At 62.5% G+C, this 57671-nt stretch carries 42 protein-coding genes and 1 tRNA gene (1 of these 43 running past the window's edge); 18 read left to right on the forward strand and 25 right to left on the reverse strand.

Annotated elements, in window-relative coordinates:
• Positions 1-49 precede the first annotated feature (49 nt).
• Positions 50-418 (reverse strand): four helix bundle protein, encoded by a 369-nt coding sequence (locus tag NKJ11_RS15415; RefSeq protein ID WP_352440791.1) that lies wholly within the window; start codon positions 416-418, stop codon positions 50-52.
• Positions 419-464: 46 nt separating this feature from the next.
• Complete coding sequence (locus NKJ11_RS15420; protein ID WP_023809183.1) at positions 465-1901, reverse strand: glutamine synthetase family protein; 1437 nt, start codon at positions 1899-1901, stop codon at positions 465-467.
• A 163-nt stretch (positions 1902-2064) separates the two neighbouring features.
• On the opposite strand from NKJ11_RS15420, the gene NKJ11_RS15425 reads away from it, so the two are divergent.
• Complete coding sequence (locus tag NKJ11_RS15425) at positions 2065-2778, forward strand: HAD family hydrolase (RefSeq protein ID WP_023809182.1); 714 nt, start codon at positions 2065-2067, stop codon at positions 2776-2778.
• 67 nt (positions 2779-2845) lie between these two features.
• Here NKJ11_RS15425 and NKJ11_RS15430 read toward each other — a convergent pair whose 3' ends face one another.
• The 3 genes from NKJ11_RS15430 to aceA all read right to left on the reverse strand — a co-directional run bounded on the left by NKJ11_RS15430 (position 2846) and on the right by aceA (position 5119).
• Positions 2846-3298 (reverse strand): PleD family two-component system response regulator, encoded by a 453-nt coding sequence (locus NKJ11_RS15430; protein WP_352461268.1) that lies wholly within the window; start codon positions 3296-3298, stop codon positions 2846-2848.
• Between the two features lie 229 nt (positions 3299-3527).
• Positions 3528-3770 carry an SMc00767 family acetate metabolism repressor gene (locus tag NKJ11_RS15435; RefSeq protein ID WP_006202762.1) on the reverse strand — a complete coding sequence of 81 codons (243 nt, stop codon included), beginning with the start codon at positions 3768-3770 and terminating at the stop codon, positions 3528-3530.
• Between the two features lie 59 nt (positions 3771-3829).
• Complete coding sequence (aceA, locus tag NKJ11_RS15440) at positions 3830-5119, reverse strand: isocitrate lyase (protein WP_023809180.1); 1290 nt, start codon at positions 5117-5119, stop codon at positions 3830-3832.
• Positions 5120-5346: 227 nt separating this feature from the next.
• Here aceA and NKJ11_RS15445 point away from each other — a divergent pair, with 227 nt between their 5' ends.
• From NKJ11_RS15445 to NKJ11_RS15470, 6 genes are all read left to right on the forward strand, one after another.
• Positions 5347-6789, forward strand: a complete 1443-nt coding sequence (locus tag NKJ11_RS15445) for a helix-turn-helix domain-containing protein (RefSeq protein ID WP_023809179.1) — start codon at positions 5347-5349, stop codon at positions 6787-6789.
• Between the two features lie 149 nt (positions 6790-6938).
• Positions 6939-7889: a DMT family transporter gene (locus NKJ11_RS15450; RefSeq protein ID WP_352793699.1), complete on the forward strand. Its 951-nt coding sequence runs from the start codon at positions 6939-6941 to the stop codon at positions 7887-7889.
• Positions 7890-8223: 334 nt separating this feature from the next.
• Positions 8224-9321 (forward strand): polyamine ABC transporter substrate-binding protein, encoded by a 1098-nt coding sequence (locus NKJ11_RS15455; protein ID WP_352440789.1) that lies wholly within the window; start codon positions 8224-8226, stop codon positions 9319-9321.
• Positions 9322-9403: 82 nt separating this feature from the next.
• Entirely contained in the window at positions 9404-10543 is a 1140-nt protein-coding gene (locus NKJ11_RS15460) for an ABC transporter ATP-binding protein (RefSeq protein WP_013530249.1), read from the forward strand.
• Between the two features lie 8 nt (positions 10544-10551).
• A complete protein-coding gene (locus NKJ11_RS15465) occupies positions 10552-11526 on the forward strand; it encodes an ABC transporter permease subunit (RefSeq protein ID WP_023809176.1) in 975 nt (324 codons plus the stop codon).
• 4 nt (positions 11527-11530) lie between these two features.
• Positions 11531-12349 (forward strand): ABC transporter permease, encoded by an 819-nt coding sequence (locus tag NKJ11_RS15470; RefSeq protein WP_013530251.1) that lies wholly within the window; start codon positions 11531-11533, stop codon positions 12347-12349.
• Between the two features lie 23 nt (positions 12350-12372).
• On the opposite strand, the gene NKJ11_RS15475 is transcribed toward NKJ11_RS15470, so the two are convergent.
• The gene (locus NKJ11_RS15475) at positions 12373-14226 is read right to left on the reverse strand and encodes an AsmA family protein (protein ID WP_352440788.1); all 1854 of its coding nucleotides are present in this window, start codon (positions 14224-14226) and stop codon (positions 12373-12375) included.
• 271 nt (positions 14227-14497) lie between these two features.
• Here NKJ11_RS15475 and NKJ11_RS15480 point away from each other — a divergent pair, with 271 nt between their 5' ends.
• On the forward strand, positions 14498-16456 hold the full coding sequence (locus NKJ11_RS15480; RefSeq protein ID WP_352793700.1) for an acetoacetate--CoA ligase: 1959 nt from the start codon (positions 14498-14500) through the stop codon (positions 16454-16456).
• Positions 16457-16716: 260 nt separating this feature from the next.
• Here the strand turns inward: NKJ11_RS15480 and NKJ11_RS15485 are convergent, their stop codons facing one another.
• Positions 16717-20496 carry a PAS domain S-box protein gene (locus NKJ11_RS15485; protein WP_352793767.1) on the reverse strand — a complete coding sequence of 1260 codons (3780 nt, stop codon included), beginning with the start codon at positions 20494-20496 and terminating at the stop codon, positions 16717-16719.
• A gap of 247 nt (positions 20497-20743) precedes the next feature.
• Here NKJ11_RS15485 and NKJ11_RS15490 point away from each other — a divergent pair, with 247 nt between their 5' ends.
• The 6 genes from NKJ11_RS15490 to NKJ11_RS15515 all read left to right on the forward strand — a co-directional run bounded on the left by NKJ11_RS15490 (position 20744) and on the right by NKJ11_RS15515 (position 27564).
• Positions 20744-21202, forward strand: a complete 459-nt coding sequence (locus NKJ11_RS15490) for a phasin (protein ID WP_013530255.1) — start codon at positions 20744-20746, stop codon at positions 21200-21202.
• 358 nt (positions 21203-21560) lie between these two features.
• Positions 21561-21637, forward strand: a tRNA-His gene (locus tag NKJ11_RS15495).
• A 515-nt stretch (positions 21638-22152) separates the two neighbouring features.
• The gene (locus tag NKJ11_RS15500) at positions 22153-24702 is read left to right on the forward strand and encodes a caspase family protein (protein WP_023809172.1); all 2550 of its coding nucleotides are present in this window, start codon (positions 22153-22155) and stop codon (positions 24700-24702) included.
• Between the two features lie 17 nt (positions 24703-24719).
• Positions 24720-25019 (forward strand): hypothetical protein, encoded by a 300-nt coding sequence (locus tag NKJ11_RS15505; protein WP_245273064.1) that lies wholly within the window; start codon positions 24720-24722, stop codon positions 25017-25019.
• 186 nt (positions 25020-25205) lie between these two features.
• Entirely contained in the window at positions 25206-26312 is a 1107-nt protein-coding gene (locus tag NKJ11_RS15510; RefSeq protein WP_352793701.1) for an OmpA family protein, read from the forward strand.
• 7 nt (positions 26313-26319) lie between these two features.
• On the forward strand, positions 26320-27564 hold the full coding sequence (locus tag NKJ11_RS15515) for a caspase family protein (protein WP_352440785.1): 1245 nt from the start codon (positions 26320-26322) through the stop codon (positions 27562-27564).
• On the opposite strand, the gene NKJ11_RS15520 is transcribed toward NKJ11_RS15515, so the two are convergent.
• On the reverse strand, positions 27546-28175 hold the full coding sequence (locus tag NKJ11_RS15520) for a DUF6931 family protein (RefSeq protein WP_352793702.1): 630 nt from the start codon (positions 28173-28175) through the stop codon (positions 27546-27548). The two genes, NKJ11_RS15515 and NKJ11_RS15520, sit on opposite strands and share 19 nt — an antisense overlap.
• Before the next feature lie 161 nt (positions 28176-28336).
• On the opposite strand from NKJ11_RS15520, the gene NKJ11_RS15525 reads away from it, so the two are divergent.
• The gene (locus tag NKJ11_RS15525) at positions 28337-28873 is read left to right on the forward strand and encodes an OmpA family protein (protein WP_127321072.1); all 537 of its coding nucleotides are present in this window, start codon (positions 28337-28339) and stop codon (positions 28871-28873) included.
• A gap of 37 nt (positions 28874-28910) precedes the next feature.
• Here the strand turns inward: NKJ11_RS15525 and NKJ11_RS15530 are convergent, their stop codons facing one another.
• From NKJ11_RS15530 to tagH, 8 genes are all read right to left on the reverse strand, one after another.
• On the reverse strand, positions 28911-30524 hold the full coding sequence (locus tag NKJ11_RS15530; protein ID WP_023809167.1) for a caspase family protein: 1614 nt from the start codon (positions 30522-30524) through the stop codon (positions 28911-28913).
• Between the two features lie 216 nt (positions 30525-30740).
• The gene (locus NKJ11_RS15535; protein ID WP_023809166.1) at positions 30741-33110 is read right to left on the reverse strand and encodes a M23 family metallopeptidase; all 2370 of its coding nucleotides are present in this window, start codon (positions 33108-33110) and stop codon (positions 30741-30743) included.
• Complete coding sequence (locus NKJ11_RS15540; RefSeq protein ID WP_023809165.1) at positions 33107-33517, reverse strand: DUF1036 domain-containing protein; 411 nt, start codon at positions 33515-33517, stop codon at positions 33107-33109. Before NKJ11_RS15540 ends, NKJ11_RS15535 begins: the two co-directional genes overlap by 4 nt.
• A gap of 105 nt (positions 33518-33622) precedes the next feature.
• Positions 33623-36091 (reverse strand): serine/threonine-protein kinase, encoded by a 2469-nt coding sequence (locus tag NKJ11_RS15545; protein WP_023809164.1) that lies wholly within the window; start codon positions 36089-36091, stop codon positions 33623-33625.
• A complete protein-coding gene (locus NKJ11_RS15550) occupies positions 36091-36870 on the reverse strand; it encodes a PP2C family protein-serine/threonine phosphatase (protein ID WP_023809163.1) in 780 nt (259 codons plus the stop codon). Before NKJ11_RS15550 ends, NKJ11_RS15545 begins: the two co-directional genes overlap by 1 nt.
• 165 nt (positions 36871-37035) lie before the next feature.
• The gene (gene tssM, locus NKJ11_RS15555) at positions 37036-40593 is read right to left on the reverse strand and encodes a type VI secretion system membrane subunit TssM (RefSeq protein ID WP_023809162.1); all 3558 of its coding nucleotides are present in this window, start codon (positions 40591-40593) and stop codon (positions 37036-37038) included.
• 22 nt (positions 40594-40615) lie between these two features.
• Complete coding sequence (gene tssL / locus NKJ11_RS15560; RefSeq protein ID WP_023809161.1) at positions 40616-42115, reverse strand: type VI secretion system protein TssL, long form; 1500 nt, start codon at positions 42113-42115, stop codon at positions 40616-40618.
• Positions 42116-42418: 303 nt separating this feature from the next.
• Complete coding sequence (gene tagH / locus NKJ11_RS15565; RefSeq protein ID WP_352609940.1) at positions 42419-43465, reverse strand: type VI secretion system-associated FHA domain protein TagH; 1047 nt, start codon at positions 43463-43465, stop codon at positions 42419-42421.
• A 240-nt stretch (positions 43466-43705) separates the two neighbouring features.
• On the opposite strand from tagH, the gene NKJ11_RS15570 reads away from it, so the two are divergent.
• From NKJ11_RS15570 to NKJ11_RS15580, 3 genes are read left to right on the forward strand one after another with little or no spacing between them, the layout of a single operon-like run.
• A complete protein-coding gene (locus NKJ11_RS15570) occupies positions 43706-46033 on the forward strand; it encodes a type VI secretion system Vgr family protein (protein WP_352793704.1) in 2328 nt (775 codons plus the stop codon).
• A 10-nt stretch (positions 46034-46043) separates the two neighbouring features.
• Complete coding sequence (locus NKJ11_RS15575; protein ID WP_378978123.1) at positions 46044-46466, forward strand: DUF6484 domain-containing protein; 423 nt, start codon at positions 46044-46046, stop codon at positions 46464-46466.
• 10 nt (positions 46467-46476) lie between these two features.
• A complete protein-coding gene (locus NKJ11_RS15580; protein ID WP_023809157.1) occupies positions 46477-47640 on the forward strand; it encodes a hypothetical protein in 1164 nt (387 codons plus the stop codon).
• A 1-nt stretch (position 47641) separates the two neighbouring features.
• Here NKJ11_RS15580 and NKJ11_RS15585 read toward each other — a convergent pair whose 3' ends face one another.
• The 9 genes in view from NKJ11_RS15585 to tssK are tightly spaced (at most 19 nt apart) and all read right to left on the reverse strand, a layout consistent with a single transcriptional unit that may run on beyond the window.
• A complete protein-coding gene (locus tag NKJ11_RS15585) occupies positions 47642-48685 on the reverse strand; it encodes a hypothetical protein (protein WP_023809156.1) in 1044 nt (347 codons plus the stop codon).
• On the reverse strand, positions 48682-49767 hold the full coding sequence (locus NKJ11_RS15590) for a DUF2169 family type VI secretion system accessory protein (RefSeq protein ID WP_050592625.1): 1086 nt from the start codon (positions 49765-49767) through the stop codon (positions 48682-48684). The genes NKJ11_RS15585 and NKJ11_RS15590 overlap by 4 nt, the downstream gene beginning before the upstream one ends.
• Before the next feature lie 3 nt (positions 49768-49770).
• Positions 49771-50250, reverse strand: a complete 480-nt coding sequence (locus NKJ11_RS15595) for a hypothetical protein (RefSeq protein ID WP_023809154.1) — start codon at positions 50248-50250, stop codon at positions 49771-49773.
• A gap of 3 nt (positions 50251-50253) precedes the next feature.
• A complete protein-coding gene (locus NKJ11_RS15600; RefSeq protein ID WP_023809153.1) occupies positions 50254-50679 on the reverse strand; it encodes a hypothetical protein in 426 nt (141 codons plus the stop codon).
• A 9-nt stretch (positions 50680-50688) separates the two neighbouring features.
• Positions 50689-51534, reverse strand: coding sequence for a DUF4150 domain-containing protein (locus NKJ11_RS15605; protein ID WP_196815287.1), 846 nt, complete (start codon positions 51532-51534; stop codon positions 50689-50691).
• Between the two features lie 19 nt (positions 51535-51553).
• Positions 51554-52087, reverse strand: coding sequence for a type VI secretion system-associated protein TagF (tagF, locus tag NKJ11_RS15610; RefSeq protein ID WP_050592624.1), 534 nt, complete (start codon positions 52085-52087; stop codon positions 51554-51556).
• Entirely contained in the window at positions 52084-55620 is a 3537-nt protein-coding gene (gene tssM, locus NKJ11_RS15615; protein WP_352440780.1) for a type VI secretion system membrane subunit TssM, read from the reverse strand. Before tssM (NKJ11_RS15615) ends, tagF begins: the two co-directional genes overlap by 4 nt.
• Position 55621: 1 nt before the next feature.
• The gene (gene icmH / locus NKJ11_RS15620; protein ID WP_352793706.1) at positions 55622-56944 is read right to left on the reverse strand and encodes a type IVB secretion system protein IcmH/DotU; all 1323 of its coding nucleotides are present in this window, start codon (positions 56942-56944) and stop codon (positions 55622-55624) included.
• Positions 56945-56948: 4 nt separating this feature from the next.
• A protein-coding gene (gene tssK / locus NKJ11_RS15625) for a type VI secretion system baseplate subunit TssK (RefSeq protein ID WP_023809148.1) crosses the window boundary here: on the reverse strand, positions 56949-57671 show its 3' portion. It continues 612 nt past the right edge of the window; only the last 723 of its 1335 coding nucleotides appear in the window; its start codon lies off the right edge, out of view; the stop codon is at positions 56949-56951.

Genomic DNA, 57671 nt, shown 5'->3' on the forward strand with positions numbered 1-57671 from the left:
TAGGGGAGTAGGGGAGTAGGGGAGTAGGGGAGTAGGGGAGTAGGGGAGGCTATCCGGTTGCAAGTCTACGGATGAGAAGTCGAAGAAGCTTTCCCACACTTTCGGTGTTCGCCAACAACGAGGCCGTCGTCGCTTTCGGCGCGATGCCGGTGCGTTCAGCAATCAGAAGCTGAGTTTCCAGTTCCTTCAATGATCCTTGGGCAATACGGAGAAACTGCAGATAAGAGCCTCGAATTTCTCTGCCATACCCCTCCGCTATGTTTGCCGGCACCGAGCTTGCAGCGCGTCGCGCTTGGCTGGTCAGTCCATAAAGTTCTTCCTTTGGCCAAGATTTCGTTGCGCCGTAAATAGCCACTACAAGGTCCATCGCCTGCTGCCAAACCAGCAAGTCCTTGTAGGAGCCTGTTTTTTCGGCCATTCGTTCCTACTCCCCTACTCCCCTACTCCCCTACTCCCCTACTCCCCTAAACATTCAGCAGCAGATACTCCCGCTCCCACGGGCTGATCACTTCCATGAAGGTCTCGAACTCCGCCCGTTTGATCGCCGCATAGGTGGCGGCGAAGGACTTGCCCAGATGCGCGCAGAGTTCCTCGTCGCCCTCGAACAGGTCGACGGCTTCGAGCAGGCCGCGCGGCAGGTCGATCTCGTCGGCATTGGCGGTGGTCAGCACGGGAGGCTCGGCCTTGATCTTGTTGGTGATGCCGATCAGCCCACAGGCAAGCGATGCCGCAAGCGCTAGATAGGGGTTGGCATCGGAGGACGGGATGCGGTTTTCGACGCGCCGAGCCGCCGGATCCGAACGTGGCACGCGAAATGCCGTGGTGCGGTTGTCATAGCCCCATTTGTTGTTGACCGGCGCCGACGCCGCCTGTGTCAGCCGGCGGTAGGAATTGACGTAGGGCGCGAACATCACCAGCGCGTTCGGCACATGCTTCTGCATGCCGCCGATAAAGTGGAAAAAATCGTCGGTTTCCGAGCCGTCAGCGGCCGAAAAGATGTTCTGTCCAGTCTTCTTGTCGATGATCGACTGATGGATATGCATGGCGGAGCCGGGTTGCCCCTGGATCGGCTTGGCCATGAAGGTGGCGTAGATCTCGTGCTTCAGCGCCGCCTCGCGAATGGTGCGCTTGAACATGAACACCTGGTCGGCCAGTTCGATCGGGTCGCCGTGGCGCAGATTGATCTCCAACTGGCCGGCGCCTTCCTCGTGTATCAGCGTATCGATCTCCAGGCCCTGGCTTTCGGAGAAATGGTAGATGTCGTCGATCAGTTCGTCGAATTCGTTGACGCCGGCGATCGAATAGCCGGCGCCGCCGCCGATCGCGCGTCCCGACCGGCCGACAGGCGGGGTCAGCGGATAGTCCGGATCGGGATTCTTGCGCACCAGGTAGAACTCGATCTCGGGCGCCACCACTGGCTTCAGGCCGAGCTTGTCATAGGCAGCCACCACACGCTTCAACACGTTGCGCGGCGTGAACTCGACTGAGCGTCCGTCCTGGTGGACGAGATCGCAGATGACCGCGGCCGTCGGGTCTTCTTCCCAGGGCACCACCGTCAGCGTCGACAGGTCCGGCATCAGTTTGAGGTCGCCGTCGTCTTCCGGGTAATGGAAGCCGTTGCCATCCTCGGGGTAGCCGCCGGAAATCGTTGTCATGAAAACTGCCGACGGCAGCGCCAGCGAGGTGTTGGAGGTGAATTTCTTCGACGGCATCATCTTGCCACGCGCGACGCCGGCCTGATCAGGCGTGATGCACTCGATATCCTCGATGCCGCGCCACTCCAGCCAGGCGCTGACTTCCTTCCAGTTCTTGACGCCCCGTTGGTTTTTCACGAAGGCAGGCGTACGGACACGTCCTCCGCGGCTCGACGGACGGACTTCCTTTTTTGCAGGCGGCATCATTCACCAGATTGGGTTGCGGATTGTGGAGTATAGCCGTGCCCCCCTGTGGAAGGGAAGGGGAGCCGCGTCGGGCATTGGCCGGTGCGGTTGAAAATCACGCCAATCGGCCTAGTTTCGGCCGTCGCAATTCCAATCGAGGCCCAAATCTTAATCGAGAAATTGAATGCGGCCCAACGGCAAACTGACGACGATCGGATTCGATGCCGACGACACGCTGTGGCAGAACGAGCAGTTCTTCCGGCTGACGGAAAAGCGCTTTGCCGCCATGCTCGTCGACCATGGCGAAGCCGAGCATATCTCGGCACGATTGCTGGAGGCCGAAAGGCGCAACCTCGCCGTCTATGGCTTCGGCATCAAGGGATTTACCCTGTCGATGATCGAGACGGCGATCGAGGTCACGCAAGGCCGCGTACCGGCCTCGGTCATAGCAGAGATTCTCGATGCCGGCCGCGAAATGCTGAGTCATCCGATCGAGGCCTTGCCGCACGCCCGCGAGACGGTCGAAAAGCTTGCCGGCGCATTCCGGCTTGTGCTGATCACCAAGGGCGACCTCTTCGATCAGGAGCGCAAGCTGGCTGGCTCTGGCCTTGGCGATCTGTTCGACGCGGTCGAGATCGTCAGCGACAAGAATGCCGCCACCTATAGGAGGATCTTCAGCCGCCACGGCGATGGTGCCGCGAAAAGCATGATGGTCGGCAACTCGCTGAAGTCGGATGTGGTGCCGGCCATCGAGGCCGGCGGCTGGGGTGTCCATGTGCCGCACGAACTGACCTGGGTGCTGGAGCATGTCGAAGCGCCGGTAACCGAATCGAGGTTCCGCCAGATATCCGATCTCGGACAACTGCCCGGATTGATCGAAAGCATCATCGATCCGTGATTGCCGGGCCTTACCTAATTTGCTCAATTCCGGACGGAAAACCGTTACACACTTTCCCGCAATTAGCTTAGCGGCCGATGAGGCAATCGATCACCGGTTGCAACCGTTCGGGCGTGATCGGCTTGGCGACCACCACGTCGATGATACCAGACAGGCCCAGACTTTCCGTCGCGCCATTCTTGGTTGACAGCAGGATTACCGGTGGCAGCGATTTGCCCGAGGCGCGGCGCAACGCGGCGATGCTGGACATCAGGTTCTCGCAGTCCTTGTTGTCGGCGCCGCCGTCAAGGACAACCACACCGGGAATGAGGGACCGCAAGATCCTTGCCGCCGTGTCGGGAGATTCCGAAATCGGCTTGAGCCCGGATCGCTCGACGATCTTTGAAATCACCACGCGATTGATTGGCGATTTCCCGACGACAAGCACCTGCGACGGATCACGGATCGCCTCGGCGCTCGAGTCACGGGTCGCCAGATTCGGATGTCTTGGAGTCTCGCCTTGGCGGTTCACCGGGCACACAAGTCGGCCAAGAAGCTCGCCCCTATTTCAATGCAGAGTTGAATCCGGAGCGCAATTGGCGTGAGATCGGAGCCTATGTCAAGTTGAAATAAAGTACCCTAAATCATCGCCGGGAGCAGTGAATTTCAAGCAACGCTACTGTACTCAACTGTCCACACGTGAGCTTGATGAAAAGAAAATTCACCTGCGCAGAGGCTGCGCAGGTGAAGGGTCGGTTGCATGGATTCGGTCAGCCGTGGCTCTGCTGCGTGACGATGACCGGGATCAGCAGATCGCCCCAGTTGCCGTCGCCGCCGTGATGTCGTGCCGAGCGCACGAGCTCGACCGAGACGCCCGCCTCGACCGCCTTCATCACCGACTGGTTGAGGCGGTGCAGGTCGTTGGCCAGCATGCGGATCGTCGCCTGCTGGTCGACGCTCATCGTCGTCGACTGTTCCTCGGCGCGTTCCTTGACGCGGCTTATCGATGCCATTGGTCTTCTCCTTGTGTTCCAAGCCCTGTTGGGCGTTCCCTCTGTATTTCTGCGGTCCGCTATTCCGCGGCTGGTTTGAACTGCGCGTGCTCGGTCGATTCATGCATGGCGGTGGTCGACGACTTGCCGCCGGTGATCGCCATAGACACGGCGTCGAAATAGCCGGTGCCGACCTCGCGCTGGTGCTTGGTCGCGGTGTAGCCATTGGCCTCGGCCGCGAACTCCGCTTCCTGCAACTCGGAATAGGCCGCCATCTGCCGTGCCTTGTAGCCGCGCGCCAGCTCGAACATGCCATAGTTGAGCTGGTGGAAGCCGGCGAGCGTGATGAACTGGAACTTGTAGCCCATGGCGCCGAGCTCCTTCTGGAATCTGGCGATCGTCGCGTCGTCGAGGTTCTTCTTCCAGTTGAACGAGGGCGAGCAATTGTAGGCGAGCAGCTTGTCGGGATGATGCTTGCGCACGCCCTCAGCGAATCTCCTGGCCTGTGCCAGGTCGGGTTTCGAGGTCTCGCACCAGATCAGATCCGCGTAAGGCGCATAGGCGATGGCGCGGGCGATGCAGGGCTCGATGCCGTTCCTGACATGGTAGAAACCTTCCACCGTGCGCCCGGCGTCGTAGTCGACGAAAGGCTGGTCGCGTTCGTCGATGTCGGAGGTGAGCAGCTTGGCGGCTTCCGCATCGGTGCGCGCGACGACCAGGGTCGGCGTGCCCATCACGTCCGCCGCCAGGCGCGCGGCATTGAGGTTGCGGATGTGCGCCGCGGTCGGGATCAGCACCTTGCCGCCGAGATGGCCGCATTTCTTTTCCGACGCAAGCTGATCCTCATAGTGGACGCCGGCGGCGCCCGCCTCGATGAAGGCCTTCATGATTTCGAAGGCGTTGAGCGGTCCGCCGAAGCCGGCTTCCGCGTCGGCAACGATCGGCGCGAACCAGGTCTCGACCGAAAGCCCGTTGCCTTCGGAGGTCTCGATCTGGTCGGCGCGCTGCAGCGTGCGGTTTATGCGCTTGACCAGTTCGGGCGCCGCATTGGCCGGGTAGAGCGATTGGTCCGGATACATCGCACCAGCCGTGTTGGCGTCGGCGGCAACCTGCCAGCCCGACAGGTAGATCGCCTTCAGCCCGGCGCGCACCTGCTGCATCGCCTGATTGCCGGACATGGCGCCGAGCGCGTTGACGAAGTCCTCCTCGTGGATCAGCTTCCACAGCCGGTTGGCGCCCATTTCGGCGAGGCTCTGGCGGATCTGCACCGAACCGCGCAGGCGCTTCACATCCGCCGCGGAGTAGGGCCGTTCGATACCGTCGAAGCGACCTTCCGGGGCCGATGGGACGAGGTTGTAAAAATCAGTCATTGGTCACTCCGAGGGATTGCTGATCTGTGTCAAGGCGTCAAGAATTTGGGGTCGTTGGGTATGACTGGATTTACATTTCTGCGCGAAATCAGCCACATAAATCCACAAAGCCGGCAGAATATAAGAGAAAACCTGTGTTGTGTTTGACAGAGGTGCATTGTAAATTTGTCATTGTTGTAAAAGGCCAAAGCCCAAAAAATTCGTGTAAATGCTGTAAAGGACAGTCCGTGGCTGACCAGAAGATCTTCGCCGGGCCGCGCATCCGCCGCATCCGCAACGCCAAGGGCCTGACCCAGACGGCGATGGCCGAGGGTCTTGGCATTTCGCCATCCTATCTCAATCTGATCGAGCGCAACCAGCGGCCGCTGACGGTGCAGCTGATCCTCAGGCTGGCCTCCGTCTACAAGGTCGATCCACACGAGCTGCAGGGCGAGGCGAGGGGATCTGTCGCTGCCTTGAAGGAAGTGTTCACCGACCCTCTGCTGGTCGGCGAGTTGCCGGGTGATCAGGAACTGATCGAGCTTGCCGAGGCGGCGCCCAATGCGTCCGCGGCGGTGATAAAACTGTTCCGCGCCTATCGCGAGCAGGCCGAGCGCCTGTCCGATCTCAACGAGCTTTTGGCGCGCGAAGGTCGGGCGACGGCGCTTTCCGGCGCCCGCCTGCCGATCGACGAGGTGCACGAGATTTTCGAGCGCCGGCCGAACCATTTTGCTGCCCTCGAGGAGGAGGCCGCGGCGTTCACCTCGGTGCTCGATCCCGGCGACGATCTGTTCGGCGCGCTGAAGGCCTGGCTGAAGCGCGAATATGGCATCGTGGTCAAGGTGCTGCCGGTCGCGACCATGCCGAACTGGCGCCGCCGTTATGATCGTCATTCGCAGCGCCTGTTCCTGTCCGAACGGCTGTCGCCGTTCGACCAGTTGCGCGAAGTCGCTATGGAGGCCTGCCTGATCCGCATGACGGTCGCGGTCGCCGGCGAGATCCAGGCGCTCAAGCTGAGCACCGACGAGGCGCGCCGCCTGGCCCGCTTCGAACTTGGCCGTTATGCGGCGCATGCGCTGATGATGCCCTATCAGGCCTTTCATGCGGCTGCCGTGCGCGCCCGCTACGACATCGATGTCCTGCGTTCGCGCTTCGGGGTCTCCTTCGAACAGGCAGCCAACCGGCTGACCATGCTGCAGCGGCAGGGTGTCTCCGGCGTGCCGTTCTTCATGCTGGAGGTCGACAATGCAGGCAACCGCTTCCGCAAGGCCGGCAGCCAGGGGTTTCCACAAAGCCGCTTTGGCGGCGGCTGTCCCAAGCTGCCCGTGCATGTTGCCTTCACCCAACCCGGCCAGATATTTGTCGAGACGGTGGAAATGCCCGACGGCGCCGAGTTCCTGTGCATCGCCCGCACACTGGAAGGGCCGCAAGGCGCGTTCTCGGAACGCCCGCGCCGCACCGCATTGCTGCTTGGCTGCGACATCGGCTTTCGTGACGACATCGTCTATGGCGCGGCATTACCCGGTGCGGCAATCACCGCAAAGGCCGGCAGTATCGCGGCGACGCCGGTCGGGCCTGCCTGCCGGCTTTGCGAACGCGTCGGCTGCCTGGCGCGCGCCGAGCCGCCGGTGACGCGCCCGCTCGGCCTCGACGAGATGGTGACGGGCCTGAGTGCCTTCGATTTCCAGTAGCCGTGTTCCTCTGAAATAGGAGCAAGGTGCCACAATTGTCGCCGGCCGCTGGCTCAGTTCCGGCCTGCGCCTTTGCGTTACGCGAACAGAGCATCTTTTTGTCGTCCCTTGCGCATCGTCCCGTCCACAAAAGCCCGACAGTCGCGCTCATGATCGATACCGCATCGCCGATCGTCGCATCGCCAGCCGTCTCGCCGCGCGAGGAACGCGTCGGCATGCTTTTGGTCTTCCTGTCGGCGCTGATGTGGAGTTTCGGCGGCACCATCGCCCGCTTCATCACTGTCGGTGACAGCTGGACGGTCATTTTCTGGCGCTCCGTCTGGGCAGCCGCCTTCCTGGTCTGCTTCATGGTCTGGCGCGACGGCTGGCGTGGCACGCTGACGCTGTTCCGCGACATGGGTCTGCCCGGCCTTGCCGTCGGGATCTGCTTTGCCACCGCATCGACCGCCTTCGTCGTGGCGCTGGCCTACACCACCGTCGCCAACATCCTGTTGATGCAGGCCGGCGTGCCGCTTCTGGCGGCGCTGTTTGCCTGGGCATTGTTCCGCGAAAGGGTTGGTGCCGCGACCTGGGTGGCGATTGCCGCCGTCATTGCCGGCGTCGCCACCATGGTGTCGGAATCGCTTGATGGCGCCGTCTCGCCCATAGGCGATGGGCTGGCGCTGTTGATCGCGGTCATGTTCTCGGTCGCCACCGTCATCACCCGGCGGTTTTCCGGCGTGCGCATGACGCCGGCGACGTGCCTCGGCACCATGCTCGCGGCCGGCTTTGCCGTCTCGCAGGCATCGACCTTCGCCGTGTCGGTCAGCGACATGGGCTTTCTGTTTGCCTTCGGCGTGGTCAATCTCGGTCTCGGCCTCGCCTTCTTCGCCACCGGCGCGCGGCTGATACCGGCGGCCATCGCGGCGCTGCTCGGCACGTTCGAACCGATCCTCGGTCCGATATGGGTCTGGCTCATCCATTCCGAGGTGCCGTCGGGGCGCACCATCATCGGTGGCGCGGTGGTTGTCACGGCGCTGCTCGTCCATATCGGGCTCGAATTCAAGCGCCAGGCACGGCCCGAACGCGCCGGGGTCACCGGGGTGCCGTCGCCTAATTGAAGCGGCCTGCAGCTTTGCCATTGACAACGTCGCTGCAGCACGGGCAGGCTGGGAATACGGCAACAACAAGACAGGCGTATCTTGCCAAGTCTCCCAGCCGGTCCGATCGAGACCGGACCATATCGTCGTATCTCTGCCCGCGCCACGGCGAAAGCCTATGACGGTATGCCTCCCAGGCCGCCTCAGGGGCATCGAGCCATCTCATCGAACCGCCTGCATGGTCTCGGCAGTTCGCGCTTGTCGCCCCTTGGAAAGCTCAATAGTCTGAAGAAAATGCCGGTCGCGCTGATATCGCGACGAGCCGGTGAAGGAACACTCATCAAAGGAGAATAGCATGATCCGCAAAGCGCTCTGGCTTTCGGCAACCTCGGCATTCCTGACATTGTTCACCGTCGGCGGTCACGCCGAGGATCGTGTCGTCAACGTCTTCAACTGGTCCGACTACATCGACAGTTCGATCATCGACGATTTCACCAAGGAAACCGGCATCAAGGTTGTCTACGACACCTTCGATTCCAACGAAATCCTGGAGACCAAGCTGCTTGCCGGCGGCAGCGGCTACGACGTCGTCGTGCCCAGCGGCAATTTCCTCGCGCGCCAGATCCAGGCCGGTGTGTTCCAGAAGCTCGACAAGTCGAAACTGCCCAACATTTCCAACATGTGGGATACGGTAACCGAGCGCACCGCCAAGTACGACCCCGGCAACGAATACTCGGTCAACTACATGTGGGGCACGGTTGGCATCGGCTACAACATCAAGAAGGTGCAGGCGGCACTCGGCACCGACAAGATCGACAGCTGGGATGTCTTCTTCAATCCCGACAGCCTGGCGAAATTGAAGGACTGCGGCGTCTACGTGCTGGACTCGCCGGCAGACATCATCCCGGCGGCGTTGAAATATCTCGACCTCGACCCGAACAGCACGTCACCCGATGATATCGCCAAGGCCGAGGAGACCTTGCTCAAGGTCCGGCCTTACATCAGGAAGTTCCACTCCTCCGAATACATCAACGCGCTTGCCAACGGCGATATCTGCCTGGCGGTCGGCTGGTCGGGTGACGTGTTCCAGGCCCGCAACCGCGCGGTCGAGGCCAAGCAGGGCGTCGAAATCGGCTATTCCGTGCCGAAGGAGGGCGCGCAGATGTGGTTCGACCAGATGGCGATCCCTGCCGACGCGCCGCATGTCGCGGAGGCGCTCGAGTTCATCAACTACATGATGAAGCCGGAAGTTATCGCCAAGTCGTCGAACTACGTGCTCTACGCAAACGGCAACAAGGCCTCGCAGCAATTCGTCGACAAGGCACTGTTGGAGGATCCTTCGGTTTATCCCGATGCCGAGACCATAAAGAAGCTCTACACCGTCTCGCCATACGATCCCAAGACCCAGCGCGTCATCACGCGCACCTGGACCAAGATCGTCACTGGCCAGTAAGCAATCCGACACGGTCCCGGCAGCCACCTGCCGGGACCGTTTCTACCTGGGGTAAGAAGCAAGAATCAGGACGGAGTGGGACATGAAATCGCTTGGCAGCATCCGCAGGGATTTTGCACCGTGGAACGACCCGAATGCCAAGCCGTACATCCAGTTCGACAACGTCACCAAGAAGTTCGGTGACTTCACCGCCGTCAACAATCTGTCGCTGACCATCTTCGAGCGCGAGTTCTTCGCCCTGCTCGGCGCCTCTGGTTGTGGAAAATCGACGCTGCTCAGGATGCTCGCCGGCTTCGAGGAGCCGACAGCCGGCCGCATCCTGCTCGATGGCCAGGATCTGCGCGGCATCCCGCCCTACCGGCGGCCGGTCAACATGATGTTCCAGTCCTACGCGCTGTTCCCGCACATGACGGTCGAGAACAACATCGCCTTCGGCCTCAAGCAGGACGGCATGCCGAAGCCCGAGATCGCGTCGCGCGTTGCCGAGATGCTGAAGTTGGTCAAGCTCGAGCAGTTCGCCAAGCGCAAGCCGCATCAGCTGTCCGGCGGCCAGCGCCAGCGCGTCGCGCTCGCCCGTTCGGTCGCCAAACGGCCGAAAGTGCTGCTGCTCGACGAGCCGCTTGGCGCTCTCGACAAGAAGCTGCGCGAGGAGACGCAGTTCGAACTGATGGACCTGCAGCAGAACCTCGGCCTCACCTTCGTCGTCGTCACCCACGACCAGGAAGAGGCGATGACCATGGCCGATCGCATCGCCATCATCGACAAGGGCGAGGTGATGCAGGTGGCAACGCCGGCCGAAGTCTACGAGGCGCCGGGGTCCCGCTTCGTCGCCGGCTTCGTCGGCAATGTGAACATGTTCGAGGGCAAGATCGCGCGTGGCGAGGCCGGCAGCGCCAGCATCGATGCCGGCAACGGCATCACCATCCGCACCGACAATGCCGGCACCGCCGGCGCCGGGACGGCCGTCACCTTCGCCATCAGGCCCGAAAAGATCAAGGTGTCGTCGAAGAAACCGGCCGAGGCGGTCAACGCCATCGAGGGCGAGGTCTACGACATCGCCTATCTCGGCGACATGACCGTCTATCATGTCAGGCTGGACGACGGCCAGGTGGTGCGCGCCAGCACCATGAACGCGGCCCGCATCACCGAGGATCCGTTGAGCTGGAACGACCGCGCCTGGGTTTCCTTCCGGCCCGACGCCGGCGTCGTGCTGACGCGGTAGGGGCGACCATGTCGAGCGCCGCCGTCACCACCGCATCAGCCTCTCCGACGACCAATGCCGGCAAATCCATCCTCGCCAGGCTGGGTGCTGCCTTCGTTGGCCGACTGGTCATCATCATCCCTTATGTTTGGCTGCTGTTCTTCTTCCTCATTCCGTTCGTCATCGTCTTCAAGATCTCGCTGTCGCAGACGGCGATCGCCATTCCGCCCTATACGCCGGCGCTCGATTTCAGCGGCGGAGTTTCCGGGTTCCTCGCCCAGCTGAAACAACTCAGCCTCGACAATTACGCCTGGCTGACGCAGGACGCGCTCTACTTCAACGCCTATGTGACCAGCGTCATCATCGCCGCGGTCTCGACGGTCCTGACACTGCTCGTCGGCTATCCCATCGCCTACGGCATGGCGCGCGCGCCGGCGACGATCCGCCCAACCTTGCTGATGCTGGTGATCCTGCCGTTCTGGACCTCGTTCCTGATCCGCGTCTACGCCTGGATCGGCATTCTCAAGCCCGAAGGGCTGCTCAATCAGCTGCTGCTCGCCACCGGCGTCATCCACCAGCCGCTGATCATCCTCAACACCTATACGGCGATCTTCATCGGCATCGTCTATTCCTACCTGCCGTTCATGGTGCTGCCGCTCTATTCCGCGCTTGAGAAGATGGACTATTCGCTGATCGAGGCAGCCAAGGATCTCGGCTGTCCGCCGACCAGCGCGTTCTGGAAGATCACCTTCCCGCTATCGCTGCCCGGCGTCATCGCGGGCTGTCTGCTGGTGTTCATTCCGGCCGTCGGCGAGTTCGTCATTCCCGATCTGCTCGGCGGATCGCAGACGCTGATGATCGGCAAGACGTTGTGGAACGAGTTCTTCGCCAATCGCGACTGGCCGGTATCGTCGGCCGTCGCCGTCATCCTGCTGTTGCTGCTGATCGTGCCGATCATGCTCTTCCAGCGGGCCCAGGCGCGCGCTCAGGAAATGGACAGGTGACCTCATGAACGCCACCTGGAGCCGCTTCAACATCACCTCGATCGTGCTTGGATTTGCCTTTCTCTATCTGCCGATCGTGCTGCTCATCGTCTTCTCGTTCAACGAATCGAAACTGGTCACGGTCTGGGGCGGTTTCTCGACCAAATGGTACGTCTCGCTGTTCCACAACCAAGGCCTCATGGACGCGACCTGGGTGACGGCGCGTGTTGGCCTGATCTCGGCCACGGTTGCGACGGTGCTGGGCACCCTGGCGGCACTCACCTTGACCCGCTACACGCGCTTCAAGGGCAGGGTGCTATTCTCCGGCATGGTCTTTGCGCCGCTGGTCATGCCGGAAGTCATCACCGGCCTGTCGCTGCTGCTGCTCTTTGTCGCCGTCGGGCTCGACCGCGGCTTCCTCACCGTGACGCTCGCCCACATCACGCTGACCATGTGCTTCGTCGCCGTGGTCGTGCAGTCGCGCCTCATGACCTTCGACCGCTCGCTGGAAGAAGCCGCGATGGATCTTGGCGCAACGCCGGTGAAGACCTTCTTCCAGATCACATTGCCGGTTATCATGCCGGCGATCGTCTCCGGCTGGATGCTGGCTTTCACCCTTTCGCTCGACGATCTGGTCATCGCCAGCTTCACCTCCGGGCCGGGCGCGACGACGCTGCCGATGAAGATTTACAGCCAGGTTCGCCTCGGCGTGACGCCAGAAATCAACGCCGCCTGTACCATTCTGATCGCCGTCGTGGCGATTGGCGTCATCATCGCCTCGCTTGCCAACAAACGGCGTGAGGTGCAGCGCCAGCTCGACGAGCAGGCCGCGCAGCGCGGGTGAAAGATAGGAGGCGCGGTGGCGGCCTATTCCCCCGAAACGCCGCGGCTGATCGGGGAAATGAACGGCGTGCTCCATGTCCCGCCGACGAAGAACGACGACTGGTTGGGACCTTGCTGGCCGTTGGCCTGCGTTGCCGCCTGCTCAGGCTGAATGACGCCGCCGGACAAGGCCAGTCCGCGCCCGGCGTAGGACGCGATGCCGGACAGCCAGATCTTGTACTTCGCTGAATTGGCCTCGGCCTTGTCGATCCGCGCCACGCCCTTCGAAATGGTGGCCTTGATCTCGGCGCCGTCGATCGGCAATGTTCCGTCAGAGACATCGTCGAGCGCGAAGAAGCCGCCCTGTTCGGTATGTTTGAGGAAGGCCGGCAGGTTGAGCTTGCTCAACGCACCCGGCCCGAAGGTCGCCGAGACCGAGCCGTCGGCATTGTCGAAGATGGAATCCCAGGTTCTGCCCGGCCCCTTGAGGATCACCGAGACGGTGCCCGTGCCGACCGGCACCAGCCGCGTCATCCCTGCCGCCGTACCGAAAGCACCGCCGTCGATGTCGGACGCCAGAAGGCGGATTTCGACCTGCGAGCCTTCCGGCTTGCGATCGAAGCGAAGGCTGGTCTGGATGTTGCCGCCGAAGGCCGAGGCATCGGAGATGTCGAAGACGGACAGACCATCCTTGACCTGGGCGGTGGCGGCGACGTCGGCGAGCTGGATCGGCCCCGCCGTGGCGTGCGCCGCCGACAGCCTGAGATCGAGATTGATCTTGTCGGCGAAACTTGTGTCGATTTCGCCGGGCCCCGCCCCTCCGGTCGGCACCAGCGGGGTGAAGGCTGACAGAAACGATCTGAGGTCGAGCGTGTCGAAGGCGAGCGTGCCGGAGATTACCGGTTGTGCTTCACCAAGCGAGAGGTCCAGTGCACCCATCCCCGGATTGTTGTCGAGCGCAATCGCCGTGTTGTCGAACTTGACGCGCCCGCCGGTCGCGGTGATCTTGCTCGAAATGCTGACCGAGCCGATCGCCGCACCCGGAGCGATGCCGGCCTGCGACCATTCCAGGACACGCCGCAGCGAGGGTGCCGAGAACTTCGCCTGACCGTCGAAATAGGTATTTTCAGACATGCTGGCCGTGCCGTCGAACGAGAAGGTGGCGGGTGCCGCCTTGAAGGACAGCGTCAGCGGCGCCGTGCCGCCGGCAAACAGCACAAGCGGTCTGGCCGAGGCGACGTCCAGCGCGACGCTTTCGCCCCGCCAGATCCCTGTTGCCGACAGCGTCGCATTGCTGTTCATCGCCGCCCAATTCGCCTGACCGTTCAAACTGCTCAGGATCTCGACGTCCTTGCCGCCGATGGAGGCGACCATACGGCCGTCGCGAAACTCGACCGTGCCGAAGGTGTCGGTAGGCAGCTTGTCGAGGTCCGGCTTGGCGGGGTCGGCATTGACCACGCCGCGCGCCGTGTCGATGGAACGCGTGATGCGCCCGCCGGTGGGGACAGCGGGCAGGAAAAGGCCGGCAGGTGTGCGCTGGACCCGGATCGTCGGCCGCACCAGCCGCGCCGTCGAAAACACCACGTCGCCGCGCAGCGCCGCCATGGCGGAAAGGTCGACCTCGACCCGTTCTGCCTCGACCACAGGCGGCGCCTCGGTGTCGGTCCATTGTGAAAGCGTCACATCGGTCAGGATTGCCCGGAATGTCGGCCAGACCTCGATGCGCGGCGAACCGTCGATGGCGACCCGGAAGCCGCTCCACGCGCTCATTTCCCAGGCGATGCGGTCGCGCACGATACGGGTGGAGGCGATCAGCGGCAGGGCGGCAACGACCAGCGCGATGACGATCACGGCAGCGCCGATCGCCCATATTCCGCGCCGGATCATAGATGATGGCATATGGCCCCGTATGCTTCCATTCCGACAAATCGCCCGACGGGTGTAACCCAGTCGTCACCACGACCCCCAGTCGTCACTACGACTGCAGTCGGGACCACACTTCCGGCCGCCACCACGACTTCAAGTTGTCACTACGACTTAGGGCTGAGGCATTTCAAGTCTTTATGGCCCGGCGATGGCATTTGCGCACATCTGGTCGCATCAGCCGAACAAAATCTTGCTCTGCTGCGCTGCGATATGCATAAGCGATGGCGACCGTGGAGGAACGATTATGGCTGCCGGACAACCGCTCTGGACCCCGACGCAAGACCAGATTGACGCAGCACCCTTGACCGCCTTCACCAAGGCCGCCGGAGTGAAAGCCGGCGTAGCGTTTTCCTCGTATTCGCAGCTTCACGCCTGGTCGGTCGAGGACCGTGAAGGGTTCTGGAGCCTGATCTGGGATTTCTGCGGCATCGTCGGCGACAAGGGCGATAACCTGCTCGTCGACGGCGACAAGATGCCCGGCGCTTCTTTCTTTCCCGATGCGACACTGAATTTCGCCGAGAATCTGCTGAAGAAGACCGGCTCAGGCGACGCAATCGTGTTTCGCGGCGAAGACAAGGTCGAGCGCCGGCTGTCCTGGAACGAGTTGCACGCGCTGACCTCGCGGCTGCAGCAGCTTTTCCTGTCGCTCAAGGTGAAGAAGGGCGACCGCATTGCCGCCATGATGCCCAACATGCCGGAGACCGTCGCCGCCATGCTGGCCGCCGCCTCGATCGGTGCCGTCTGGTCGTCCTGCTCTCCCGATTTCGGCGAGCAGGGCGTGTTCGACAGGTTCGGCCAGATCGAGCCCGTCGTCTTCATCGCGCCGGATGGTTATTGGTACAATGGCAAGGCGATCGAAGTCGCCGACAAGATCGCCGCGGTCGCGGCCAAGCTCGGCACTGTCCGCAAGATCCTGGTCGTCAACTATCTCGGCACATCGAGCGATGTCGCCGGGACCATCGACAAGGCGGTAGCGCTGGAAGAGGCGCTGTCGCCCTTCGCCGGCAAGCCTGTCATTTTCGAGCCGCTGCCGTTTTCGCATCCGCTCTACATCCTGTTTTCGTCGGGAACGACCGGCATTCCCAAATGCATCGTCCATTCGGCCGGCGGCACGCTGATCCAGCATGTCAAGGAACACCGGCTGCATGCCGGTCTCACCGATGGCGACCGCTTCTTCTACTTCACCACCTGCGGCTGGATGATGTGGAACTGGCTGGTGTCGGGGCTCGCTTCGGGTGCCACGCTGCTGCTCTATGACGGTTCGCCCTTCTATCCCGACGGCAATGTGCTGTTCGATTTCGCCGATGCCGAGAAGATGACCTTTTTCGGCACCTCGGCCAAATTCATCGATTCTGTGCGCAAGGCTGGTCTCAAGCCGATCCGCACGCATGATCTGGCCACGGTGCGGGCAATCTCCTCCACCGGCTCGCCGCTGTCGCCGGAAGATTTTCGCTTCGTCTATGACGGCATCAAGAAGGACGTGCACCTGGCCTCGGTCTCCGGCGGCACCGACATCGTCTCCTGCTTCGTGCTCGGCGTGCCGACGCAGCCGGTCTGGACCGGCGAGATCCAGGGACCCGGCCTCGGCCTGGCAGTCGATGTCTGGGACGACGACGGCAGGCCGGTCCGGCAGGAAAAGGGTGAGCTGGTCTGCGCAAAAGCCTTTCCGGCTATGCCGATCGGCTTCTGGAACGACCCCGATGGCAAGAGGTACCGGGCGGCCTATTTTGAGCGCTTCGACAATGTCTGGTGTCATGGCGATTTCGCCGAATGGACCGAGCATGGCGGCCTCATCATCCATGGCCGCTCCGACGCCACGCTCAACCCGGGCGGGGTGAGGATCGGCACGGCGGAGATCTACAATCAGGTCGAGCAGATGCCTGAGATCCTGGAAGCATTGTGCATCGGACAGGACTTCGACAACGACGTGCGCGTCATCCTGTTCGTGCGGCTAGCCGCCGGCGTGCAGCTCGACGAGGATCTGGAAAAACGCATCCGCGCTAAGATCCGCAGTGGCGCCAGTCCCCGCCATGTCCCGGCCAGGATCGTTGCCGTGTCGGATATTCCCCGCACCAAGTCGGGTAAGATCACCGAACTCGCGGTGCGCGATGTCGTGCATGGCCGCGCCATCAAGAACAAGGAGGCGCTCGCCAATCCAGAGGCGCTCGAGCTGTTCAAGAACCTGCCTCAGCTGGCCGAGTAATTGGCAGCCGGCATGGTTAACGAAATATCTCGCTAGAATTTACCTAGATTTCATGAGTGGTACACATTCGTAAATTTTCCGGCGCCCCGGTAAGGAGTTGTTAAGGTCCAGCGTCGATAGTCGCACGTAACTTGAGGGAGAAATCCCGTTCCTCAGCCCCGAGGATCCGAATTCGCTCAAGCCCCGTTGTGACAGCAATCCCATCTCTTAAGGCGTCCTTTGGGCGCCTTTTCTTTTTATCGGGACCGTAGAGGGCTGACCTATTCCGCGAGCACACGGGTCGACGGAAAAGCCACCTCGACCAGGGTGCCTTCGCCCGGTGTCGAATTGATGGTGAACCGGGCACGGTTGGCTTCCACCATCGCTTTGGTCAACGGCAGTCCAAGCCCGGTCCCGTCGCCGCGTCCGCGCTTCAGGGCGTTGATCTGCTTGAACGGCTTCAGCGCCTGCTCGATCTCGGCATGGCTCATGCCGATGCCGGTGTCGCGCACCCGCATGACGACGTCGCCCGACGTCTCATAGGCGGTCGAGACGATCACCTGGCCGCCGGCCTGGGTGTAGCGGATGGCATTCGACAGGATGTTGAGCGCGATCTGGCGCACGCTGCGCAGGTCCGCCACCACTTCCGGCAGCCGCGAAGCGAAGCTGGAGCGGATGATGACCCGTTCGCGGTTGGCCTGCGGCTGCATCATCGCCACCGTTTCGGCCAGCGTGTCGTTGAGCGACACCGCCTCATAGGCCATCTCCTGCTGGCCAGCCTCGATCTTGGAGATGTCGAGCAGGTCGTTGACCAGGTCGAGCACATGATTGCCCGAGCGGTTGATGTCGCGCAGATAGTCGCGGTAGCGGTCGTTGGCGACAGGTCCGAATTTCTCGTCGACCATCAATTCCGAAAAACCGATGATGGCATTGAGCGGGGTGCGGATCTCGTGGCTGATGCGGGCCAGAAAATCGGTCTTCTGCGAGGACGCGCGCTCGGCCACCGCACGTGCCTGCGTCAAGTCCTCTTCGGCCCGCTTCCACTGCGTGATGTCGCGAACGACGGCGCAGAAGCCGCTGTCGTTGGGCAGCCGGCCGATGGTCATGAACAGCGGAATGAAGCGTCCTTGCGATTCGCGCCCGATCACCTCGCGGCCGTCGTTCATGACACTCGCCACGCCGGGCTCGGACAGCCCATTGAGATAGTCGCGTGCCGCGCGCTGGCTTTCAATCGCAAACAGCGAGGCGAACGGCTTGCCGGTCACATCGTCGCTGTCGAAGCCGAACAGCGCTTCGGCCGGCCGGCTGATCGATCGGATGGTGCCGTCACGGCCGATCAGCACGACGCCGTCGGTGGCGGTGTCGATAATGGTGCGCATCTCGGCGATGCGCGCCTTGAGCTCGGAAATGTCCGGCTGCGTCTGCTCGTCCCCAACCACATGCAGGCTCGCCGGCGCATCATCCTCGCCGGAGCGTCGCACGACCAGCATCAGCGCCTTGCCGTCGCGCCAGGGAACCGAGCGCAAAATGGCCTCGATCGGGAATTCTTGTCCGTCGCGTGTTTTCAACCGCAGCGCGCGATCGGTGCCGTCGGAAACGCCGTCATCGGCGTAGGGGTCGGCAAACAACGCGCCGAGGCCGCCGGCATCCGCCAGATCGTCAAGCGCCTCGTAGCCGGTCAGGCTGAGGAATTCCTCATTCGCATAGTGCAATTGGTCCCCGGAATGGATGAGCAGCGGCACGGGCAGCTTGCCGAGCAGCGACGTGTCCGGAGCCTTGTGCTCATCTCCGGCGGAAAACGCCGACGGTACGAACCCTTCGGCCTTGAGCGGCGGCACCTGCAGGCGAGGGCGCTCGACGCGTATTTCCGCCGCGTCGCCGCCTGCATTGACGGTTTCCTCGGCAACCGCCTGCTCGTCGGGCGGCGCGGCTTCCTCGTCGGGCTGCGCCCAATCCTCACTGTCTTCGGCATCGCGAAAATCTGCTGACGTCATGCTGCCGTCATCGAGGCCATCATGTGTCGCGTCAGTGGCTTCAGGCTTTTCGCCGGGCGAAACGGCAGCGGTGTTCTCTGGTTCCGCCGCCACGGGGCCACGTTCGTCATCTTGGCCGGCATAGTCGAGCAACGAGCCCGTCACATTCATCCCAGGGGGGGCTTCACGAGCCGCTTCGTCCGCGTGACCGTCAAGCCGTACCAGATCCCGCTCGTCTTCGGCATCGACATCGGGTGGCTCGACCGGTTCGTTCTCTGGCCCTGACGCAGGGATGACGCCGCTGTGCATCGGGTCGTCGGACGGCTTGACCGGAGCCTCGGCCTCCGCTGTCGACGCCTCCGCAGTCTCAGCCTCAGGCGGCTCGACCGGAGCACTATCCTTCTTCAGCCGCTCGCCGATTTCGCGGAACGCGCTGCGTTCCAGGGTCGACAGACCCTTGTCATTGGCTGGCTGGCGGTGTTCGGCGAGCCGGATCACCTTGTCGGCAAAGCGCCGCTCCTGTTTCGGCACGATAGTCAACGCCGGCACCTCGCCCTTGAACGGATCCGATGCCTGCGTGTCCTCGGCCTTGGGCTCCTCAGCGTTCGGCTGTTCGGGTGCGGGTTGGATGGCTTGTGGTTCCGGCGTTGCCGGCGCCTGGCTATTGGGCACCAGCGCCATGCCGATGGCCTCCGGATCGACGACCGCGTCGCTGGCGCGGGCGACGCCGAAGCCGCGGAAACCCTCGAAGGCGCGGCTGCGGCCATAGACAGGCAGCGCCGCCAGGTCGACCGGTATCTTCAGGTCGGTGCCGACGACCGGCCACAGCACGGAGCGCCCGGACCAGGTATCGCGCCGTTCGAGAAGCCCCGATATCTCGCCGGAGGGGTCGAGGCCGAATGTAGCGGCGACATCCCTGAAGCGGCGGCCGATCACGTCGGCCGCCGGCTTGCCGACGATGTCGGCGAATTCCGGCGACAGCGCGCTGAACTTGCCTTCGGCATCGGTGCGCCAGACGAAACGCACCGGCGCCGCGGCGCGGTCCATCGCCGAGACGGTCGCCGGCGTGGCCGCGGAAGTGGACTGGATTTCCAGGGCCGCCGGTTCGGCCGGAGCTTCAGGTCCGGGCGCGGCGGGTCGCGGCGCCTGTTGCCCTCCGTCCTCGCCGGCGTTGAAGTACCAATGGTCGTGCTGCGCCGGCGTGCGCTCCAATGCCGGCTGATCGCTATTGGCCGCTGTCGGCGTCTGTAAGGTCGCGTCGGCGATCGCATGCGGCCGCGATCCGGCGACGTCCTCGGTCGGCAACGCGGCGCCTGGTTCGTCGGTCGGTGTCTGGCGACCCTGTTCCGGCTGGGAAGCCGCATCGCCAGCAGGTGCCCCCTCGGCAATGGTTTGTGTAGGATGTTCGCCCGCGGGGGCGGTGTCGTCGAGCTGGTCCTCGTCGATCACCACCAGCAGATGCCGCTCCTCGGTTAATCTTGCCAGCCCAGCCGGATAGGAGGCCGTGCCGCCGGGGACAAGGCGCTTGACGATGCGGTCGCTCTCGGCTGCGACGTCGGCAACCAGTGCCGCCAGCGTCTCCGGCAGGATGCCCAGTGCCGAAAATCCTTCCGAGGCCGCCTCGACGCTGCCCCTGGCATCGACAAAGGCGATGAAATGACCATCCTCGGTGAAGCCGCTAATGGCGCGCGCGGCGATTTCGCTGGCATTGCGTGACCCGGTCTGAGCCGCCGGGACTGCCAGCATGATCGCCTTTTCGGCGTCCGGCATGGTCACCGCACTGGCCAGGAAGCCGACGGCGCGGCTGGTCATTCCGGTCGCCAGCCGCACCATGATGGCGCGGTCACTGCCAATCTCGGGAAATCCGCTGGTCGCCATGATCTGGCGCCTGGCGATCACGGGCAACTGCGCCGAGGCGCCGATGATCGCCTCGATGTCGGGATACCCGAACATCGCGGCTCCTGGCCCGTTGGCCCAGATCACCTGCTCCAGATCCGCCGACAGGATCGCGATCGCGTCGCCTGCCGCAAAGCGCTGGCGGACCGCGTCGAGCACGGCGACATCGAGGAAGGAGTATTCGGACGGCATGCGCTTGGCGGACCTCACGGAGCGGCGATTTTTCAGTTAACGCTTTGTTAATAAAAGCCGGAGGCGCGAAGGTCCACAAGCCAGAACGTGCAAAGGCCGGAATCTGGGCTCTTGGTTAACGGCCCAAAGAAATTTATGGTGCACTGCAACAAAGATATTGCAATGCACAAAATTTGCCTTTATATTGCCATCATACATGAACGAGACGGCTTTCTGTCAAAGCCGCTGCCGCTGAAAAGGATGGAAAATGTCCAGGACCAAGACCGCCGAGACGATCGAAAACGTTGAATTCCCGAGCTTCGACGCTTCCAAGGCCACCGACCAGATCCGCGCTTTCGCCGAAAAGGGCGTTGAGCAGTCGAAAGAGGCCTACGCCAAGCTGAAGACCGGCGCCGAGGAGACCCAGAAGGCTCTGGAGTCGACCTACGAGACCGCCAAGACCGTTTCCAACGACCTGTCGCTCAAGACCATCTCCGCTTTGCGTGCCAATGCCGAGGCCGGTTTTTCCCACCTCGAGGCCCTGATCGGCGCCAAGTCGCTGTCGGAAGTCGTCGAGCTGCAGACCGCCTTCCTGCGCAAGCGCGTCGAATCGACCGTCGAGCAGGCCAAGGACTTCCAGGCCGTTGCCTCCAAGGCGGCCGAGGACGTCTCCAAGCCGATCAAGACCGCCTTCGAGAAGGCGATGAAGGAAATCAAGGTTGCCTAACATTTGCGCATGATCGGAAGATGCAACAAAAGGTCGCATTTTCTTAAAAACGATCGGGTGTATGATGGCAGCCATCAAGGAATACCCGGTGAGTGGAACCTCCTCCCTCTGCTCCCCGGGGTGACCAGCCAGCACCTCCTCCCGCTGGCTCGTAACAGGAAAAGGCCGGCACCTCCTCCCGCCGGCCTTTTTCTTTGTCCGGCGCCTGGTCTTCTTGCCAGGCAAATGCCGCGTCGATGTGGGGAAGTGACCTTTGCTTTCCAAAAGCCTTGAATTAGAATCCATAAGCCCGTAAGGACGCATCGCCGAACGACAGAGCGGGCGGATGAGTTTCTGTTTCGATCCGCTCGGGCAACGTGCCGTTGTAGCTCAGATGGTTAGAGCGCCGGATTGTGGATCCGGAGGTCGCTGGTTCGATCCCAGCCAACGGTACCATCGGTTTTCCAGTAAGTAATTGAATTTATTGTAAAAGTTTACCTTTGGGACATAATTTGTATCACAGTAGGTCTCACAATGTGTATCACAAATAGGAACTGGGTGCGCTCGGAAGCGACGCGAAGTGATTGATACCAAAAAGCTTTTTTGCGACACGCGATGATCATTGTCGGAAACCGCAGGATTCTTGGCGAAGAAAATCGAACCGGAAAGGCTTCGGTGGACCGCTTCCCGTCCACCGTGGGAGCCGATGGATGGCATCAGGCGCACCCGTCGTTGGATTGGGACTTGGCGGGTGCGTCGGATCCAGACAGCCATGCCGGCGCCGTTTTACACTCATTGCGGATGGCTCGGCTCTGAGGTAATTTAGATCCTGATCGGATGGGAAAGTGCCTGCTGTCGCGACGGTTTTTTGTTTTCTGTTCCTGTCTCGGCTGATTGTGAGCTCTTTAACAGCCTTGATACCGCAACCTTGGGGGCTTGTGGTCATCAGGTAGCGACGGTGGAAACAGGCCATGCTCCGACTTTGCGGATTCATCGCGGTCTTCTTCGTAGCGGCCCTTACGACCTTCGATGCGTCGGCCGATCGACGGGTCGCCCTGGTGATCGGCAATTCCGACTACCGGCAATTCCCGGCGCTGAAGAACCCGGTCAAGGATGCCGAGGACGTCTCCAAGACGTTTCGACTGGCAGGGTTCGAAGTTTTCGTTGCAAGCAATCTCACCAAGCTGCAGTTCGAAGAGCAGTTCCGCAATTATCTTGCCGCGATCGATGGCGCCGACCTCGCCGTCGTCTACTATTCCGGTCACGGTTTCCAGATCGGCGGCGAAAACTTCCTGATTCCCGTCGATGCCTCGTTGAAGCAGGCGGCGGACATCGAGGTCCAGGCCATCAAGCTCAACGATGTCCTGGAACAGATGCGTTCGAAATCGAAGATCCAGGTGATCGTCCTCGATGCCTGCCGCAACAATCCGTTCCCGCGCAAGAATTACTGGCTGAGAGACCAGCTTATCACCTCCGGCAACGCCGGGCTCGCGCAGGTCAGAAGCTCGCTGAACACGCTCATTGCCTTTGCCACCGAGCCTGGGGCGGCGGCCTATGACGGCAGCGGCGACCTCAGTCCGTTTTCGGCGGCGTTTTCCCGTCGCGCGCTGGCCCCGAACCAGGAGATCCGCACGGTCATGGCGGCGGTGCGCCGGGATGTGGTGGAGGCAACAAAAGGCCTGCAGGTTCCCTGGGAGAACTCGTCGCTGATCGACGAAGTGGTGCTGATGCGCCGCAGCAACCGCCCCTCGCTGCCGCCGGTGCTGGAGAAAATCGTGTTGTCGGGAGTGGGCCCAGTCGATCTCGGCCTGCCGGAACCGGTCGATGTCGACGGCGGAACGATCACCGTGAGCATCGAGAGACCACCTGCTCTCGGCCGCCTCATGCTGGACGGCGAACCTGTCGAGGTTGGCGAACCGATCCAGGGCAAGGACCTGCCGCGTTTGCAGATGGATGTGCCCAAGGGGGTCGACGCGCAGGACGAGGTGGATATGCTGGCCTACGCCACGCATGACAATTGGGGCGGTCAAAGCCAGGGCATCCTGGTGTTCCGGGTCAAAAGCGGCGAAGGCGCCCATGGCGAACAGGTCATGGCCTCGCTCGCGGCCGAGCAAAAGCAACAGGTGGTGGAGCGCGGCATTCATATCACAGGTGCCGCCGAGGCGATCGAAAACCGTGACATTGATGTTCCCGTTGGCGTGGGCCCGGTTGCGCTTAACCTGGATTTCCCGACCGACGATCCCGCGGTCAGTCTCAAAGTTTCGGCATATCCCGCGACAGGAACCCTTTCGCTCCCCGACAGAACCCTGTCACCTCAGTCCAGCCTGATGGCCGCTGAAGTCGACCGCCTGCGCTACGAACCTCAGATCGGCGTAGCCGCGCCGGTCGAGGTCGGCTTCGAAATCCGTGCGGACAGCAGTTCGTCCAAGCCCGCCACGATGAAACTGTCGCCAACCGTCGATCCGTGCGACTCCGCCGCCGGCGAGCCTCTGGACCTGCAAGGCGTCGTTCCCGGCCTGCTGCCGAACGAAATCGGCGCCGGCGCCGTGGAGGTTTGCGAAGCCGCTGTGAAGGCTTATCCCGATGTCCCACGCTTCCGCTACGAACTGGGGCGCGCGCTGCTCGCAACTGGCAAGGTCGAGGAAGCGAAGACAGCCATCGAGGAGGCCGCCAAGAAGGGACATGTGCGTGCTGTGTTCGAACTCGGCTACATGTATGCGACGGGAACCGGTCTGGTCATCGACCGCACGCAGGCCAACGCGCTTTACGCCGCGGCATCCGACAAGGGCGATCCCTACGGCATGACGTCGTGGGGCCGCGCCTTGTTCAATGGCTATGGCGTCAAGCCTGATACCGCCAAAGGTCTGGACCTGCTGCTCAAGGCGGCCGCGATGGGGCACACCTATGCCATGAACGATCTCGCCGCGATCTTCACGGAAGGCCGCAACGGCGTGACCGCCGACCCGGCCCGTGCAGTTGCCTTCCTGGAGGCCGGCGTCCAGCGACAGGACATGTATTCTATGAACCTTCTCGGCCGTAACTACCTGGCCGGCGTGGGTGTCGAAAAGGACCCCAAGCAGGCGCAGGGGCTATTCCAGAAGGCTATGGATCTGGGCCAGCCCTACGCTCCGGCCAGCCTTGCGCGCATGTACCGGGATGGCGTTGGTGTCGAGCAAAACCTCGACGAAGCGCAAAGACTGTTCGAGTTGGCCACGGCACGCGGCGATCAGTCCGGCGCATATGATCGCGCAGCGCTCGAAATGCAGAAGGGCGCCAATGCCGACCAGACGATAGCGGTGCGCTATCTGGCCTTTGCGGTCGCGCTTGATCTTCGCAAGGAATTGCCGGGTGCCCAGACGACGCTGACGAAATTCGAAGTGAAGACGAAAACGGCCGCGCTCAAGCAATTGCGTGGCGAACTCAAGTCGAAGATCCCGGCGAAGGGCTCGCTTGACGACCAACTGGTCAATGCGGCCAGAGCGGTCTGGGAGCAAGCCAATCCGCGTCGGGACTTGTTTTGATCAGTGAGGAGGCAATCGTGGGCAGGGCAGTGAAGCAGGCATTGATCGCCACAGTTCTATCCGGCGCTCTGGTGGCAGTAGCGGGCTGCATGTCCGTTGCGCCCGCGCCCAAGGCCGAACCGACGGTGACGACGACAAAGCACAGGCCGAAGCTCATTCGCACGACGACCACGCCAAAGATCACCAGGCAGAAGAAGGCTATCGCCAAGAAACTCGTCGAACCGACTGAGGAAACCGCACCTGTCGTCGTTCCACCTTTGGGCGGCGGCAATGGCGGCACCGGTGGCACTGGTGGCGGAGGCGGCGGCTGGGGATAATGCTAACAGCAGGTCAGGGTTTCGCGGCACCGCTCGCCGAGGCCGCCTGCCACCATTTGACACGCCAACTCTGCCCCCGGACCTTGACCGGAAGACCGGCTGCAACTGCTCGCCAACCAGCCGCAAGTGCTCTATGCTCTCGCCAGGTGTCGTGTCGATACGGTGGTCCTGGTCAGGGGGCGTTCCATGTTCGAAGTCGTCGCATTCTGGTGGAAGATGAGGCTGAAAGGCCCCGCCACACGAGGTCTTGGCCTGATCGTCGCGCTTTCCGGCTTGCTGCTACTCGCATCGCAAGCCGCCAACGCAGCGCCGAACTGGACGCTTGATCCCACGGCTTCGGTGATCACCTACCAGTCGGTGAAGAAAAACACGATCGTCGAGACAAACAAGATCAGGAACATCACCGGCACGCTCAGCTCGGCGGGTGATGCCAAGGTCACCTTCGACCTCAATTCGGTCGATACCGGCGTCGACCTGCGCAATGTCCGCATGCGCTTCCTGTTTTTCGAGACATTCAAATACCCGACGGCCGAGCTGACGGCCAATGTGGATCCCGCCGCATTCGCCGATCTCGCGACAAAACGCAGGGTGAAGTCGACGCTGCCTTTCCGTCTCAATCTGCACGGCGTCGACAAGGACCTCGAGGCCAGCATCGTCGTCACCATGATCAGTGACGACATGGTCTCCGTTGCTTCGGAAGCTCCCGTCGCGGTTCACGTGGAGGATTTCGGCTTGCTGCCGAACGTGGACAAACTCCAGCAGGCGGCCAACGTCACCAACATCGTGCCCACCGCGTCGGTGTCGTTCGATTTCGTCTTCACCGCCGACGGCAGCAAGCCCGCTGCAACCCAGACCGCCGCGGCGAGTTCGACCGATGTAGGTCCCGTTGCCACCGACGCCGCCAAGGCGAACTTCAGCGATGAGGAATGCTTGAACAGGTTTGCCGTGCTCTCACGCACCGGCGCCATCTACTTCCGGCCGGCCAGCGCGCGGCTCGATGCGAAAAGCCGCCCATTGCTGACGGAGGTCGAAGGTGTCGTTGGCAAATGCCCAAGCCTGAAGGTCGAGATCTCCGGCTATACCGATTCCGATGGATCGCCGGACGCAAACAAGCAGTTGTCGGAGCGGCGCGCCCACGCGGTTGCCGACGCCTTGATTGCCGAGGGTATTCCGCGCAATCAGGTCAGCGCCGCCGGCTATGGCGAGGAGCGGCCGGTTGCCGCCAACGATACGCCGAAGAACAAGGCGCTCAATCGGCGGATCGAGTTTTCCGCCACCAAGCCCGTGAACTGAGGTTCCGGTGAGGTCCGATCTGATCGCCTGTTGCGGTGGCCTCTTTCGTGCCGCCGGGCTTGCCGCGCTTGCCTTGCTTTTGACTGTAACAGCCGCCAGTGCCGAGCGCCGCATCGCGCTGGTTCTGGGCAATTCCCAGTACCAGCACGCGGCGCCGCTCGCCAATCCGGTGCGCGACGCCCAGGCCATGGCCGAACGCTTGAAGAAACTCGATTTTGAGGTCGTTTCCGGCTTCGACCTGACCAAGCTGCAGACACAGGCGACGATCGTGCAGTTCGCGAAACAGGTGCGCGGTGCCGACATCGCGCTGTTTTTCTATGCCGGCCACGGCCTGCAGGTTTCGGGCAAGAACTATCTGCTTCCAGTCGACGCTGCGCTGGAAGATGAAACCTCCGTCGACTTCGAAGCCGTGTCGGTTGATTTCGTTTTGCGCCAGATGTCGCGAGAGACCAGCATCAGTCTGGTGTTTCTCGACGCTTGCCGCGACAATCCCCTCGCCGAGGTGCTGGCCAAGACCGCGGGCGTCAACGGCGCCAGCAGCGGCCTTGCCGAGATCCCGGTAGAGAATGGTGGCACCGGCACGCTCGTCGCTTTCGCCGCCAGTCCCAATCAACTTGCCTATGACGGGTCGGGCGAACATTCGCCTTTCACCTCGGCGCTCCTCAAGCGTATCGGCGAATCCAACGTCTCCATCACCGACGCCATGAACAGGGTCACCAGCGACGTCTTCAAGGCAACCTCCGGCAAGCAGCGTCCCTGGATCAACGTTTCGCTGAAAACGGATGTCGTTCTGCACAAGGTCGATCTCAATGCGCCGTTGATCGTGGGCGAGGCGAGCGCACCTCCAACCGAAGGCGGCTCCGACGCAAGCAACACCGGCGCTGCAGGCGCATCAGGCCAAAGTGACGACCAGCTTGCGCTCGATGTGCTGCGTCAGAAGATCCCCAGGCTGGCTTCGGACGATCCGATCTTTTTCGACCATCCGATCGATTTCGGTGATCCGGCAATCGATGGCAAGAGCATCGCCCAGCTGATCAAGGGCAAACCCCTGTTCAGCCCGGTGGAGGGATTGGACAAGTCGGTATGGGAGGACAAACATTGCGACGGCTGCCATGAATGGGACGAGGCACGGCTATGCGAACAGGCGAAAAATTTCGCCACCAACGATGCTTCTGTTTTGCGCCTGCAACATCCACTTGGAACGCGCTTCAAGGTGGCGCTTGCCAAATGGGCTCAAGGTGGCTGCAAGTAAGCATCCGCCGATTGGCGCAGGGCCTCGATCTCGGCCATCTGGATGCCCATTTCGACAAACGCGGAAAGAACGGCAAAGCGGTCCACCAGTGCGGCACGCGCCAGCCCGGCCAGAACACCCGCATTGATTGCATGGGCGGCAGGAAACGGCTGCAAGGCCGATGGTGCTTCTGCGCCGACAACAGATCCGACAATAAAGGAACCATTGTCACGCCATCCCGCCGCCCGGGCAATCCAGGCTCCCGGCGTTGTTGGCGGCGTTGCCTCTGCCTGGCTCACCGCGGGGCGATGGCTGTCCGGTTCACCGACCCAGTCGCGAACATAGGCGAGCAACTCGTGATCAGTTCCATCGAGCAACTCGCTCAGATGGCTCAGGCATTCATGCGCCCACCAGACCGCAGCCCGGTCGGGAAGCAGGTAGGCACAGAACGTGATCGCCTCTTCGGGAACGCGCCCGGCGAGCAGGTCGCGGCAAAACTCGATCGATTGCTGTTCGGTTGGAAGGGCTCTCATGTCCCGGGCAATAGCGGGACAAGCCATGAAGAGATCCTGTGCCGTTTTGAATCGGAGCTCATTGGCCATGACCGCCACGCCTTCATCGAGAAGCTCCAACCACTCAAGCCCCAGGCGCGGCGCGGGTCAAGTCTCAACCGGTGACGCTGCAACAACTGCCGGCACCGCCGCATCCCCTGGCGTTTATCGACAGACAATTGCCCCGGAATTTGGTATGATCACCACCATCGAAATCGGATGCTCAAACAGGAGTAACCGCTATGCAGTGGGGCAGTTCAGCCTTGGTGTTGGCAGTCGTGTTTTTCTCGACTCACGCTTCCGCCGACCCTGTTCAGAAATCAGAAGACATCGTGAAGTTTTTTGCCGGCGCCGCCGACCTCGGCAAGTCGCGAGGAATTTGTGTAGGAACCGAGGAAGAGTGCAAGAGCAAGACCAAGGCAAAAGACGCGCCGGCCGAAAAATCCAGCCTCGATATGCTGATCAATTTCGGGTTGGATTCGGCCGAACTCGACGCGACAGCGCGCAGTGAACTCGACGAGTTCGCCAAGGCCCTGAAGGACAGGCGGCTGAGCACATTCAACTTCGTTGTCGAAGGCTACACCGATGCCACCGGCACGGTCCACTACAACGAGGGCCTGTCGCAACGGCGAGCGCAATCGGTGGCAGCCTTCCTGACGGCCAATGGTGTCGAGGCCGCCCGCATCAACCCGATCGGCATGGGCGAAAAGAATCCGCGCAGCCCCAACCCGTACGATCCGGCTAACCGCCGCGTGGAAATGCGGATAAAGACGCAATAGCACCTACCGCGTGCCACTGTTCCAGGAACGCCGGCGGTCAGTTCTTGAGCACGCCGCCCACAGCCACACCGGTGCCGAAGATCAGCGCCTTGGTGAGGAAGTCGTTGTTATCCCGGGGCGGCGGAAGATCATCATCCTGCCGCACCACTGTGTCCCGGTTGCGCCGCTTCTGAACGACCTGCTGTTGTTTGCGGGGTTTCTGTGCCACCGGTCTCTGCGTGCGGACCTTCTTTACCACCTGTTTTTTCGGCTGCGTCGCACGGGCCTGATCGGCAGCATATCTGGCGCGCACGGTTTCCATCATCGGATCAGTCTGGATCACGAGGAATGCAAGTTGCTCGCGTGTCAGATAGCTGGTCTGCGGCAGGCCGTTCTCCACCTGCCAGATACCGATCGCCTGGCGGGTCTGTGGGCCTATGTTTCCGTCGACGCGGCCAAGCTCGTTGCCCAACGCTTCGATGCGCAATTGCAAGTCGATGCGACCCTGGCGGTCGAGGCCAATGGCATTTTCCGTCAACTCGGTGCCCGGTGTTTGCTTCACCTCGTCGGGGACGCCGACCGAGGTGCGCACTGCGGAGCCGGAACTGGCGTTCGCCTGGTCCGTATCGAGTGCCGCGACCTGCCGGTTCTGGGCTTCCGGGTCGTTCAATTCGTCGATGTTCAGCCGCGCCACCGTGGCGAAGCGGCCGTTTGGGAACTGCTCGAGATAGGCCTCGTAGAACGGCACCGAGTTGCGCTTGGAGGCTTCATCCCAGAGCCGCTGCTCGACTTCCCAGGAAGGCGGGTCACCAACCACCAGCGTGGGGGCGGTTGCCGCCCCGGCATTGGCAGGCTGTGCTTCAGGCGCCGCCACGACAACGGGTTTTCCAATGAAGACCTCGCGCCCCAGCGACGCGTTGTGCCAAGGCCTCTGGCGACCTTGCGTCGTCTCGGTCACTTCGCCGCGCACGCGCGTCAGCGCGCTCTGGATCTCAATGCCGGGTTCGGTCAGGTGCCTGGCGAGCGCCGTGGAGTAAGGGCTGTTGACGCCGTTGCCGTCGAAAGCGATGGCGCCCGGATCCGTTGCATAGGCGATCAGGATGCCGCCCGTGCCTACGCCGTCCGATCTTGCTTCGATCGGTGCCAGACCGGACCCCAACGAACGCGACTTCGGCAGCGAGGCGGCCAACGTCCTGGCGAGTGGATTGTCGCGGCAGGCATCGAGTATGATGACGCCGACCGCCGGATCAGGCGGCAGCGCCGCCAGGAAGTCTTCGACCTGAATGGTGCGGGTCTTGAGATAGGCCGGCGACGTCAACTCGGCGTCGACCGGTATCAGGAAATTCTTGCCGTCGACCTGCATGCCGTGCCCGGCATAAAAGATGACGGCGAGGTCGGCATCGTAAGACTGCTCTGTGAACCGGCTGATGAGGCTGTGCATGCCGGCATTGTCCTGATCCATCCCCTCGATCACCTCGAAGCCGGCATTGCGCAGCGTGGAGGCGATGAGGTGCGCGTCGTTGGCGGGGTTGGGCAAAGCGACAGCATGAACATACTTGCTGTTGCCGATGACCAGTGCGACGCGCTTGGCGTCGGGCGCGGCTGCCTCAGCGCTGAACGCGGCAAGGATAAAAAGGAGAAATCCGCTCAGAAATACGATGAACGCTTTCATGGACCAGCCCTCCGCCCAGCAGGGCGCACTGTTGATGTCTGCGCATGCTCAATTTCGTCAGCGACAATGTCGCTTATGCCAAAATGGCTCTTGGGCGTATGTGATCCTGACCACGGTCTTGGTTCACAAAGGACCCGAAAAAAGTTGTCCATAGTAACACTTTGCAGCCGGAACACCAATGGTCTGACGGTGAACTCATGAACCGCGAGGGCAGGTTCAAAGGGTATTCTGAAGCGAGCTTATGACGGCCGTGATGGCTTGCTTGTATTCTTCGAACTCTGGCGACGTCTGGCGCACTTCCGTCGTGGTCGATACCGGTTGGCCTGCGCCGGTCCCCGCGGGGCTGAGCTTTCGGCCCATTTTCCTTTCGGCCCAGTCCACGACATAGCCGGCGGTCTTGCCGGTGAGGAACGGGTTGGCCTGAATGACGGCCGACCCGAGCACGGCGCTCAATTGCGCCGAACTCGACGCCGACAATACCTGATGGGCGCCTTCCATGCCCAGGAAATGGCAGAGATAGAGCCGGCCGGCTGTGATCTGGTGGCCTCGCGCCCGAAGATAGGCTTCACCCTCGCGCGCAAGATTGCGCACCATCTCGCGCGAGATCGTGTAGTCGTAGCGCAGAGCAAGGAGATCCGCATTTGAAAGTGTGCGCGCCAGTTCGGGACGGTAGGTGTTCATCATCCTGATCCAGGTCTTCGATATGAATTGGCCGGCACCGGTTGCTGAAGAAAGCGGGTTCTTGGCGCGGGCGCTGCCACCACTTTCGACATGAACGATACGGTCGGTCAGTGTTTCGACAGCAGGATCGCTCGTTGCGACCGCGGCGGTCACCGTGCCCAGCGGGTCGATCGCCCCGCCATTCTGATAGAGTTCGAAATGCAGATGCGGCCCGGTCGACAGGCCGGTGGTGCCGATATAGCCAATGATGTCGCCGGCCTTCACCTTTGTGCCGACACCGCTTGCTATCGCGAATTTCTGCATATGCGCGTAGCGCGTCTCGCGTCCGTTGGCATGCGCAATCTTCACCAGGTTGCCATAACCGCCGCCGTCGCCCTGGAAGGTGACCTCGCCGTCGAAAGCGGCCGCGATCGGCGTACCCACCGGAGCCGCCCAATCGACGCCCTTGTGGATGCGAACCACGCCCAGAATTGGGTGCTTGCGTGGACCGAAGGTGGACGTCATGACCCCGTTGACCGGCGTGACCATGCCGTTGATGACCGTCAGCGAGCGGATCTGATCGTCGCCGGTAACGCATGCAAACTGACCGTCGCTCTGCTGGAAGACGAAGCATTCGAAGCTCTTTTCAGCACCCTGCACGCCGACATACAGCACGCGTCCGTCGGTCTCGCCCTTGCCGCGCGGCGTTTGTGAATAGATCAGGACAAGGCGCTGGTCCTCGCTGGCGAAGGCGTCCAGGTCCCGTCCTCTCGATAGGTACATGATCGCTTCGCCGATCACGCCGGTCGGAACTTTGTTGCGCGCCGCCGTCGAATAGATTGCGTCGAGCAGGCGATATTGCCGCTTGTGCGTGCCTTCTTCCGGTGCACCCGAATAGTTGAACAGATCTTCGCGGACCCAGGGATCGACACCCGATACGAATGCACCCGCGGCGTTGCGCGTCAGCGTGCCGACAAAGACGCTCTTGGCGTAGATCGACACCTGCATGAGCGACATTGTTGTCGTCTCGCGCGTCGGCCTGAAACCACGCATGGCGACGACATAACCCGGTTCCAGGCCTTCCCGGTTGAAAAGCGCCTTCAGCGCTTCGCCCGCCCGCCTGGCGTCCTCGACGGAGAAATGCGCATCGAGCGCAACGCTGTCCAGGCTGCGGTCGTTGAGGATTTTCACGAACGTGTCTTCGGTCGCCTCGAACCGCTGATACTCATTCGTGACGGTTGCGACACTCGTGTTGTTTTCGATCTGTGTCTTCTGGAATGCGGGCAGGGCTGCTTCGCCTGCATCGATTGTTTCACCCCAGCCGGCTTCGGGATCGTCGGTGCCCATCTGCTGCCCCGAAGCAGCCGGAGCCTCGTTGGGGGCAGGCGAGGGCTGAAGATCGTTCTGCAGATCCCCCGCCGGCGGCTGAAGATCGTCCTGCAGATCGTTGGACGGCGGCGGGGCGGTCTGCCGTTGCGCCTGGAAGAATGCGAAGTCTTCCTGCGTCGACGGTATCGTCGTCATGAATTTTTCGCTGGCGCTGAGCATCACATCCGACAGGATTTCGATCTGCGGAGAAATCCCGGCCTGATCGAGATCCGCCGGCTTCGCGATCGAACGGCCCCTCGACGTGGCGTCGGCGTCGGGGGCAAGGGTGATCCACATCGGGTCCCCGGCAAGGTCGATAATGGCAGGCACATAGACCGATGCATCGGCCGGCACGTCGTCCACCCCTTCGACCGCGTGAAGCTCTTCGTCTTCGTCGCCGAACGACCAATAATCGGCGGTGAGGTAGAAGCCCACGGCGATCGACAGCATGATGATCGCGGCAAGACCGGCAAGCAGCCGGCGCCAGAGCCTGCGTCTGCGAAGCGCAAGGCGCGCCTGCTTCTTCTGCCTGAAGCTCGTGTCGATAGTGTGCGTCACGGGCTGTTTCCGGTCAGGAAGAACGTCCACCGCGCCTGTTCGAGCGTATCGACTTCGAGAAATTGCGCCGCGATATGGCCGCGTTGCCAGCATTCGTCGATGCCGCGGGTCGAGAAACGCCTTCGCTCGATGCACATTTCGGTCGATCCCGTCAGGATCGCGTGGCCGAAGACGTCCGTTGCGTAGATGTAGATGTAGCGGTTGGTCAGTTCCTCGCGAATGACATTCACGCACTGATTGGCGCCGATGGTCCACCAGCCGTCTGTCTGATCGGCATTGTCGACCTTCTGGCCGACTGCGAGATTGACGACGTCGAGTGTCTGATTGCAGACCGTGAATTCGGCTCGCGCTTCGCCGGATGACAGCACAGCCAGCAGCGCGGCGCCCGCGATGACCGCAAGCTTCATGTGGCCCGCCAAGGCGAGCAGGGCGCGAACCGGTTCACACTGCTTTATGGGCAGGTCGGCAGACGAGTGGGGCAAACACGAGCAGCGTTCCATCGGGCGCCCATGCTATCCGCCGAGCCGGAAATACTTGGCAGTGGCTGAGAACTGAGATCCGTTGGTCTCGATTTCCTCGAGAATTTTGGGTAGCAGCGCCGAGGCTGGCGTCGGCGCCGAGAATGCGGCCGCCTCAATATCCTGGGGTCCCGTGATCACCATTATGATCTGCGGCACGGCCTTTCCAGCGGCCTTGTCGGCGGCGCCGAGGCCAATCGGGATGCTGAAGGTGGCTTTGTCCGACTGTGCGACGATGCGATCGTCGAGATTAAACACCATGCCCTTGTGATCGATCAGCAACACGCTGGAAATGAGCCCGCCACGCGTCACCAGCGTGCCGCTGATCGGCGTACCGTTCGGCACCGACGTCCGGTCGAGAACAAGCTGCGGCTTGTCGGCCGCGGTCTGTCCCAGAAAGCGCAGAAAATTGGTGACTTCGCACTGGCTCGGCTCAATGAGGCGGACGCTGATGTCGGGCTCCACATGGAATTTCGCCTGGAAATCGCCCAGCATGCGTTCGAATGGCTGGACCGCTGTTCCAAATCCTTCGATCGCGGCTGCGGTGTCGGTTGGCGAATTCATGGTCGCATAGAAACAGTCGCCGCCGCCGAAGTCGCGAACCCAGGAGACTCGTTGCGCGATGTCGTCCACGGCCGGAGGAATGGCCGGTTTGGGTACGTTCAACGCGACGACAGGTTGGTCCGGCTGCTTGGCCGCCGGTGGCACAGTCTTTTGGCTCTCGGCGTTCGCGGCATCCGTCTGGCTTGCAGTGGGTTTGGGCGCCGGCCCGGCAACCTTGGGTTCTGCCGGCTGGCTGATCTGCGGCTCCGGTTTGGGCTTTGGGCTCTCCACAAACTCTGGCTGGGCCGGCGGTGTCTTTTCGGATGGCTGCTGCGCGTCCGTTGCCGATGACTCCGGGGGGCCCGCGGTTTGCGCGGGGACAGTGGGCTTGGCCGGCTCCGGCGTTTGCACTGCCTTGGCATCTGCCTGGCTTCCAGCCGGCGGCACGCCCGCCTCTGTTTGCGGTTGCGCTTCCATTGCCGGCGGTTTCTCAGATTCCTCGGTCTGCGAAGGGAGTTCGGCGGGCTTGGCCGGCTGCGGCTTTTGAGCCGCCGAGGCATCTGGCTGGTTTTCAGCCGGCGGTACGCTGGCCTCCGGCTGCACGGGCGGAACTGGCTTTGCCGGCTCAGGGGCGTTCGCGACTTTGTCCGTGAGGGTCGGCGCCGAAGTTTCCGGTGTAGGCTTTGACGGTTCGGGCGCGGAAAGCGATGTCTTGCCGGCAATCGGCGTTGCCGGCGTCATGAAGCCGCTCAGATACAGGCCCGCGCCTGAGGCGACAGCTAGTGTCGCCAGGGCAGCGATCGCGATAGTTGGGGTCTTTGTGGATTTCTTGGGCATATCCGCAGTGACCGCGCGCGGAGGGCCGGCGACCGGCGAAGGCAGCGGTTCGGACAAATGCGCGGGCCGGACATGCGGGACGAAGCGCTGCTCGCCCGGGCCCGTTGCCGTCGGCGCGTTGCGTCCCGCGACATTGGATGCCTGGCCGCCCTTGGGATCAGGAGTAAGGGTTTGCCCGGCTGGCCGGTTGCGGGGTGTGATGGACGTCGGCGGCGTTGTTCCTTCGTCTTCGCCACGCGTCATCCTGGCGATATCAGCCATGCTGACCGGCCGGTCTCGCGGATCCGGTTGCAGCATGGCTTCGACAATGTCACGAAAATCGTCGTCGATATCAGAGAGGTCAGGCACGGCCCGGCGCTTTTCGATGATCTCGAACTGCGATCCGCTCATGTCGATCGGTTTCCCGCGCAGAGCGGCAGCCAGCACCAGCCCAAGGCTGTAAATGTCGGACTGTTCACTGACGTCGCCGCTGTACAGCCCGAGCTGTTCGGGCGAAACGTAGTTGTACTTTCCCGCGAACTTCCCGCCGATCAGTGTCTCCCCGCCCACGGTCGCCGATCGCGCTATACCGAAATCGATGATCTTTGCGCGGTCGACCCGGCCCCCCGGCAGGATGATATTGTCCGGCGAGAGGTCGCGATGGATTGCTCCCGCTTGATGCACGGCGCTCAGGCCGGATGCGAGGCGATGGCAGAGCTTGCGCACCTCATCCGTCGGCATCGGACCACGTCGCATGATGTCGTACAGCGACTCGCCGTCGACGAATTCCATGGCAAGGTAGGGACGGCCGATCCCGGGATCGATGGTGAAGACGTGGTATCGCACGACCGCATCATGCGACAGGTGGTTGAGGATCGAGGCCTCCTTGCGGAACAAGGACAAGATCGTCTGGTCACGGGCAAATTCGGGCAGCACGATCTTGATCGCGACATGGTCGCCGGTCTGGATGTTGTGGCCGCGATAGACCTCGCCCATGCCGCCGAATGCGATCCGTTCGTCAAGTTCGTAGATGCCGCTGAGCTGCGTACCGACAGCGGTGTTGGCCACTTGCGGCGATATTCGCGTCTTGTCATCGGCGCTCATCAGCCTCGGCCCTCCGCTCTGGACAGATCAGGGTGGAGCGATTGTCCATTGCGCCCGTTCCCAATCTTAACCAGCACAATGGTGACATTGTCCGTTCCGCCTCGCGCCAGAACCGTTTCCAGCAGGTTTTCTCCGGCCGCCTGAGGTGTAGCCGACACGACGGCGGCCTCGATCTCGGGGTCGGTGACATGTGCCGTCAGCCCATCGGTGGCCAGCACGAAAATGTCTCCCGGCATCAGTTCGCCCTGCTGGAAATCGATGACGAAGTCGTCACTGACCCCGATCGCATGTGTGATGACATTGCGGCGTGGCCAGGTGAGCGCCTCGACCGCGCTGATCATGCCTCGATCCAAGAGTTCCTGCACTTCGGTGTGGTCTTTCGAAATCTGCGAGATCGCGGCGTTGCGGATCAGATAAACCCGGCTGTCGCCCGCCCACAGGCAGGCAAATCGTCCGTCCATCGCCAACAGGGCGGCGACCGTGGAGCCGATGGTGATGCCGCGCGATTCCGATATGCTGCGGATTTCGGCATTGGCCCGGCTCAGCCTGTCCTCGAAGCGGGCCCGAAGATCGGGTGCCGAGCTCGCGATGCCGATTGTTGACAGATGATCGACGATACTGGCGGAAGCGACCTCTCCGGCGTCATGTCCACCCATTCCGTCGGCTACCACCCAGAGGCCAGTTTGTGGCTCGACTAGATAGCTGTCTTCATTGAGCTCACGGACACAGCCTTTGTGGCTCACGCCGAAGCTTTCGATGGAAAGGGCGACAGTATTCAAATTGCCACCAAGCGCTTTTCAAGCGTCCTTCTGCGGCGCACCTTTGGACGCTCGCTGGCGCCACTTTGCCACAGGCTCGAACATTAAAGTACCGAAAACTAAGGAAAACCGGGGTTTGAACTCTGGTCAGCGGATCGGCGCCATGATCAGCAGATCAAACCCATCTCAAAACGCCTTGGGACAGCTGAATCCGGAAAGGGCCGGGAGGAAGAAGTGGTTGGAGCCTGAACCTGTCTGGAGCGTATAAGTAACGTCGCGTCCGCCAATCACGAAGCGTGCTTGCATGTTGCTGTCGTGGCCGGTGACGGCAGCCTTGTCCAGAAGTCGCTTCAGGGCCCACGGCCCTTCGAACTTGATGGCGGATTCGCGGCCTGGCATCTCCGGCGTCAGGCTCAGACTGGCGGATCCGGAAGCCGCGCCGCTCGGCCAGGTCACTATGCTCGGCATGTTGCCCGCTTGGTTGCTCTGGACGGTCTGGCCGTCGACATCGAGCACCGCCGCATCGGCATCGCCATGCAGTGAGAAGGGCGTGAAGGTCACGCTCACCGAGGGCACCGAACCGCCCTGGGGAAAAAAGGCGCTACGGATTTCGGCCGCCAGCTGGAAGTTCTTCAGCGTCGACTTCGACAGGTCGCGGCCGAAGCGAGCATCCTGTTTCCAGCTCCAGTCCTGACCGGTCATATCGATCAGCGATGCGAGGTTCTGTGCGAAGAACCGGTCCATCAGCCCGCCCGGAGCGAACAGTTTGGCGAAATCCGCCATCGCGATGTCCTCGGTGCCATTGCGGGCGAAAGGATAACGGCCGTTGACCGCCGCCTCGCAGGGCTGTGTGACCGTCTGGTCGAGCATCTGGTTCAAATTTGCCACCGAGGTCTCGGTGACGTTGCCTTCAAACTCGTCTGCCGTCGCATTGACCATCCGGCCGAGTTGCTTGGGCAGTCGCGAGACATTGGCGCGAAGGGTGGCTATCTGGAGCTGCAGGTTTGCGTTGACGCGTTCCGTCTGGGAGGGGACGTCGGTCGCCAGTTGCAGGCTCTGGTAGATATCGCGGAAATTCTGGGTCAAGGCATCGATCGGGCGGTGTCCGGCAGCACCGCTCACCAGGGCCTGGAACGGCCTGAATTGCGCTTCGATGTTGGCCCCGGGATTCTGGTTTTGCGCGCTTAAGGATCCCGTGCCGGCACGGGTTTGCGATTTTCCGGTGGCGATTTGTATGCCGATGCGAGCCAGACCCTTGGCCACGCTTGCTGCGTCCTGTAACTGGCCCGCGCCGCCTTCAACCCCGGTGGCTGAGTCCTTGCCGGAAGCAGCGTCCCGCGTCAGAGCGGTTTCGTCGGCGATCGCCGTAAACAGCAGTTCGATCGGCGAGGTTGGCGAGGCGACGGCGGAAAGCGCGATATAGCGCGGCTTGTCCTTCAGCATCGCCTTGAATTTCAACCCGTCGAGAACGCTGTTCCACGCCGTTGCGAACTCCTTGCCATAGCGGTCGAGAAGTTCGGGACCGAGCTTGGGCAACTCCTGATCGATGCCGCCTTGCTCGCCGCCGCCACCGAGGACCCACTGGTCGTCGACGAGCGTCTGGGCAATGCGCGAGAGTTGCACGAGATAGAAGCTGTTGAAGCCGGCATAAGTATAGAGGCCGGGAACACGAAGGCCTGACAGATCGCCGCCATCGACCCGCTCGAACAGTAACGGGGCTTCCGGGCCGCTTTTCAGGGAAACAGAAAAATCATCCAGAGCTGCCGCGTATACTGCGGATTTGACCAAAGCCGAGGCACGGTCGGCAAGGCTCATGCGCCCGAGCGACCGTTGAGCGGCTTGGACGAGCGGCTGGTTGAGTTCGAAAACCGGATCGTAGGCGTCGTCCAAGGCAAGCATGGCACCCAGGTGCTTTTCGAGATGCTCGCGTCCTTCGCGGTTGTTTTCACCTGGATACCGGTTCTGCTCCCAATCGTGCTTCATCCAGGAAATGATCAACGCGTCGTCGACCTTCGGCGCCTTGCCGCCAAGCATCAGGTAGATTTTCAACGGCTCGTAGAGCGCGGCGGGATCGGCCATCCTGGCCTGGATCGTCCGCTCGGCCTGGATCAGCAGGCGCGATCGGAACATTCGTTCCAGCGCTTCCCGGTAAGCCGTCTTGGATGCCGAAAGAAGTCTCTCCCGCTGGCTGAGGCCGAACGTCTCCTCGATCGGTGTCGGCACGTCGCCGGTTTCGAACCCAGCCGGCAGATTGCGCAACTGGTCGAGCGGGCCAATGACGTTTTCGAGGTCGACATCGGTGACCTCGGTGCTTTTGAGCAACGCGTCCGCCGTCTGGCGATACTGGCTTATGGCCTGCGTGGTGGAGGCGATCAGCGACCTGTTGGCTGTGAAGCTCAGGGCTAGGGTGCCGAGGGCCGCCGCAGCGATCAACGCGATGGCGCCAAGGCCGGCGAACCTGGCGATCGTTGCACGTCTTACAGCTGATTTGTCATACGAAACCCATCCGGATTCGGCAAAAATGACGCCCGTCAGCAGATCGTGCAAAAAGAAGCTTTTGCCGGTTCCGGAAAGATGGGCGCGGGGGCTGCTGCCGAAATTGCGACCGATCGCGCCCAACACCTGATCGATTGGCGTTCCCTCTTGCGTGCCTGAAGAGAAGTAGAGTCCACGCAAGCTGACATTCACCTGGCTGCGGGTCGGATCGAACAGGCTGGCGATGAAATTGGTAATTCGCTCCTTCAGCGCGCCAAACTGCGCCGGAAAGCCAAAGATGGATATACGCGCGACCGGATCGGCCTCTTCCTGGAGGCGGTCAGGCATCTCCTCCACCAAGCGTCTTGCCAGTGCATCGAATTCGGCCGGAGCCTCGGCGGCCATATTCTTGTTGCGATCCGTGGTCTGGAATGTCGCGCCCCAGACCTTGCGCCGGCGCGGCTCGTCGAAGCCGCCGAAGTAATCCATGAACCCTGAAACCAGGTCGGCCTTGGTGAACAGCAGGTACACGGGAAACTGGATTTTCAGCGTCTCGTGGATTTCCCGCAGACGACTGCGTATCTCGACGACGTGAGCGTCAAGCTGCTGATCGTCGAGGCTGACGAGGTCGGCGAGGCTGATGGCCAGGATGACGCCGTTTATCGGTTGCCGTGCGCGGGCTCTCTTGAGCAGTGACAAGAAGGCAAGCCAGCTCTTCTTGTCGGTCTCGGCATTGGAATCCTGCGTCGTGTAGCGTCCGGCTGTGTCGATCAGGACGGCCTGGTCGGTAAACCACCAGTCGCAGGAGCGTGTTCCGCCAACGCCCGCAACTGGCTGGGCATCACCCGAACCGGCCAGCGGAAAATTCAGACCCGAATTGACCAGCGCCGTTGTCTTGCCGGCACCGGGCGGGCCGATGACGATGTACCAGGGGATCTCATAAAGGAAATTGCGTTTGCCGCTCGACCGCTTGAGCGCCGCCACGGCCTCATTCACGCGGGCCTCGAGCACCCGCGAGTCGTCATCGCGGTCGTCATTGTGTGTGACCACGGTTTCGAGTGCTTTTTGCGCTTTTCTCGCTTGCCAGAAACGCAGGCCGTAGAAAAGCGTGAGCGCTGCCACGATCACCCCGATGATAGTCGCGCGCAGCCAGGCAGGCCCGAGAGGACGGGTATCGGCGAAGCGGATCAAGGGTCCGGCAAACCACACTGCCGCCGCAAAGCCGGCCAGCGCAATCATGCTGAATATCCGCAGCAGCCAACGCGTCATGGCCGCTCCCGACTGGCCGTGCTCACAATGTTTCCTCCTTGGCGATCATCACATCGACACGGCGGTTCTTGGTGCGGCCTTCCGGCGTCGCATTGTCGGCGATCGGTTCGTCCTCGCCCTTGCCGTCCACCGTTAGTCGCGAAGGATCACTGAACTTCGGTGCCATCATTGCTTCGACGGCCTTCGCTCTGGCGACGGAGAGATCGAAGTTGGACTTGAATGGGCTCGATTTCCGCGGCTTCACATTGTCCGTATGGCCGACAATCCTGATCGGTCCGCGCTCGGGTTCCAGAGCCGCGGCGATATCTGCGGCAATGGGCTGGAACTCCGGCTTCGCCTCGGCCCTGCCGGACTGGAACAGCAGGAGATTGTTGATTTCCACAACGATGAAGTCGCCCTTCGTGCCGATGGTCAGCCCGCCGCCTTCGACTTCCTTGGCCAGTGCCGAACGGATGCGATCGATCTGCGTGGTTGTGGCGACGGGTGGGACGATTTTCGCCGGCTCCGCCAACGGCGCCACGCTGGCCCGTTCGATGGTAATCGGCGTCGATGGGTTGAGCGCCAGCAATTCACCGGCGGCAGCGTCGCCTTCGTTGGTGATGAAGACCCGCAGTGCGAAGAACGCAGCAGTCAGCAGCGCCGACACGGCTGCCGCGACGACCCAGAGCGGCAGGCGTGTCGACGGCTGCGTCATGGTCGACGCCAAGCCCTGCCAGTGGGGCGAGATGTCCGCGTCCGCGCGTGCCCTGAAATAGCGAAGCGTTTCGTAGACGTCGCGCCGAACGCGTTCGAGATTGCTGTCTTCGCGCGTCAGGCCCCGGTACTGGCCCTCGAACCCCAGCGACAGGCAGACATGCATCAGTTCGAGCAGATCGTAGTGTGCCTCGGGACTGGCCAGGACCTTGTTCAGCGCTTCGAAGAAGCCTGTGCCGCTGGGCTCGACGTGAAAGAACTGCGACAGCATGCTGTGCTGCGCCCAAGTATCTTTCTGTGGCCAAGGCAGGTTGCCGACGAGATCGTCGGCGGTTTCGCAGAGGATGAATTTCGCAATCCGCGCATCCTCTTCGGCAACACCTGATTTCTCGACTGTCCTGTCGAACCTATCGATCGCCTCAGTGACATGTTCGGCCAACGGCTCGGCTTGTCTCTCGACGGGGATAAGCCTGAACTGGCCGAACAGCATCAGCAATGGTGCGGCCGCGGCAAGGATCGGGTTTGCCGCGGAATATCTGACACTGTCCGTGACATTGAGCAGGGTCTCCTGCCGTAGAGCTGCCTCGGAAGCGCCGCTTCCTGCCGAAGCGGAAGGGGCTCCTTGATAAATCACTGTCCCGGATGCCCAGCCCGGCGGTGTATGCCGGCCGATGCCGGGATCGAATACGGTCGAATCCTTGATCTGCGAGGTTTGCCCGTCATCCGCGACGGGCACTTGAGGGACCGGCGCCGGTTTTCGCTCACGCCGTGGAGGGGCGCGAATGACGGTCTTGCCAGCCGGGCCGAAAGGATCGTCCTTCGAACTCATGGACGATCGTCCGTGCAGGCGGTGTGCCCGCGACTGGGTGAGACAGGCGCAAAACGGTTTCTCGTCAGGTGAAGGAAACGCAACCCCTGCCGACCCTGACAGTGTCCGGAGGAAGGTAGGCTATATCTTACTATCCCGCCGAAAGATGACATTTGCCGCAGACCCCCAGGTCGATCAGCCTTAGCCGCTTAGCGAATTGTCGTATGCGATCGTAATCTCACAAACTCTCGATTGGAACCGGATGCCGCGCACCAAAGAGGTTTTCTTCGTCGACTTCAGCCTCGCATCCCCCTTTGGGCCTGTCTATTTCTGCTTGTCGGCCTTGGCATAGGCCTCGCTGAAATAGGCCAGGAATATGTCCAGCATGCCGTTCTCGTGGGCTTCCTCCATGGTTCGCCAGGTCGCGACAAAAGCGTCCCAGGCCTGGCTTTTCTTAGACGAGAACGATGTCGGGGGGAGTTTCTTTCCGATCGCCTCGGGCGACAGATCGTCGAGCAGCCGCGACAGCGCAGCTTGCATGGCGGCATAGGTGGCGAATTCGTGCGTCTTGAGATCGCGGAATGCATCTTTGATGCTGCGCCTGGCATCCAGATAGCCGGCCCTGCGGCGGGCGAACATGATTTCGAGGATGTCGTCGGTTCCCGGGCCGAACTTCAGGGGGTTGTTGTCGGCGGCGCTGATCATCGTCCGTTGTGTGCTCTTGGCCAGTATTTTCGCGGCCGTGCGCGCTTTCAAAAGCATGGTCAGTTCCTCGACCACAGTCCGCAGGACCGTGCCGATTTCGGCGGCAACTTCATGCGGATCGCGCGATTGAAGCAATTCCGGCGAGATGCCGGCCGCGATCGCGATTTCCCGCAGCACTTCGTCTCTGGTCGAGGGGAGAGGCGGTTGCGACGAGAACGCCGGAGCCGGAACCCGCTGCCCGGAATGTTGCTCCGAAGGAGTGAAGAACGGCTCGGCGGCGAATTCGAGCGGCCGGCCTGTCGCGGCCGGCATTTCTCGTTGTGTCGAACTGATATGGCCTGTCGTGGCGGGCTCGTCGTCGATCGATACGAAGATGACATGGCGGCCGATCAGCACCCGGTCGCCATGGCTCAGCCGATGCGGGCCGGTCATGCGCTGGCTCGATCCGTTGATGTAGGTTCCGTTGCGCGAGACATCGTGCAGCCAGAAAGCGCCTGCCTCGTAGCGAACCTCGCAATGCCGGCCGGAGATGAACTTGTCGGGGTCCGGCAAGGTCCAATCACAAGCCTCGCGTCCGATTTCGAAGCCGCGATCACGCGCCGCGTAACTGGTCGAGATGCCCGCAGGCAAGGCGTCGACATTGTTGATTTGCAGACTGATATACATCGAGGATCGCCGTCGAACGCTGATCGATACTCCACATTCTAGCAGTTTGCACATCCAACAGGACAGCGGCGTTTCGAGCCAATGCATCGGCAGGGTAAGGTTTTTCCGCTGTGCATCTCTTTGGTCGGCCGGACAACATGTGGTAGGCTCAACATAGCCTGGTGCGGCGGGCCAAAAAGTTCCTGGATGCGGGAACTTCAAACCCACTGCCGGCGGCCGCGTCCAGGAGGGGCACGACCCATGCCGAACGAACGTGCCACGGTTGTGCAAACACCGGTTGGCGCCGAGCTGTTGACCTTCACGCATCTTGTCGGTCGCGATGAGATCAGCCGTTGTTTGGCCTATACGGTAGGGTTCGTCAGCCCCAGCCCCGATATCGATCCGCTGAAGATGCTGGGGGGTGTCGTTTCGGTGGAAGGCGAATCCGATCCGAAACGTTGGTTCAGCGGTCTTGTGTCCGAGTTTCGCCTGACCCGCATAGAAGACCGGCTGGCCTACTACGAAGCGGTCGTCAGGCCGTGGCTCTGGTTCCTCGGCAACACCACCGATTGCCGTATTTTCCAGAACAAGAGCGTCGTCGACATCGTCAAGGACGTCTTCAAGAAATACAGCACGGCGGAGTTCGATCTGCGTCTGCAGGGTTCCTACCCTCCGCGCGAATACTGCGTACAATATGACGAGACCGATCTGGATTTCGTCCAGCGGCTGCTCGAGCATGAAGGCATCCTGTATTTTTTCGAGCATGACGAGGGCAAACACACGCTTGTCCTGACCGATGCGATGAGCAAGCTGAAGCCGGCGCCGGGCTACGAGAAAGTACCTTATCATTTTGAAGGGCAGGGCTCCCGGCGCGATGTCGAATACATCACCGAATGGATACCGGGCAGTTCGGTGCGTCCGGGCGCCTATGCCCACACCGACTATGATTTCAAGAAGCCGGGCGCCGACCTTATGGCCAAGTCGGCCCAGCCGTTCAGTCACAAGCTGGCCGCCGGCGAAAACTACCGCCAGCCCGGCGCGCATCTCGAAGTCGGCCGGGGCCACAACCTGGCCGCGATCCGACGCGAGGAGATCCAGGCCGTCCACCAGCGTATCGCCGCGGTCGGCACCGTGCGCGGCCTGTTTTCGGGCTGTACGTTCAAGCTCGATGGCTTTCCGCGCGAGGACCAGAACCAGGAGTATCTGGTGGTCAGCGCCGAATACAGGCTGTTCGATCCGGGATACAGAAGCCATGCCGACGTCGACAGCGAGAACTTCAAGGTGATCCTGGGCGTGGCGCCGACCGCCTTGCCCTATCGTCCGCCACGGATCACGCCCCGACCGATCATGCGTGGGCCGCAGACGGCGACCGTGGTCGGTCCGTCAGGCCAGGAAATATTCACCGACAAATACGCCAGGGTGAAGGTGCAGTTCCACTGGGATCGCCTGGGCAAGAAGGACGAGAACAGCTCCTGTTTCGTGCGGGTCTCACAGACCTGGGCCGGCAGCGGCTGGGGCTTCATCCAGATACCGCGCATCGGCCAGGAGGTGATCGTCGACTTTATCGAAGGCGACCCTGACCTGCCGATCATCACCGGCCGGGTCTACAATGCCTCGCAGATGCCGCCCTACGGGCTGCCGGCGAGTGCCTCGCAATCCGGCTGGAAGTCGGACTCCTCGCTCGGCGGCGGCGGCTACAACGAGCTGATGTTCGAGGACAAGGCCGGCTCCGAACTGGTCAATTTCCAGGCGCAGAAGGACCACAACCTTCTGATCAAGCATGACCGTACCAAGCTGGTGCAGCACGATCAGTCGGACCGCATCGACCACGACGCCAAGCATTCCGTCGGCCACAACCTCGACGAGGACGTCGGCAACAACAAGACAGTCAAGGTCGGCGTCGACCAGACAACCGACATCGGCAAGAACGATACCGAGACGGTGGGCGTCAACCGCTCGCTTACGGTTGGCTCGAACGAGACGATCGGCATCGGCGCGAACTCGACGGAGACGATCGGGTCCAATCACACGCAGACCGTCGGGTTGATCCAGACGATCACCGTGGGCGCGGCGCGAGTGGATTCAGTGGGCGCAGCGGAAACCCGAAGCGTTGGCGCCGTCCAGACGAATCAGATCGGCGCATCGCGCTCGATGACAGTGGGGGCCGGACAGACTCACACCATCGGAGCGGCGGACAATTGGACAATCGCGGCCGCGCAGAGCGTGAAAATCGGCGCGGACCAGAGTTTCGCCATCGGCGGCGCGCAGTCGTCGCAAATCGGCAAAGGCAGGTCGGCAAAAATCGGCGCTGACGACGCAACCGATGTCGGAGGCGGGCACGCGCTCAAGGTCGGCAAGGGCAGCGGAATCCAGATTGCGGACGACAGCTCGATCAAGGTCGGCAAGAACCTGGTGATCGAGGCGGGTGACTCGATCACACTCAAATGCGGCTCGGCGTCGATCACGATGAAAAAGGACGGCACCATTGTTGCCGACGGCAAGGACATAACGCTCAAGGGCAGCGGCAAGATTACCGTCAAGGCCGACGGCGACGTGATCGTCAAGGGAAGCACCATCAACAACAACTGAGGGCGTCATCATGGAAGTGCTGGATCGTATCGACGGCGTCGTGATCGGCCTGCTGATCGGTTTCGAGGGCGGGGCACCGCTTGTTGTCTTCGTTGGCAATCCGCGCGAGACGGCGATTGCGGCGCGCAGCCTGACTGAACTGGACATTTCGGCGATCGGTTCAGAACTGGCCCTTCTGTTCGAGGAGGGTGATCCAACGCGGCCGTTGGTCGTTGGACGCATCGTCGATCCGGCGCACAAGAACAGGGAGCTGAAAGTCGCTCGCGAAGGCGACCGTGTCGTCATCACCGGAGACGAGCGCATAGAACTGCGCTGCGGCCTGGCGTCGATCATTCTGGAAAAGAATGGCCGCGTGACCATTCGCGGCAGCCAGTTGACGAGCCAGGCCAGCGGGACCAACCGTATTCGCGGTGGGGCCGTGCATCTCAATTGAGGCGTTGCCTATGCACCGCGTCGCGACCATCGCCGCCATCGTGGATCAGCATGCCGAGGACGCGGCTTTCCTGTGGCTGCGCCGTCGTCGGGAGATCGACGGTCCAATCCTCGACGAAACCGATATCGGTCGCATAGACCAGCGTCTCGAAGCCAATCTTGAAGGGCTCATGGCAGCCGGCAAGGCCGGTTGGGAAGCTGCTCAAGCGCGCTTTGCTGACTACGCCGAACCAGGCGAACTTTTCGTGCTCGGCACTCTGGCAATGCGTTGGAGCGATGCCAAACTGGTAACCTCCGCAATCGACGCCGGCGTAAGCGTGGGTGAAGCCGGCTTTTCAAGCTTGTCCGCTGCGATCGCGCGCACGCCGCGCGATAACCTGCGTCCCTTCGTGGCGCAATGGCTGGACACAAGCGATGCGCGACTACGCTGCCTTGGGCTGTCTGCGCTCTGGCATCACCGCGTCGATCCGGGACCGCGCCTGCATGATCTGGCCAGCCATTCCGACGCGAACGTCCGCCGGCGCGCCGTTCGGCTCGCCGGTGGGCTCGGGCGGCGCGACCTGCTTCCGGCAGTCCTGGCTGGCCTTGATGGCGAGACGGCGAGAGAACGTCTTGCGGCCGCCTTCGCCGCTTGCCTGCTTGGTGAGGCGCGGTCCGCGCACCCAGTGATCGACAAGATCGTGCTGACGGAGACGGACCAAGCGGAGGCGGCGATCGAGATACGCCTGCTGACAACGCCGCCCAAGGCCGCGAAAGGTTGGTTGCAGACGCGCCTCGGCCAGCCCCTGCTACGCGTGGCGGCAACGGCGTCGATCGGCCTGTTTGGCGATCCGTCGGTGATGCCCTGGCTGATCGAGAAGATGCGCGAACCGGAACTTGTCTTTGCCGCCGGGCTGGCGATGCGCGATCTGTTCGAGGTGGATTTCAACGACACCGACCTGTTCACGATAGACCCGGCCGATTTGGGGAAGGCGTTTGAATCTCTGAACCACAGCCCGTTGCCTGTCGCCGATCGCGTTGCTGCTTGGTGGGACGAGGGACGGGGCGGGCGCGGCCGCACGCCTTTCCATTCGATGCGCCGGTTGCGGCTCGACGCGTTGCGCGCGGCCATCGCGGCAACCGATACGCCGCTGACCGATTGGCGCAGGACGCGCCGGTTCCCGGCCTGGATGTAATCTATCGGCGGTTCGCCCGCGCCACGACGGCGGCGGCGCGCAATCCGTTCTCGGATGCGACTTCGCACATGGCAATCGATCCCGGCGCATAATTCTGGACAAGACTGTCGGCGGCCAGCATCAGCGCCAGCGCGCCGCTGGCCGCGCCGGTGTCGCCGACCGTCATCGCCGGATAGGCCGTCGCCATCAGGGTGCGGTGCGTGCGATAGAAGCGCGGTCGGGCAATCAGCATCTCCCAGCCATGATAGCGCTCGCCATTGCCGTTCGAGACGACGAAGTCGATGTCGGGTTCCGATGGTCCCGATCCCGAAACGGCGTCGCGCAGCGCGCCGAGCATGGCGCGGCCCTGGCTGTAGCGCTCGGAAAGGATGCTGTCCGTCTCCTGGGCCATGCCGATGCCATGGATAGCGGCCACGACAGGCTCGCGGCCAGGTTCCCGCAGCAGCCGCACGAAGACGGCCGCCTCGCCAGGAACCAGTCCTTGGGCGTTGTCCGCGCCCTGTAAACGTCCGGTCCGGCTGAGCCGGCCGAGGTCGGTGTGGTTGACGAGGCTGTCGACGCCACCGAGCAGCACTTGTGCGGCGCCTTGATCCTCCATCAGTGCAAGCGCCCGTTCTATCAGTCCCACACTTGCCGCCGCGCCGCCGTCGATGACGCACGAGGCGTGGTGGAATCTCAGGCCTGTTGCGTCGACAACCGCGGCCAGGAAATCGCGCGCCGGAATATCAACGAAAGCCGGATGGTTGCGAAAGCTCTCCGGCGTCGTGATGAGCAGCGCGGTGGCCGCCGCGACCCCCGGCTCGCCCGCGCCGAGCGCTTCGTTGATAGCGCGGGCGGCCATGTTGACCAGCCATTCGCCTTCGTTGCGGCGCAGATGCCGGTGAGTGGGTATGCGCGCGACTACCTGTGGCACTCCGAACGGTTCGGCGAGCGTGATTTCCTCGAAGGCCGAAAGGCTCGCCCGAATGGCTGCGATCGTTTGCCGCGCGTTCAGCCCGGCGGGCGTGACGGCGCCGCCGCCGGCGACGTAGAGCGGCCGCTTCATGGCTGCCACACGGCGCGGTCGACTGTGCCGTCGCCGCCACGCGGGCTGAGATAGCTCTTGCGCTTGCGCCGGGCCACGAGAAAGGCGGGCGTGACATGGCCGAAGACGATTTCCCGCAGCGCCGGCGTGTTCCGTTTTGTCACGTGTGAAAAGCGCGCTTTCAGTGTGACGCGCCACAGATCCGGCTCGACAATCACCGTGTCCGCGGCAAACGGACGTTCCTCGACCCGGTCGTCATAGATCAGCCGCACAGGCGCAACGATGCGCGGCAGGCGGAAGTCCCAGCGGCCGTTCGGTGTCATGCCGATGATCGTGACAGTCTCACCGCCATGGATTGCCGGCAGGTGCTGGTCCGCCGGGGCGCACAGATTGTAGCGCGGATCGAAATCCCCGGGAGGCAGTGGCCACTGCGTGTCGATCCAGGCTTGGTCGTAGGTGCCCGCGAGCGGCAGTCTCGGCATCCAACCCCGCCCGAGCGGGCCGAAGCTGGCCGGTCTGGGCCGATCGGAGGGACTGAGATAAGGTTCGGCGGGGTAGGTGACATTCGGGGCTTGTGTTCGCACTGCCGGATCGGCGGACGAGGCATGGTGATAGCCGACGCCGACCGGGTTGCGTCGGTCAAGCCGGCCATCTGGCAGCGTCCCACCATAGGCGCGCTCGTAAACGATCGGCATGGTTCGGAACAGGGCCGGCGCACTGTAGCCGCCGGCATCGTAGATGCGGTCTCCGACAACGTTGAGCACCTTTTGCAAGCCACCGACGCGGAAACCGACCTGCATCTCCGCCACCGGACGGCGGTTCGGCGCGTGCGCCGAACCGTTGACAAGGATTTCGGCGGCCGGCTTATGCGGCGCAATATCGGCTTCGTAGCGATTGGAGGAATTGGCTGGATCGCCGAACGGGATATCCCAGAGCGCGACCGGCATCTGGTCTTCGCAGACGTCCAGTGCCGGTGCGCCGTCGAGCGCATCGAAGCTTGCCGAGAACATGACGACCAGGACTTCCTGGCCGTCGGCGTCGAGTTGCACATGTGTTGCGGTGGCGAACGGCGTGCGATTCTCGATCCCGACCGCGAACGCCATCGCTCAGCACCAATTGCCGTGTTCGTCGAGGCCGATCGGCCAGTAGGGCATCGCGGTCAGCAGCGTCGCATAGTCGTCATGGCCGCCCTGGATCAGCCACTCGAGAAGTAACACTTCGGGAGGCACCGCACTCGACGCGGAACGCCGGTTTTCCTTGTCGCACGCGAGCCAGTACTTGCGCACGAGCCAGACCACCCTCGGGTGGCCGGCGGGGCCGGCAAGCCCCTTGGCCTCGATCGTTCGGAGGATTGCCTCGCCCATCGGCAGGCCGGTCTCCATGCGCTCCTCGACACTCGCGTTCCATGTCTCGGACGCGACAGCGAACACGTCCACGAAATCGAGCAGATAGGCGGCGAACAGGCTGCGATGTCCAGCCGAGCCGGTCCCCGGCGCCGTCCCTTCCGCGCGGCCTCGGACGTCACCGGGCGCGCGCAGCAGCCGGTAGGTCCCGTTCTGGATGTTGTGGTTGACGAGCAGTGCCATCGCTCAGGACTCCTCGAATTCCGGATCTTCCCCGATGGGAATGAAGTCGAACGGCCTCATGAAGTCCGCCAGCTCGGGCTCGGTGTCGCCCAGCCAGGAGAGGAGCAACGTCACGGGTGGGACCGGCCCGTCCCCCTCGCTCCCTTCGGACAACTGCTTGGCCTCGGAGCCCCACATCTCGCTCCTCCCGGGCTCCGGCCCGCCGCCCGAAAGCAAGTCGTTCAGTCGCGTCGTTTCGAAGTAGTACTTCCGAAACAGGGCAATGACCCGAGGGTGACTCGCTGGTCCCGCCGGCCAGCGGGCGTCGACAAGCTCCCTGTTGACTTCCTGCGCACGAAGGTCATGCCACCATTCCAGCAATGGTGGCACGACGATCTTCAACTCGTCTGTCCAACGATCATAGATGTCTTGATACGTTATCGAGATCATTTCATATCTCTATATGCCCAGGCCGCCAATGTGCTTGTTCATCGCATCGTAAAGCTCGCGGCGATCCAGTGCACGCATATCCTGGGACTGCTCCATGCTGTGAGCATGACAATGCGGCTGGCACGGAAGGTCGCGCATCCGCTGGGCGAAGCTGCCCGGATCGTGGCACGCTCCCATCTCCCACGCGGTCTTCTGCGGCGGCTGGTGATCGGCGATCATCGTGACCTTGCCGTCAGTCTGCCTTTTGATTTTCTTGTCAATGTCCTTCAGCGCCTTGTCCTTGGCTGGGCCTGAAGCCCGACGAAGGATGTTGGCGCGGTCCTTCTTGCACTGCCAGCAGGTCTGCCCCTGCACGGAAGCGCGCTGGGTCTCGGTCGTGGGGGTATAGTCCTCCGAGTACTTGTAGTCGCGCGGGCAGTCTTCCTTCATCGCGTCCTTGCCCAGCACCACCGAGAAGTCGACCATGGCGGACACGTCGACCGTGTTCGGCAGCGGGCTCGCGGTATTCTGCTCCATCGGATCGCCGTGGCGGCAGACTCCCTTGCCCTCGACCTTGACCGTGAACGACCAGAGCTTGAACGAGCCCTTACCCTTGATGCGATGGGTGACCACGCCGGCGCCAAGTCCAGGCGTGGCCGCTTCGTTGCCCGTACTCAGCGCCACTTCGGAAGAGTTCTCCAGCGCCGTCGGTGTTCCCTGCACCTTGACGCTCTTGCTGCCTTTGATGAGATCGCTGGCCGAAAGCATGTTGACATATGGAACCGGCACCGGTCCCGCTGGCGGCGGCGGCGGGCTGAGGCAGACGTCGCCCGGCGCGACGCCCTTGCCGCCGCTTGCCTGGTGGAAGAAGCCCATCTTTTCGGCGTAGACCGTGTTACCCATGGCTCAGGACCCCGCCGTCTCCGGCGATGCCGCGCATCGCGGGCAGGGCATTTTGAGCAAGGTCGTGGATGTCGGCGAAGCCGAACTCCCTGACCTCCCAGTCGTCGCTCCAGAATGCGATCTTGTCGGTCGCGGCGGCGGCGCCCGGAGGTGGCAAAATCTGAAGGCTTTCGGCCAGCCGGGTCTGCGCCCAGTAGTTGTCGACGCAGTTCTGAAGAAGCGAGGCCACTGCATCGTACCACGGGTCGCCCGGCTCCGGCGGGGCCCCAAGCCGGACGATGGCGAACGGATAACGGCGGCCGACGCGATCCTCGCTCATGCGCCAGACGCCGGCACAGGGCTGGTCGCCGAAAATGCCGCCCTTGACGATGAAGCGCCAGACACGCGAATCCAATTCCCCCTCGTCTGGCCTCTCGCGCAGTTCCATCGACATCCACCGGTCCCAGCGGTCGATGAACGCTCGCGGCAAGTTCGCGGCGACAAAATCTCCGGTCGCCGGAATCTTGCCGAAGAAGCCGGTGCTCATATCTGCGGCGGACATGAGAATTTCTTGAACATTTGCAGGTTGTAAGGGTTTTCGACGCTGGCGGCCTTGAGCTCGAAATCGGCGTACATGCCTTTCGTGCCCAGCCGCAGGCTGTAGACATCGGACAGCGAGGTTCCAGTGAATCGGCCGCTGCGCAGCATCCTCAGCCACGCCCAGCTGCCGGTCTCGTTGAGCATGATTTCGGGCGAACCATCGATGGGCTGGAAGGCGAGCGAGATGACCCCGGTGCCGTCCTTGCCGGGCCAGGTCATCGGTTGCGGCCGCGTCGCGTTGTTGAAGTAGACGAGGGTCTGGCCATCGAGATTGAGCGTTACGCGCGTGACGTTCGGAGACAGGTCCTTGGGTTCCAGCGTGAAGCTCATCACCGGTCCTGTACCGCCGGGAAAGAGATCGTCGCGTATCCGCCTGGCCTGCTCGAAAGCCGCCAGCGCCGAAGGGTCGAGGCCGAAATCGGCACGCCATTTCCACGGCTGGCTGGCGGTGTCGACATAGCTGATCAAATGGTCGTTGGTGAACGCGTCGATCAGGCCCGCCGGTCCGAACAGGCGGGCGAAGTCGCGGACATTGACGTCCACCGCGCTTTCGGGACTGAACGGATAGCGGTCGTTGAGCGCCGCCTGGCAGAAGGGCAGGATGTCGGCGCGCCAGATGGCGTTGAGCTCCGAGGTGACCGCCTTTTGCGTCAACCCGCTGGTGTCGCCGGCGACACCGCCGAGCCAGTCGTCGACCGGGTCGGGCAGGATTTGCGCTTGCCTTGCGACCGCCCCCGTCAGTTCGGCGAGGCCGCCTTGCTTCTTGATGGCATCCTGGGGATCGGGATTGGCCGTGACCGTCTGCAAAACGTTGGACAGCGCCGTCAAAGCCACCACCGCGGCGTCGAGTGCTGGCGGCTGGCCGTCGACCTCGGCAATAGCACCTTTGAGCGGCTTGAAGTGTTCGGCCACCAGGTTGCCGGTAAGATCCACCTCGTCAGCTGAGCCCGCGCGTGGAAGCAGCTTTGCCCCCGTTTTGACGATCTTGCCGAGCTTGCCGAGTTTGCCGAGCAGTTTCGAGCCGCCCTTGGCCGCCGCCTTGTCGTCGGCCGGCGCTTCATCGGACCGGGTAAGCTCGGTCTCCTGAACGACCGCCGTGAGCAGGCGTTTCAGCGCTGAATCGGCGCTGGAAAGATCCTTCAGATTCTCACTGGCGACATTGAGGTCGCTCAACGGCGCCAGCCTCATATCGCGCAGGAAGCTGTCCCACTGTGCGATATAGTCGTCGTAGTAGAGCTTCAGGATGTCCTCGGACAGCGCCGACACGGACGTTTCGGAGTTCTCGGAGCAGCCCCCGGCGAAGACCGCCCGATCCAGCGCCGCTTGTGCTGCCACATCCTCGATCCGGTCGAGAACGGCGTCATGGAAGCCTGCATAGGTGAATGCTCCCGAAATGCCGACGCGAAGCGTCTTGCCGGAGCGACGCGCAAAAACCTTGGCGCCGTTGGGACCGGCGAAATTCGCCGGAATCCATTCTTTGAGCCCGGCCACTACCGGATCGGCCAGCAATTGCTTGTAGGCACGCGCCGGCAATGAAATCGTGCATACCGTTTTCAGCGCTTCGGCAACCAGCGCCTGGTCGGGCTCGATATAGCTTTCGTCGACCGTCATCCGGCGGATGGCCGCAAGCTGATGCTCTTCGGCATCGGCGGTTGGAAATGGTGCTGCGGCCGCGAATTCGGGAAGGCTGTTGACCCACCAGTTCTGGGTGTAGTCGGGATCCATCTGCGACAGACCCGTCATCATACGATAGGTCTTGAGAGCGCCGAGCATGAAATCCGGATCGCGGATCTGCCGCCACATGGTGGCCTCGAGAAGGGCCACCATGTGCGGCTCAAGCACGTTGCGCAAGGCGTGATCGTAGGTGTCGGTCTGAGCCCGCACCAGTTCCGCCGAGGCCGATGGCCCTAGCAGATCCTGGACAGCGGCCGGCGGTGCTGTCCGGGCATTTGAGACCGCGTCCATTGCCTCGAGCGCGCCGTCGATGGCAGGCTGCTGCACCGATGCCGGGTTTGCGGCAGCCGAGGTCAACGGCGTCTGCAGCGCTTCGAACTGGCTTGCCTGGGCCGAGATCGCATTGCGGTTGTCGTAGTAGGACCAGGCAAACACCGCACTGGCCAGCAAGCCCGCTGTGGCACAGGCAGCCGCCGCGCCCCGCCAGATCCAGGCGCGGCGGCGTTGCGCCAGCGGGTCGAACGTACCCAGGCCTGCTTCCTTGAAGATGACTTCGGTGAGCAGGTTCTTCAGGAAGAAGCTGCGTTTCTCGACCCTTGGTGCGGGCAGGACCCGCCGTGGCGGAAGACCGAAAGACGACGACAGCGCCGCGGTCAGTCGGTCGATAGGCGCCCCTTCCTGAGTCGCCGACGTCAGGTAGAGGCCGCGCAGCCATGCAGCCTCTTCATACCGGCTTTCGCCGAACATCGCCTCGACCAGCACCTGGATCGGTTCGGACAGGCTTGCGAGTTGGGCAGGAAACCGGAAGATCTCTGCACGGGCGGCGAGTTTTTCCTCATCCTCCAGGCGCGGCACCAGCCGCCGCTCCAGCTCCGTCGCCAGCGTCGAAATTTCGCGTTCGATGGTCTTGGCATCCACGCGCGCATCCAGCGCGAAGGTCGTTCCCCACACCTGCTCGCGCGAGGCGGTGGACAGACCGCCGAAGAAGGCTTCGAAACCCTTGATCAGATCGGCCTTGGTCAGCATCAGATAGACCGGAAGGCGGATTTCGAGCCGGTCGTTGAGCTCGGCCAACCGGCGGCGGATCTTGCGGCCGTGCGCCTTGATGGCTTCGTCGCCCTCCGAAAGCACGTCGATCGAAAGCGCCACGATGACGCCGTTGAGCGCGCGGCGGCCGCGATGCTTCTTCAAAAGGTCGAGGAAGCCCAGCCATTCCGCCGCGTCCACATCGGGCTGGCTCTCCTGCTGCACATAGCGGCCGGCGGTATCGATCAGAACCGCGTTTTCGGAAAAGAACCAGTCGCAGTTGCGGGTGCCGCCGACCCCTTGCAGGTCGTCGGTGAGGTCGATCGGAAAATTCAGTCCGGACTGCCGCAGAGCCGTGGTCTTGCCGGTGGCCGGCGGCCCGACGATCACATACCACGGCATGTCGCGCAGAAACTTGCGGCCGCCCAGCTTGCGGCGCTTCAGTTCGGCCATCACCTCGGCGAACTTGGCACCCACGGCAGCGACGTTCTCTTCGCCGGGGCTCAGCGGCTTTTCCACCGCGGGCGCGGCAATGTCGGCGACGAACAGGCGGTTGGCGCGGATCGCCCGGCGCTGGGCGACGATCAGCCAGATCAGCCAGAAGATGACCAGCAGCGCGATGATGACGATGCGCACATTTTCAGAGGCGAACGGTTCGTAGGCACCGACCCTGACGATCGGACCGAACACCCAGATGACCAGGGAAAGCAGCGTGATGCCGATCAGCGTCCACAGCCAGCGCGATGTCAGAACCGCCCAGAGGAAGCGCAGGATGAACATCTCACAGCCTCTTTTCGACAAGCACCTCGGCGCGGCGGTTCAAGGCTCGCCCCTGGCGCGTGCTGTCGCTGGCCACTGGATCGGTGGCCGCGCGGCCCTCGGAATGGACGCGGTCCCGTGGCACTCCGTTCTGGACCAGCATGTCGGCAATCGTCTGGGCGCGAGCCTCGGACAGCCGCTGGTTGGTCGACAGCGGATTGGTCTTTTGCAGAGGAACGCCGTCCGTATGACCGATCACCGTGATGTTTCCGATCAGCTCCTGATTGGCGAGGATCACCTTGGCGATCGAACCGATCAGAGGCTCGAAGCCTTCGGTCAGTTGTGGCCGCGACGACTGGAACAGTTCGGGGTTGGAGGCCTGGATGATCAGCTTGGCCAGCGAGACGCTCTCGGTGCCGCTGAGGGCGGATCTGAGGTCGGCCGGTGCACCGGCCTGAAATTCCGGCAACAGCGCAAAATCCACTTTCTCCGGCGGCGGGGCCTCGACCTTGGGCGACGTACGGCTGATGTCGCCGCGTGCAGGCGGCGGCAAGGTGCGCATAAGTGCGGAAAGCTCGACCGCCTGGCTGCTCAGTCCCATCGAGAGCCCGATATGGATCGCTGTGGAAACAACCGCCGCACCGAGCGCCATGACCCAGATCGGAACGATGAAGCGCTGCGGCTCGTCGGATGCGATCACGCCCTTCCAGTTTGGCGACAGTGGCGCGCCTTCAGCGTCGGCATCGCGCAGGAAGCGTGCCGCCGCCACGCGAACGGCATTGAGCGAACGGTCGCCTGATCGCCCAGGCACGCGATATTTGCCGCGGAAACCGAGCGCCATGCAATCATACTGCAGTTCCAGCAATTCGCGATCGCGGTTGGGATGGCGTTCCAGTTCGTCGAGACGCGTGAAGAACTGCGTGCCGGCATCGACATCGCCACGCAGCATGACCACAAGCGGCTGCCGAGGCCAGGCGCTGGCCCCACCCCAGGGCGTGTTCAGAGCCAGATCATCGAGCAACGCCGCCACGATCCAGGCTGCCTGGTCGGCCCTCTCCATCGAGGATCCCGTCGACATTGCCATGTCGCGTGCCCGAACCAGTTCTTCGAGCAATCGGGTGCGCAACGTTTCCGGATTCTCCGGCGGCAGCGCACTCTCGAGCTCGGGAGCGAACTCGAGCAAGGGTGCGAATGCGTTGACAAGCGCGTTCGGGTGGGTCCGAGACCGCTTTACCACCGCCCCCGGCAACAGCGGCGCCATCGGTCGCGGCATCGGCGCGCCGGTCAGTCGTATGCGGGTGCGTTCGCGATCATCCGACAGTCCGAACGGATCATCGCGGCTCATGATCTCACCTGTTCACCGAATAGCAGTCCACCTGCGGCTCGCTTGGCAACACGCCCGAAACGCCGATGACAAAGCCGGGAGCATCGAGCAGCGAGGCCCAATGCTCGCTTTTCTGGTCCAGCTCGAGGCACAGCCGATCGCCATCGTAGGGGATCTCGCGCGGCTGGGAATGAAGCGGTTTCAGCGGAATGCCGGGCAATCGCGATTTCCACAGGCCCTCGAACTGGTCGGCCGAGCCGACAGTCGCCTGATTGACGAATATCTTGCGCAGCGCGTCCTCCGACAGCTCCGAACCGACCCGGATGACGATCCGGCTGGCCACCAGCAGCTTCGGGTTGTCGATGCGGATTTTCCAGACATTGGTCGAATGCCGCATGACAGGCAGCGCACGCGATTTAGGCTCGATGTAACGCAGGCTGAGGATGAGCGAGCGCAGCGCATCCGCCAGCGCCGAATAGGCGGGGCCTGGCGCCATGTGATCGTAAGCGGGTAATTCGCCCAGGCGCCGCGCGCTCGATCCGTAGGTCGCCATCGAACCAGCGAGCCCGGCAAGTTCCAGGTAAAGCTCGGCCGGATGGAAGACATCCTGCGCCAGCATGTGGGCGAGCCGCGGACGCGCCGCATTGGCGAGATTGAGCATCAGCAGATCTTCGACGCTGCGCCCAGGCCCGCCCATGACCATCTTGCCATGCGCCTCGGCGATCTGCTCGAGGCCTGTGACAACTTC

Origin of the sequence: Mesorhizobium sp. M0243 (assembly GCF_040321775.1) — a bacterium.
Classification (GTDB): Bacteria; Pseudomonadota; Alphaproteobacteria; order Rhizobiales; family Rhizobiaceae; genus Mesorhizobium.

Bases quoted from the DNA above. Each gene is read 5' to 3' on its own strand.
- NKJ11_RS15415 (WP_352440791.1), bottom strand. From the start codon at position 418: ATGGCCGAAAAAACAGGCTCCTACAAGGACTTGCTGGTTTGGCAGCAG.
- NKJ11_RS15420 (WP_023809183.1), bottom strand. From the start codon at position 1,901: ATGATGCCGCCTGCAAAAAAGGAAGTCCGTCCGTCGAGCCGCGGAGGA.
- NKJ11_RS15425 (WP_023809182.1), top strand. From the start codon at position 2,065: ATGCGGCCCAACGGCAAACTGACGACGATCGGATTCGATGCCGACGAC.
- NKJ11_RS15435 (WP_006202762.1), bottom strand. From the start codon at position 3,770: ATGGCATCGATAAGCCGCGTCAAGGAACGCGCCGAGGAACAGTCGACG.
- aceA (WP_023809180.1), bottom strand. From the start codon at position 5,119: ATGACTGATTTTTACAACCTCGTCCCATCGGCCCCGGAAGGTCGCTTC.
- NKJ11_RS15450 (WP_352793699.1), top strand. From the start codon at position 6,939: ATGATCGATACCGCATCGCCGATCGTCGCATCGCCAGCCGTCTCGCCG.
- NKJ11_RS15455 (WP_352440789.1), top strand. From the start codon at position 8,224: ATGATCCGCAAAGCGCTCTGGCTTTCGGCAACCTCGGCATTCCTGACA.
- NKJ11_RS15460 (WP_013530249.1), top strand. From the start codon at position 9,404: ATGAAATCGCTTGGCAGCATCCGCAGGGATTTTGCACCGTGGAACGAC.
- NKJ11_RS15465 (WP_023809176.1), top strand. From the start codon at position 10,552: ATGTCGAGCGCCGCCGTCACCACCGCATCAGCCTCTCCGACGACCAAT.
- NKJ11_RS15470 (WP_013530251.1), top strand. From the start codon at position 11,531: ATGAACGCCACCTGGAGCCGCTTCAACATCACCTCGATCGTGCTTGGA.
- NKJ11_RS15475 (WP_352440788.1), bottom strand. From the start codon at position 14,226: ATGCCATCATCTATGATCCGGCGCGGAATATGGGCGATCGGCGCTGCC.
- NKJ11_RS15480 (WP_352793700.1), top strand. From the start codon at position 14,498: ATGGCTGCCGGACAACCGCTCTGGACCCCGACGCAAGACCAGATTGAC.
- NKJ11_RS15485 (WP_352793767.1), bottom strand. From the start codon at position 20,496: ATGCCGTCCGAATACTCCTTCCTCGATGTCGCCGTGCTCGACGCGGTC.
- NKJ11_RS15490 (WP_013530255.1), top strand. From the start codon at position 20,744: ATGTCCAGGACCAAGACCGCCGAGACGATCGAAAACGTTGAATTCCCG.
- NKJ11_RS15500 (WP_023809172.1), top strand. From the start codon at position 22,153: ATGCTCCGACTTTGCGGATTCATCGCGGTCTTCTTCGTAGCGGCCCTT.
- NKJ11_RS15510 (WP_352793701.1), top strand. From the start codon at position 25,206: ATGTTCGAAGTCGTCGCATTCTGGTGGAAGATGAGGCTGAAAGGCCCC.
- NKJ11_RS15525 (WP_127321072.1), top strand. From the start codon at position 28,337: ATGCAGTGGGGCAGTTCAGCCTTGGTGTTGGCAGTCGTGTTTTTCTCG.
- NKJ11_RS15530 (WP_023809167.1), bottom strand. From the start codon at position 30,524: ATGAAAGCGTTCATCGTATTTCTGAGCGGATTTCTCCTTTTTATCCTT.
- NKJ11_RS15540 (WP_023809165.1), bottom strand. From the start codon at position 33,517: ATGAAGCTTGCGGTCATCGCGGGCGCCGCGCTGCTGGCTGTGCTGTCA.
- NKJ11_RS15545 (WP_023809164.1), bottom strand. From the start codon at position 36,091: ATGAGCGCCGATGACAAGACGCGAATATCGCCGCAAGTGGCCAACACC.
- tssM (WP_023809162.1), bottom strand. From the start codon at position 40,593: ATGACGCGTTGGCTGCTGCGGATATTCAGCATGATTGCGCTGGCCGGC.
- tssL (WP_023809161.1), bottom strand. From the start codon at position 42,115: ATGAGTTCGAAGGACGATCCTTTCGGCCCGGCTGGCAAGACCGTCATT.
- tagH (WP_352609940.1), bottom strand. From the start codon at position 43,465: ATGTATATCAGTCTGCAAATCAACAATGTCGACGCCTTGCCTGCGGGC.
- NKJ11_RS15570 (WP_352793704.1), top strand. From the start codon at position 43,706: ATGCCGAACGAACGTGCCACGGTTGTGCAAACACCGGTTGGCGCCGAG.
- NKJ11_RS15575 (WP_378978123.1), top strand. From the start codon at position 46,044: ATGGAAGTGCTGGATCGTATCGACGGCGTCGTGATCGGCCTGCTGATC.
- NKJ11_RS15580 (WP_023809157.1), top strand. From the start codon at position 46,477: ATGCACCGCGTCGCGACCATCGCCGCCATCGTGGATCAGCATGCCGAG.
- NKJ11_RS15585 (WP_023809156.1), bottom strand. From the start codon at position 48,685: ATGAAGCGGCCGCTCTACGTCGCCGGCGGCGGCGCCGTCACGCCCGCC.
- NKJ11_RS15590 (WP_050592625.1), bottom strand. From the start codon at position 49,767: ATGGCGTTCGCGGTCGGGATCGAGAATCGCACGCCGTTCGCCACCGCA.
- NKJ11_RS15595 (WP_023809154.1), bottom strand. From the start codon at position 50,250: ATGGCACTGCTCGTCAACCACAACATCCAGAACGGGACCTACCGGCTG.
- NKJ11_RS15600 (WP_023809153.1), bottom strand. From the start codon at position 50,679: ATGATCTCGATAACGTATCAAGACATCTATGATCGTTGGACAGACGAG.
- NKJ11_RS15605 (WP_196815287.1), bottom strand. From the start codon at position 51,534: ATGGGCTTCTTCCACCAGGCAAGCGGCGGCAAGGGCGTCGCGCCGGGC.
- tagF (WP_050592624.1), bottom strand. From the start codon at position 52,087: ATGAGCACCGGCTTCTTCGGCAAGATTCCGGCGACCGGAGATTTTGTC.
- tssM (WP_352440780.1), bottom strand. From the start codon at position 55,620: ATGTTCATCCTGCGCTTCCTCTGGGCGGTTCTGACATCGCGCTGGCTG.
- icmH (WP_352793706.1), bottom strand. From the start codon at position 56,944: ATGAGCCGCGATGATCCGTTCGGACTGTCGGATGATCGCGAACGCACC.